The organism is Castellaniella sp. (assembly GCF_049651205.1).
GTDB lineage: Bacteria > Pseudomonadota > Gammaproteobacteria > Burkholderiales > Burkholderiaceae_B > Castellaniella.
Genome location: NZ_JBASBR010000011.1, coordinates 1 through 57,671 on the forward strand (window position 1 = coordinate 1; position 57,671 = coordinate 57,671).

Below are 57,671 nucleotides of genomic sequence, written 5' to 3' on the forward strand. Positions count from 1 at the left end.
GTGGTGGTAGGCTCCAACAGTGTCCCCAGGCACCCTCCCGCATCGATCCACGAGAATTGCGGCGTCTTAGAACCTTGAATCCCATGCTTGGGGCGCCAGCAGGTCAACAGGTCGTCAAGTCAACAGATCGGCAAGCCAGTAGGTCAGCCAATCAGCAAGCCAGAGATCAGCAAGCCAGAGATCAGCAAGCCGCACCGAGCTGAGCGCCACGAAATGGGGTTAAACATCTCGCTCTGATCATGGTCTGAGCCTGAGAGGAGGGTGGGGAGTGGCGGCGCAATCGGACAGCGCCGGATGCTTCCGAAGGGAAGCGGGGGGGCGTCGGCCCGCGCTGTCTGAGGATCGCGTAGCGAGCCGAGTTCGCGGGCCGCCCCGCTGGACGAGGAAGATCCGGGAAGTCCGGCCAAGGGCCGGACCGCTGTCTGGCGCAGCCACTCCCCACCCTCCTCTCAGGCGCCGCAAGCAGCAGGCGCCGCAAAAAAGCGCCCGAGGCTAAAACCCCAGGCGCCCTGAAACAACAGATAAAGCCAGCGCTAATTACCCAGCGACAAGATCCTGGTACTCGGAGTGTCGCCGTATATAAGCATCCACATACGAGCACTCGGGCACCACCTGCCAGCCGCGCGCCCGTGCCGTCTCCAGCCCATAGCGCACCAGATCTGCTGCAATCCCGCGCCCGCCCACAACAGACGGAACACCTGTGTGAAAAAATACGGCTACAGTGCCGTCAAGCGAGTAATCCAGCACACAAAGCTGTTCCTCTTCCACATACTCGAAGCGGTGCTCAGCCTCATTGTGCTGAATCGCACGATGCACAGTGCTACCCGTATCAGATGACATACAAATCCACGTATTCGTGTACCGGCATCGCCTCTAGTGTGGCCTGATCCAGCGACACATCCAGAATCCGTTGCTGCTGACGCTCCGGGAACTGACGCGCCAGATTCTTGCGGAATTTGGCTTCGAGTAGCGGGATCCCGTCTGTCCGCCGGCGCTTGTGGCCGATCGGATACTCGCAGACGATCTCGTTCAGTTTTGAGCCGTCATTGAACTCGACCGTCAGTGCATTGGCGATCGAACGCTTCTCTGGATCGTGGTAATCCTTGGTGAAAGCGGGATCCTCCACACACTCCATTTTGTCGCGCAGTGCGTCGATGCGTGGATCTGCAGCAATGCCATCCTCGTAGTCGGCAGCCGTCAGGCGGCCAAACAGGATAGGCACCGCAACCATGTACTGGATGCAGTGGTCGCGATCCGCGGGATTATGCAGCGGGCCCTTCTTGTCGATAATCCGGATGCAGGCTTCGTGCGTGCGAATCGTGATTTTCTTGATGTCTTCTGCAGATTTGCCCGCGGCCTTCAGCTTGCCGTGGATGTCCATCGCGCACTCTACGGCCGTTTGCGAGTGGAACTCTGCAGGGAAAGAAATCTTGAACAGCACGTTTTCCATTACGTACGTGCCATAAGGACGCTGGAACTTGAACGGCTGGCCCTTGAACAGCACATCGTAAAAGCCCCATACAGGCGCTGACAGTACAGACGGATAGCCCATCTCGCCGGTGCGGGCCATCAAGGCCAGGCGCACCGCACGGCTGGTGGCGTCGCCCGCGGCCCAAGACTTGCGGCTGCCTGTGTTGGGGGCGTGACGGTAGGTGCGCAGGCTTTGCCCGTCTACCCAGGCCAGGGAAACCGCGTTGATGGTTTCTTCGCGAGTCAGACCCAGCATCTGCGAGACCACCGCAGTAGAGGCCACCTTGACCAGTACCACGTGATCCAGGCCCACCTTGTTGAACGAGTTTTCGAGCGCAATGCAGCCCTGGATCTCGTGTGCCTTGATCATGCCTTCAAGCACCGTGCGCATGGTTAGCGGCGCCTTGCCTGCCGCCACCGCATTGCGCGACAGCCAATCGGCCACGGCCAGAATCCCGCCCAGGTTATCCGACGGATGGCCCCATTCGGCCGCCAGCCACGTATCGTTGAAATCCAGCCAACGGATCATGCAGCCGATATTGAATGCAGCCTGGACAGGATCCAGCTGAAATTGCGTGCCCGGTACTTTGGCGCCATTGGGCACTACCGTACCCGGTACGATCGGGCCCATCAGTTTGCGGCAAGCCGGGTATTCCAGGCCTTCGAGGCCGCAGCCCAGTGTATCGATCAGGCAGTTGCGGGCTGTTTCAAGCGCCAGGGTGCTATCGATCTTGAAGTTCAGGGCGTAGTCGACAATGTCCACCAACACCGCATCGGGTTGGGGACGCTTATTGGAAATCGTCGCAGACATGAGTGTTCCTAAGAGAGTTGCGGCTGATGCAAACTGGCTTACTTGCGCTTGGCCAGCGGGACAAATTTCTGATCTTCGGGGCCCACATAATTGGCGGTTGGCCGAATGATCTTGTTATCGACGCGCTGCTCGATGATGTGGGCAGACCAGCCGGCCGTGCGGGCAATCACAAACAGCGGTGTAAACATTGCGGTTGGGACCCCCATCATGTGGTACGACACGGCCGAGAACCAATCCAGGTTGGGGAACATCTTCTTGGCGTCCCACATCACGGATTCAAGGCGTTCGGCAATATCAAACATCTTGGTAGAGCCCGCGGTTTTGGACAGACGCTTGGCCACAGCCTTGATGACCTTGTTGCGGGGGTCGGATACCGTATACACCGGATGGCCAAAGCCAATGACGACCTCTTTGGCATCGACGCGGCGGCGGATGTCCGCTTCGGCCTCGTCGGGGTTGTCGTAGCGTTTCTGGATCTCGAAGGCCACCTCGTTGGCGCCGCCGTGCTTGGGCCCGCGCAAGGCGCCAATGGCGCCCGTGATGGCCGAATACATGTCGGAGCCCGTGCCGGCAATCACGCGGCCCGTAAACGTGGAGGCGTTGAATTCATGCTCGGCGTACAGGATGAGCGAGGTGTGCATCGCCTGGATCCATTCGTCGGAAGGGGCCTGGCCGTGCAACAGATGCAGGAAGTGGCCGCCGATGCTGTCGTCGTCGGTTTCGACGTCGATCTGCTTGCCATTGTGGCTGTAGTGATACCAGTAGAGCAGGGCAGAGCCCAGGCTGGCCATCAGGCGGTCTGCGATGTCACGGGCATCCGGCAGATTGTGGTTGTCTTTTTCGGGCAGCACGCAACCCAGTACCGAAGCAGCCGTGCGCATCACATCCATGGGGTGGCTGGCTGCCGGCAAGGCCTCGAGGGCAATCTGCACCTGTAACGGCAGCCCGCGCATGCTGCGCAGCTTGGCCTTGTATGCCTGAAGCTCGGCCTTGGTGGGCAGCTTGCCGTGGATCAGCAGGTGGGCGACTTCTTCAAACTCGCAGGTGTCTGCAATATCCAGGATGTCGTAGCCACGGTAGTGGAGGTCGTTGCCGCTGCGCCCCACCGTGCACAAGGCTGTGTTGCCGGCCACGATGCCCGAAAGTGCCACGGATTTTTTGGGTTTGAAACCGGGTACAGGGGTAGTGGGAGCTGCCGGGGCGGCTGCCTTGGGCGCAGCAGGTTTTTTTGCAGAAACTGTTTTTTTGGTCGCCATCAGAGGTCTCCTTGAGTGACGGGATGAAATGTCGGGGTGCCGGCGGGGGATCAGGCTTTGCCTTTGCCTTGCTGAAACAATGCATCAAGCTGCGCTTCGTACTGATGGTAGCCGATGCGATCGTAGAGTTCTTCGCGCGTTTGCATGGTGTCGACCACATTGTGCTGATGGCCGTCGCGCCGGATGGCCGTATAGACGGCCTCGGCTGCTTTGTTCATTGCCCGGAAAGCCGACAGCGGGTAGAGCACCATGCCCACACCGGCGCCTGCCAGCTCTTGCACGGTAAAGAGCGGCGTTTTGCCAAACTCGGTGATGTTGGCTAGCACCGGAACCGGCAGGCTACTGGAGAATTTCTGGTAGGTTTCCAGGTCGTATGAGGCCTCGGCAAAAATGGCGTCGGCACCGGCTTCAACGCAGGCGTGGGCGCGCTCCAGCGCGGCGTCTACCCCGGCTACGGCAATCGCGTCGGTGCGTGCGATCAGGTAGAAGTCGGAATCCGTGCGGGCATCCGCAGCCGCCTTGACGCGGTCGGCCATCTCCTGGGTGCTGACAATCTCTTTGCCGGGACGGTGTCCGCAACGTTTGGCACCCACCTGGTCTTCGATGTGGCAGCCGGCCGCGCCGAACTTGATCAGGGATTTGATGGTGCGGGCGATGTTAAAGGCCGAAGGGCCGAAGCCAGTATCGATATCCACCACCAGCGGCACATCGCAGACGTCCGTGATGCGGCGGATGTCCGTCAGGACATCGTCCAGTGTGTTGATGCCCAGATCGGGCAGGCCCAGCGAACCAGCCGCCACGCCACCACCAGACAGATAGATGGCCCTGTAGCCGGCACGTTTGGCCAGCAAGGCATGGTTGGCGTTGATGGCGCCAATAATTTGCAGGGGGGATTCTTCGATGAGGGCTTGGCGCAGCAGTGCGCCGGGAGATGCAGGACGGGTCATGAGCGACTCTCTGGTGAGCAGCCGCGCCGGGCAGACCCATTGCGCGGCAAAATCAGCCCTTCAGGGCCGAGGGGGATCCAATCGATATGGCTGATTTTGCGTCTGCAATTTAGCTGTGTCTGTCATCGACTGGACATTCGCCGACACTGCAAACGCGGTCAGCCGCAGTTTGCAGTGTCGGCGGTACTGCTTATTTCAACAAACTGGCGATGCCGTCACGTTCTTCGAGCAGCTCGTTGAGCGTGTGATCCATGCGTTCGCGCGAGAATGCGTCGATTTCAAGGCCGCTGATACGGGTGTATTCGCCGTTGGCGGTGGTAACCGGTACACCATAAATGATGCCTTCGGGAATGCCATACGAGCCGTCGGACGGGATGCCCATGGTGACCCATTTGCCGTTGCTGCCCAGCACCCAGTCGTGGATGTGATCAATGGCTGCATTGGCTGCAGAGGCTGCCGAGGACAGGCCGCGGGCTTCGATGATGGCTGCGCCGCGCTTGCCTACCTTGGGAATGAACGTGTCGCGAATCCAGGCGTCGTCGTTGACCAGGGCTTGCACGGCCTGGCCGCCGATGGTGGCAAAGCGCGTGTCGGGGTACATGGTGGGCGAGTGATTGCCCCATACCACCAGTTTTTCGATGTCGGCCACAGGCTTGCCGGTTTTGGTGGCAATCTGCGAAAGCGCGCGATTGTGATCCAGGCGCAGCATGGCGGTGAAATTCTTGGCCGGCAGATCGGGAGCCGATTTCATGGCGATGTAGGCGTTGGTGTTGGCGGGGTTGCCCACCACCAGCACTTTGACATTGCGGCTGGCGACTTCATTGAGTGCCTTGCCTTGCGCTGTGAAGATCTGGGCATTAACCTGCAGCAGATCGGCGCGCTCCATCCCCTTGCTGCGGGGGCGTGCACCGACCAGCAGGGCAACGTCTGCGTCTTTGAAAGCTGTGCGGGGGTCGCTGTGGGCCGACATGCCGGCCAGCAACGGAAACGCGCAATCTTCAAGCTCCATCATGACGCCTTGCAAGGCTTTTTGTGCTCTTTCGTCCGGAATTTCCAGCAGTTGCAGGATGACGGGTTGATCCTTACCGAGCATTTCGCCTGAGGCGATGCGAAACAGCAAGGCGTAACCGATCTGGCCGGCAGCGCCAGTAATGGCGACGCGCATGGCGGGTTTGGACATAGTGAATCTCCGATAGGATGAAAGGGGTATCCGGTGTGTGCGAAATCGCCGAAAAGAGTAGTGTATTTCATCTGCCAGAGTCAAGAGTCTTATATCTTATATAAGACACAAGAGTATTAGACATCCGGGCAGGGAAATGCGAAAATGCTGAAGTTCCATTTTGTAGCATGGGCCGCCTTGCGGCGCGTTCGCCGACATGTCCGATACTTCCCAGATTGATCGTCAGCAGCCTTCAGGGCGCGCGTCACACAGCGCTGCGTTCAGCCCTTTGTATCAGCAAATCAAGGGCTTGATCCTTCAGGGCCTGGACCGTGGCGAATGGAAACCCGGCGAATCCATCCCCAGCGAACTCGAGCTTGCTTCCCGTTTTCAGGTCAGCCAGGGTACCGTGCGCAAGGCCATCGACGAACTCGCAGCCGATAATCTGCTGATCCGTCGTCAGGGAAAAGGCACTTTTGTGGCGACCCACAACGAGGCCCGTGTCCGTTACCGTTTTTTGCGTTTGGCCCCCGACGACGGCCTGGCCGCGGCTTCCAGCAGCGAAATCCTTGATTGCCGCCGCACCAAGGCTTCGGCCGAAATTGCGGCTGCCCTTGATTTGCGGGCGGGTGATGCAGTCGTCAACATGCGCCGCGTGCTGTCTTTCAACGAAATCCCCACCATTCTCGACGATATCTGGCTGCCAGGCAGTGCTTTCAAAGGCCTGACGCTCGAGTTCTTGCAGAAATATCGCGGCCCGGTCTACGCCTTGTTTGAAACCGAGTTTGGCGTCAGCATGGTGCGCGCCGAAGAAAAAATCCGGGCGGTGGCAGCCACCGACGCCCAAGCAACGTTATTGCAAGTTTCGGCCGGCAGCCCGTTGCTGCAGGTAGAACGCATTGCCTATACCTATGGTGATCGTCCTATGGAATTACGCCGGGGGCACTACGTGACCGAGCGCCACCATTACCGAAACAGTTTGAATTGATTCCAAGATCGGCGAAAATACTAATTGATCTCCTGAATCCAACCTATTTTTAACTACGAGGCCATCATGTCTGAGTCAGCCACAAAGCCGCGTCCGCAGTTTCGTAACTTGGGGTTAGCCGACCTCATGAGCTACAAGCTGCCGCCCGCAGGCAAAGCTTCCATTCTGCACCGTATCAGCGGCGCGTTGCTGTTTTTGGCGCTGCCAGTGATTCTGGTTCCGCTGTTTGCGCAAAGCGTGCAGTCGCCAGACACCTTTGCCACCATGAAAGAATGGGTTGCCAACCCAGCCTGTAAGGTGGTGTTGCTGGTGTTGATGTGGGGATATTTTCACCACTTCTGCGCAGGCATCCGCTATCTCACCCTCGATCTTCACATCGGCCACAACCGCGAAGCCTCGCAGCGCTCTGGCGCCCTGGTAATTGGCGTTGCCCTGGGCCTTACCGTGGTGTTCGGTTTGAAACTCTTTGGAGTCTGGTAATGACAAAAGAACGCATTGGTCGCAAGCGCCTGGTTGTGGGCGCACACTATGGCACCCGTGATTTCATCGTCCAGCGCTCCACCGCAGTCATCATGGCGGTGTATACCCTGGCCCTGGTGCTTTACGCCGTTTTCGTGTCCAACCTGGATTTTGAAACCTGGCGCGCGTTTTTTGCTTTCACGATCGGTACGCTGCCGGTGGGCCAAATGCTGGCCACGCTGGCTTTTCTGTCGCTGGCCTGGCATGCCTGGGTAGGTGTGCGCGATATCTGGATGGATTACGCCCATTCTGATGGTCTGCGCCTCTTCCTGGAGGTTCTGACTGCCCTGTGGCTGGTCGCGGCCGTGGTCTTCTTCGCTAAAATTCTCTGGAGTCTCTAACGTGGCTGCTGTCAACAAATCTATCCCACGCCGCCAGTTCGATGTGGTGGTCGTTGGCGCCGGCGGGGCCGGCCTGCGCTGCGCCCTGCAACTGTCCAATGCAGGCCTCACCGTTGCGGTGCTGACCAAAGTATTTCCTACCCGCTCACACACCGTGGCTGCCCAAGGCGGCGTCAGTGCGTCACTGGGCAACATGAGCGAAGACCACTGGCAATGGCACATGTACGATACCGTCAAGGGCTCCGACTGGCTGGGCGACCAAGACTCCATCGAGTTCATGGTGCGCGAAGCCCCCAATGCCGTCTACGAGCTCGAGCACTTCGGCATGCCCTTCGACCGCAACCCTGATGGCACCATTTATCAGCGTCCGTTTGGCGGCCATACTTCCCACTTTGGCGAGAAACCCGTCCAGCGCGCCTGTGCGGCGGCCGACCGCACCGGACACGCCATGCTGCACACGCTGTATCAGCGTAATGTTGCCTCCCGCACCAATTTCTTCGTCGAATGGATGGCGCTGGATCTCCTGCGCAACAACGACGGTGATGTGCTGGGTGTAACCGCCATGGAAATGGAAACCGGCGATATCTACATCCTCGAAGCCAAGCACACGGTGCTGGCCACGGGTGGTGCAGGCCGCATCTGGGCAGCTACCACCAACGCCTTCATCAACACAGGCGATGGCCTGGGCATGGCGGCGCGTGCCGGTATCCCGCTGCAAGACATGGAGTTCTGGCAGTTTCACCCCACCGGGGTGGCTGGCGCCGGCGTGCTGATCACCGAAGGCGTGCGCGGCGAGGGTGGTTTCCTGCTTAACAAGGATGGCGAGCGCTTCATGGAGCGCTACGCACCTCAGCTTAAAGATCTTGCCCCACGCGACTTCGTCTCCCGCTCGATGGACCAGGAAATCAAAGAAGGCCGCGGCTGTGGCGACGGCAGCCACGTGCTGCTCAAGCTGGATCACCTGGGCGCAGAAACCATCATGAAGCGCCTGCCGTCGATTCGCGAAATTGCCATCAAGTTTGCCAATATCGATCCCATCAAGGATCCCATCCCCGTGGTGCCCACCATTCACTATCAGATGGGTGGCATCCCCGCCAACTATCACGGGCAGGTAATGACGCTGGTTAACGGCGAAGAAAAAGTAGTCAACGGGCTGTATGCCATTGGCGAGTGCGCGGCCACGTCCGTGCACGGTGCCAACCGGCTGGGTACCAACTCACTGCTTGATCTGATCGTGTTTGGCCGGTCTGCCGGTAACTTCATCGTGGCACAACACCCCGAGAAGCAGCACAGCCATGCCGTTTTGCCGGATACCGACATCGAGGCCTCGCTGGATCGCGTCAATCGTCTCGAGTCGCGCACCTCTGGCGAAAAGCCCCAGGATGTCGTGCACAAGATGCAGCAGGCCATGCAAAGCCACTATGGTGTGTTCCGCAAGCTCGACAAGCTCAAAGAGGGCGAACAAGTCATCAACAGCCTGGTGCCCGAAATCGAAAACATGTATTTCGCAGACAAGTCCAAGGTGTTCAACACGGCACGCCTTGAGGCCCTCGAAGTCACCAACATGATCGAAGTGGCCCGTGCCACTTCCAAGTCGGCTGCCAACCGCCTCGAATCCCGTGGCGCGCATGCCCTCGACGAATATCCCGAGCGTGATGACGTCAACTGGCTCAAGCATACCCTGTGGTTTGCTCCCGATAATCGGCTCGACTACAAGCCTGTGCGCATGAAGCCCCTGACCGTCGACACCATTCCGCCCAAGGCGCGGACTTTCTAATCCGGACACCGTCATGACTAAACGTATCGTCAAATTCGAAATCTATCGCTACGACCCAGACAAGGACGAGCGCCCGTACATGCAAAAGCTCGAGGTCGAGCTCCAGCCCTCCGACAAGATGCTGCTGGACGCCATCCTGCGCATCAAAAACGAGGTGGACGACAGCCTGGCGCTGCGCCGTTCGTGTCGCGAAGGCGTCTGCGGTTCGGATGCAATGAACATCAACGGCCATAACGGCCTGGCGTGCACCACCAACCTGCTGACGCTCTCCGAGCCCATCGTCCTCAAGCCGCTACCCGGCCTGCCGGTGGTGCGTGATCTGATCGTGGACATGACGTTCTTCTACGAGCAGTACCACTCGATCAAACCGTACCTGATCAACGACGAGCCGCCTCCCGAAAAAGAGCGCCTGCAGTCTCCCGAAGAGCGCGAAGAGCTTAACGGCCTGTACGAATGCATTTTGTGTGGGTGCTGTTCAACCGCCTGCCCGTCGTTCTGGTGGAATCCCGATAAATTTGTGGGGCCGGCCGGCTTGCTGCAAGCCTATCGCTTTATCGCCGACTCCCGCGACCGCGCCACCGGCGAGCGTCTCGACGATCTCGAAGATCCCTATCGCCTGTTCCGCTGCCACACGATCATGAACTGTACCGAAGTCTGTCCGAAGGGGCTGAATCCCTCGGCAGCCATCGGCAAGATCAAGGAAATGCTTGTTCGGCGTACGGTTTAGGTTTCCGCATGTCTGGCGATCTCACAGATCTTGATCGCGCGCGCCTGCGTTGGCGGGCGCGCCGCGGTCTGCTCGAAAACGACCTCATCATCACGCGTTTCCTGGATACCTTCGAGACGCAGTTGTCCGAGGCTGACGTACGGGCACTGACACAGCTATTTGAAATGGGCGACAACGAATTGCTCGATGTCCTTCTGGGGCGGACGGAGGTTTCCGGTGTCTATGACACCCCGGACATCCGTCGTCTGGTCGAGCAAATGAAGGCGCTGTAACTTTAAGGAAAATCACATGCAGCTATCCGAAAATAAGGCCACGCTATCGTTTTCCGACGGTAGTCCGTCGGTTGACTTTCCCGTGTATCAGGGCACGGTAGGCCCCAATGTCATCGATATTCGCAAGTTGTACAGCCAGACGGGCATGTTTACTTACGATCCCGGTTTCCTGGCCACCGCATCCTGCGAATCCGCCATTACCTTTATCGATGGTGAGAAAGGGCAGTTGCTGTATCGCGGCTACCCCATCGATCAGCTGGCACAAAATTGTGATTTCCTGACCGTCTGCTACCTGATCATGAACGGCGAGCTGCCCAACGGCGAGCAAAAACAGACGTTTGATGATCTGGTCACCCACCACACGCTGGTGCACGAGCAGATGCACAAGTTCTTGCAGGGCTTCCGCCGGGATGCACATCCGATGGCTGTGCTGACGGGCCTGGTGGGCGCCTTGTCGGCGTTCTACCATGATTCCACCGACATCACTGATCCGCATCATCGCGAGGTTTCCGCGATTCGCCTGATCGCCAAGATGCCCACGCTGGTGGCCATGGCCTACAAGCATTCGCTGGGCCAGCCCTTCATCTATCCGCAAAATAACCTGTCCTATACGGGTAATTTCCTGCGTATGATGTTTGCCACGCCGTGCGATGACTATAAAGTCAACGATGTCGTCGAGCGTGCGTTGGATCGCATCTTTATTTTGCATGCCGACCACGAGCAAAATGCGTCCACGTCCACTGTACGTCTGTGCGGTTCTTCGGGCACCAACCCGTTTGCTGCCATTGCAGCAGGTGTGGCGTGCCTGTGGGGCCCGGCGCACGGTGGTGCCAACGAAGCCTGCCTGAACATGCTCGAAACACTCCAGGCCAACGGAGGCGTCGCCAAGGTTGGCGAGTTCATGGAAAAGGTCAAGGACAAGAACTCCGGCGTGCGTCTGATGGGCTTTGGTCATCGTGTCTATAAAAACCACGATCCCCGCGCCACGATGATGCAGGAAACCTGCCGCGAAGTGCTGGATGCGCTGGGCTTGCACAACGATCCCTTGTTCAAGCTGGCCATGGAAGTCGAACGCATTGCACTCGAAGACAAGTACTTCGTCGAGCGCAAGCTGTACCCCAACGTCGACTTCTACTCAGGCATCGTTCAGCGCGCCATCGGTATCCCGACCTCGCTGTTTACGGCCATCTTTGCGCTGGCCCGTACAGTGGGCTGGATTGCCCAATGGAACGAAATGCTGTCTGATCCCAACTACAAGATCGGGCGTCCGCGTCAGTTGTACACGGGCGCGGCGGTACGCAATGTGAAATAACTTTCACACGTATATCTGTTAAAAGACGGGCACGGTGACGTGCCCGTCTTTTTATTGCCCTCCGGAGACCCACATGTCTGATTTGCTGTACCTGGATCCTGCTGAAATCGAAGCCCTATGCAAACGCGTGCTGCATCAGCATGGCCTGGATGAGGCCCATGCGGCAGCCATTACCCGGGTGGTGCTGGCCGGGCAACGGGATGATTGCCAATCTCACGGGATCTACCGCATCCTGGATGTGGTGCGCACCATTAGCCTTGGGAAGGTCAACTTGCAAGCCCAGCCCCAGGTGCTTGAGAGCACTGGTGCCATCGTGAAGGTAGAGGCCGACGGCGGCTTTGCACCGCTGGCGTTCGAATGTGGTCTTGAGCCCCTGGCCGCAAGCGCACGCAGCCACGGCCTGGCGGCACTGGTCATCCGGCATTGCGTGCATTTCTCGGCCCTTTGGCCCGAGATCGAAGCCTTGACAGACCGTGGCTTGGCGGCTTTGGCGCTTACCCCCAGCCATGCCTGGGTGGCGCCGGCAGGCGGGCGTGGGCCCACGCTGGGCACCAATCCTATCGCCTTTGGCTGGCCGCGGCCTGGTACGGATCCCTATGTGTTCGACCTCGCCACCAGTGCCATTGCGCGAGGCGACCTCGAACTGCATCGCCGTGCAGGCAGTGCTTTGCCTGCTGCCTGTGGCGTGGATGAACAAGGGCAGCCCTCTACGGATCCCCTGGCCGTGATGGCCGGTGCCATGCTGACCTTTGGTGGACACAAGGGCTCTGCCTTGTCCACGATGGTGGAACTTTTGGCCGGCGCCCTGATTGGCGACTGGCTCAGTCTGGAGTCTTTGGCATTTGATGGCGGGCAGGGGGCGTCGCCGCGCCATGGCGAATTGATCCTGGCGTTTGATCCTGCTGTCTTTGGAGATCGGGATACCGCCATAGCACGGGCGGAGCGCTTGTTTGCCGCTATCGAAGGCCAGGGTGCCCGGCTGCCGTCCCAGCGGCGATTTGCCGCTCGCGCACGCAGCCGCGAGCACGGAATTGCCGTGCCGCGTGCGCTGTTCAACGAGATTGAAGCCTTGGTGTTACCGGCCTGAAGCGGCTTGGGTGGCCTCTTGCTGGGCATCCACCACGGCCAGTGCCGTCATGTTCACAATCCGGCGCACCGTCGAGCTGGTGGTAAGGATATGAACCGGGCGGGCTGCCCCTAGCAACACCGGGCCCATGGCCACGCCATGACTGCCCGTCATCTTGAGCATGTTGTAGGTGATGTTGCCGGCATCCAGGTTGGGAGTGATCAGCAGATTGGCCGGACCCTTCAGGGTGGTGTCGGGATAGGCCTTGGTGCGCGTTGCTTCTGACAGCGCTGAGTCTGCGTGCATCTCGCCGTCCACTTCGAGGTCTGGTGCTTTTGTAGCAATCAACTGACGGGCCAGTGCCATTTTGCGTGATGAGGCTGTTGGACGGCTGCCGAAGTTGGAATGGGACAGCAAGGCCACCTTGGGTACCACGCCAAAGCGGCGAACTTCCTCGGCGGCAAGGATGGTCATATCGGCGATTTGCTCGGCCGAGGGGTCTTCGTTGACGTGGGTGTCGCAGATAAAGAGCGTCTGCGTGGGCAGCATCAGGACGTTCATGGCGGCATAGGTGCCGGCGCCGGATTTCAGCCCGATCACTTCTTCGACGTATTTCAGCTGGTTATCAAAGCGGCTGCCCACGCCGCAAATCATGGCGTCTACATCGCCGCGTTGCAGCAACATTACGCCAATCAGTGAGTTGTGCTTGCGCACCATCGCCTTGGCGATGTCGGGTGTAACGCCTTCGCGGCCGCGAAGCTTGTAGTAGGCGCTCCAGGTTTCATTAAACCGGTCGTCGTCTTCGGGGTTGACGATTTCGATGTTTTTGCCCGGCACCAGGCGCAGGCCAAATTTCTGGATGCGCATCTCGATGACGGCGGGGCGCCCCACCAGCACAGGCTGGGCAATGCCTTCGTCCAGCACTGTCTGGGCTGCGCGCAGTACGCGCTCGTCTTCGCCGTCTGCGTAGATAACCCGCTTGGGTGCCGATTTTGCCTGATGAAATAGCGGCCGCATCAACTGACCGGAGTGGTAGACGATGCTCATCAGCGACTGCCGATAGGCGTCCATATCTTCGATCGGGCGGCGTGCCACGCCGGAGGCGGCGGCGGCTTCGGCCACAGCCGGTGCAATCTTGAGGATCAGGCGTGGATCGAAGGGCTTGGGGATGATGTATTCGGGGCCAAACGTCAGGTCTTCATCGGCATAGGCACCTGCAACCTCGGCGCTGCTTTCCGCCTCGGCAAGCTCGGCGATGGCTTTTACGCAGGCCAGTTTCATCTCTTCGTTGATGACAGTGGCCCCGCAATCCAGGGCACCCCTGAATATAAAGGGGAAACACAGGACGTTATTGACCTGGTTGGGATAATCCGAGCGGCCGGTGGCCATGATGCAGTCGGGGCGGGCGGCCTTGGCGTCTTCAGGCAGGATCTCGGGGTCGGGGTTGGCCAGCGCCAGGATCATGGGGCGATCCGCCATGCTGCGAACCATATCCTGCGTCAGTACGCCCGGGGCAGAGCAACCCAGAAAGACATCTGCATCCTTGCAAACATCAGCCAAGGTACGGGCATCCGTTTGTTGCGAGTAACGGGCCTTGTTGGGCTCCATGTGCTCGTCACGCCCTTGCCAGATGACGCCGCGTGAATCCACCACATAGATGTTTTTTTGTGATATGCCCAGCTTGACCAGAAGATCCAGACAGGCAATGGCGGCCGCACCGGCGCCCGAGCACACCAGTTTTACTTCACTGATTTTTTTGCCGACAACCTTCAGGCCATTCAGAATGGCGGCCGACGAAATAATGGCTGTTCCGTGCTGGTCGTCGTGAAACACCGGGATTTTCATGCGTGCGCGCAGCTTTTTCTCGATGTAGAAGCACTCGGGGGCCTTGATGTCCTCGAGGTTGACGCCACCCAGGGTAGGCTCGAGCGCCGCGATGATATCCACCAGCTTGTCGGGGTCGTGCTCGTCGAGTTCAATATCAAAGACGTCGATGCCGGCAAATTTCTTGAATAGGCAGCCTTTGCCTTCCATCACGGGCTTGGCCGCCATGGGGCCGATATTGCCCAGGCCCAGCACAGCGGTGCCGTTGGTGACGACACCAACCAAATTGGCGCGCGAGGTATATCGGGCGGCAGCGGCTTCGCCTTCGGCATGGATAGCCATGCTGGCAGTGGCAACGCCCGGCGAGTAGGCAAGAGAGAGGTCATCCTGGTTTGCCAGCGGCTTGGTGGGGACAACCGAGATTTTCCCGGGAACGGGAAAGGCGTGATAATCGAGGGCCATTTTGGCACGTTGATCTTTTAAATCCATGATTGCAATTGCTCCAGCGGTTTTATTGATATGGTGCTGTCGTGATCAGTGAGGGCTGAGACTGATCCGTGCAAGTGTTTGATAATACCAACGCCAATCTTGTGAAAAGCGGCATAGAACCAGCGTTTTGGGCCGATCAGTTTATACCTGCGTGGTAACACGCGTATACTTTAGCCTTAATACGGCTTATGCAAGGCGTCGTACACTAGCCTTCTGCCTCTGCTATCCGCTTATCGGCCTGGCCGAGTCGCGGAAGGTTTTTCAATCTGCATCGTTCGGGTGAAGCACCCGCCAGGTGAAGCGCACAATGTCCACGGAACAAGAATTCCAGTCTAACTCCTATCTTTTTGGCGCTAATGCGCCTTATGTCGAAGCACTCTACGAGTCCTATCTCGATAATCCGGGATCCATCCCGGATCAGTGGCGCAGCTACTTTGACCAACTGCAACACCAGCCGGCGGCCGATGGCCGCGAAGCCACCCGCGACCAAGCTCATGCACCCATTGTGGCGTCGTTTGCCCAGCGCGCGCGCGAAAACTCCTTTCAGATTCGTCCTGCACAGGCATCCGATCAAGCCCTGGCTGTTGCCGGCAAGCAGGTTTATGTCCAGTCCATTATTGCGGCGTATCGCTCGTTAGGCGCACGCATCGCCCAGCTTGATCCGCTGAAACGCCGCGACCGTCCTGATATTCCCGAGCTCGATCCAGGCTTTTACGGTCTTACCGAAGCCGACCTCGATCAAATCTACTCGGCTACCAATACGTATTTCACCAAAGCCGACACGATGACCATGCGGGACATCCTGAAAGCACTGCAGGATACGTACTGTCGCAATATCGGTGTCGAGTTCATGCATATTTCTGATCCGGCCGTCAAACGCTGGATTCAAGAGCGCCTCGAATCCACCCTGGGTGTGCCCGAATACACCGTCGAACAAAAACGCAATATTCTGCGTCAAGTTACCGAAGCCGAAGGCCTCGAGCGTTTCCTGCACACCAAGTATGTGGGTCAAAAACGCTTCTCCCTCGAAGGCGGCGAAAGCTTCATCGCTGCCATGGACGAAGTCGTCAACCATGCCGGTGATAACGGCGTGCAAGAGATTGTCGTGGGCATGGCCCACCGCGGCCGCCTCAACCTGCTGGTCAACATCATGGGCAAGATGCCCGGCGACCTCTTCGCAGAGTTCGAAGGCAAGCACGTCCAGGCGCTTAGCGACGGCGACGTCAAATATCACAACGGTTTTTCCAGCGACCTCTCCACCCGGGGCGGCCCACTGCATTTGTCGTTGGCCTTCAACCCCTCCCACCTCGAGATCGTCAATCCGGTGGTAGAGGGCAGTGTGCGTGCCCGGCAAGATCGCCGCAGCGACGAGAAAGGCGATCAGGTCTTGCCAGTGCTGGTGCACGGCGATGCTGCGTTTGCAGGCCAGGGGGTAGTGATGGAAACCCTCAATCTGGCACAAACCCGCGGCTTCGGCACCGGCGGCACCTTGCACATCGTCATCAATAACCAGATTGGCTTTACCACCTCTGATCCTCGCGACACACGTTCTACCCTGTATTGCACCGACGTGGTCAAGATGATCGAAGCCCCGGTGTTTCACGTCAATGGCGACGATCCCGAAGCTGTGGTGTTTGCCACGCAGATGGCATTGGATTACCGCCAAGAGTTTGGCCACGATGTCGTGGTCGACATCGTCTGTTTTCGCAAGCTGGGCCATAACGAGCAAGACACCCCGTCTCTTACTCAGCCGTTGATGTACAAAAGCATCGGCAAGCACCCCGGCACGCGCAAGCTGTACGCGGATCGCCTGGTGGCCCAGGGTACGCTGGCCGACGGTGAACCCGACCAAATGGTCAAGGATTACCGCCAGTTGATGGAAGACGGTCAGCGCACCGTCGAGCCCGTGCTCACCGACTACAAAAACAAATACGCCACCGATTGGTCGCCGTTTCTGGGGGCCAAGTGGACAGACCACGCCGATACTGGTGTGCCACTCACCGAGCTTACCCGCATCGGCGAAAAGCTCACCCAGGTGCCGACCGATTTCACCGTGCATCCACTGGTCAACAAGTTGCTCAACGATCGTCTGGCCATGGCGCGCGGCGAGCACCCCATCGATTGGGGTATGGGCGAACACCTGGCATTTGCCACACTAGTAGCCAATGGCTATGCCATCCGTATCACGGGCCAGGATTCGGGTCGGGGTACCTTCTCTCATCGGCACGCGGTTTTGCATGATCAAAAACGTGAGCGCTGGGATGCTGGCAGCTACATCCCGCTGCAAAACGTGTCCGACAATCAGGCCTCGTTTACCGTAATTGATTCAGTCTTGTCCGAAGCCGCTGTGCTGGGTTTCGAATACGGCTATGCCACGGCCGAGCCCAACATCCTCACGATCTGGGAAGCCCAGTTTGGCGATTTCGCCAACGGTGCACAGGTCGTGATCGATCAGTTCATCGCCTCGGGTGAAGCCAAGTGGGGCCGCGCCTGCGGGCTTACACTGATGTTGCCGCATGGCTACGAAGGCCAAGGCCCCGAGCACTCCTCGGCCCGGGTCGAGCGCTTCTTGCAGCTGTGTGCCGATAACAATATGCAGGTGGTTCAGCCCACTAGCGGTGCGCAGATCTTCCACGTGCTGCGTCGGCAGATGATTCGCCCGTTTCGCAAGCCATTGGTCATCTTTACGCCCAAGTCGCTGCTGCGCAACAAGGCTGCCGCCTCACCCCTCGAAGACCTCGCCACAGGCACGTTCCAACCGGTCATCGGCGAAGTTAACGCCGATATCGTGCCCGCTGACGTCAAGCGCGTACTGGTGTGCTCGGGCAAGGTTTACTACGATCTTGTCCATGCCCGCGACGAGCAAAATCGCAAGGATGTGGCCATCTTCCGTATCGAGCAGCTGTATCCCTTTGCGCACAAGGCGTTCCAGGCAGAGATCCAGAAATACGAGAACGCCAAAGAGCTGGTGTGGGTTCAAGATGAGCCGCAAAATCAGGGGCCGTGGTTCTATGTACAGCATCACCTGTACGAGAATATGAATGATGGCCAGAAGCTGGGTTACGCCGGCCGTGCGGCCTCGGCATCGCCGGCTGTGGGCTACTTGGCCAAACACCAAGAGCAGCAGCATGCCCTGATCGAGCAGGCCTTTTCGCCCAAGCTGAAAAGCTTCTCGCTGATCAAGTAAACCCACTCATTCAAAGACAGATAAACGGAAAACAATCACCATGGCTATTACCGAAGTTCTCGTTCCTCAACTCTCCGAATCCATCTCCGAAGCCACCTTGCTCAACTGGAAAAAGCAGCCGGGCGAGGCCGTCGAAGTCGATGAGATTCTGATCGAGGTAGAAACCGACAAGGTCGTGCTCGAGGTGCCTGCGCCGGCAGGTGGCGTGCTTGCAGAAATCGTCAAGGGCGATGGCAGCACGGTTACGGCAGGCGAAGTCCTGGCCCGTATCGATACGGACGCCAAGGCGGCCGCTGCTGCGGCGCCTGCCAAAGCCGAAGAAGCCGCACCTGCGGCGGCCCCTGCTGCCGCCGCTGCGCCGGCTGCCGCCAAGTCTTCCTCGGTAGCGTCTCCGGCCGCTGGCAAGATCCTCTCTGAAAAAGGCGTTGATCCTGCCTCTGTGCAAGGTTCAGGCCGCGATGGCCGTGTCACCAAGGGTGACGCGATGGCTGCCTCAGCCAAGCCTGCCGCTGTTGCGCCGTCTGCGCCGGTACCCGTCAACCTGGATGGCCGCGCCGAACAGCGAGTGCCCATGAGTCGTCTGCGTGCCCGTGTGGCCGAGCGTCTCATCCAGTCGCAATCCGAAAACGCCATCCTGACGACCTTCAACGAGGTCAATATGCAGGCCATCATGGATCTGCGTAAAAAGTACAAAGAGGTCTTCGAAAAAGAGCACGGCGTGAAGCTGGGCTTCACCTCCTTCTTTGTCAAGGCCGCTGTGGCTGCGCTCAAGCGCTATCCGGTGGTCAATGCCTCGGTTGATGGCAAAGATATCGTTTATCACGGCTATTTTGATATTGGCGTGGCCGTGGGCAGCCCCCGTGGGTTGGTGGTACCTATCTTGCGCAACGCCGATCAAATGTCGCTGGCCGACATCGAAAAGCAGATTGCTGATTTTGGTCGCCGGGCTCAGGATGGCAAGCTCACCCTCGACGAACTTACCGGTGGCACCTTCTCCATTTCCAACGGTGGGGTGTTTGGATCGATGCTGTCTACACCCATCATCAATCCGCCTCAGTCGGCCATCCTGGGTATCCATGCCACCAAAGAGCGTCCGGTGGCCGAAAACGGCCAGGTTGTGATCCGTCCAATGAACTACCTGGCGCTGTCCTACGATCACCGCATCATTGATGGTCGCGAAGCGGTTCTGGCCCTGGTGGCCATGAAAGAAGCGCTTGAAGATCCCCAGCGTTTGCTGCTCAGCGTCTGATCGCTACCCGTTGCGGCCTGTTGCCAATCCGGCAATGGGCTTGCGGCCGGCAAGTAATATCGGCATCCAGTGCTGGGCGCCCGCAGGGTCACGATTGATCCGGCGCACAGGCTTATTGGGTGCCAACCGGATACCCGCTGCGGTATCCCCATTTTTCAAGAGATAAGCATGGCAAAACAATTTGATGTGATCGTGATCGGCGCCGGCCCTGGTGGCTATATTGCGGCCATCCGTGCGGCCCAGTTGGGGTTGTCGGTGGCCTGCGTGGATGCGTGGTCTGACGCAGCGGGCAAGCCCGCGCCTGGTGGCACCTGCACCAATGTGGGCTGCATCCCCTCCAAGGCCTTGTTGCAGTCGTCCGAGCACTACGAACAGCTGAACCACCATTTCGCCGAGCATGGCATTACCGCCAAGGGCGTCAGCCTCGATCTCGCCAAGCTGGTGGGCCGCAAAGACACAGTGGTCAAGCAAAACAACGAAGGCATCCTTTATCTGTTTAAAAAGAACAAGGTGTCTTTCTTCCACGGTACGGGTTCTCTGGTAGCCAAAACTGATTTTGGCTGGTCTGTGAAGGTAGCGGGTAAAACCGAAGAAGACCTCGAAGGCCGTCATGTAGTGGTTGCAACAGGTTCCAACGCCCGCGAGCTTCCCGGGCTTGCCTTTGACGAAGACCGCATCCTCTCCAATGATGGCGCCTTGCGTATTCCTGATATTCCCAAAAAACTGGGCATCATCGGTGCCGGTGTGATCGGGCTGGAGATGGGCAGTGTCTGGCGCCGCCTGGGCTCCGAAGTCACCATCCTCGAAGCCATGCCCGATTTCCTCGGCGCAGTGGATCGCGATGTGGCCAAAGAAGCCCAGAAGGCACTCAGCAAGCAAGGTCTGGCCATCCAGACGGGTGTGCGTATCGGCGAGGTCAAGACTTCAGCCAAGGGCGTCAATCTCCAATACACCGACGCAGCAGGCGCCGAGCAAAAACTGGCAGTGGATCGTCTGATCGTATCCATCGGGCGTGTGCCCAATACCAATGGTCTGGGTGCTGATATTGTTGGCCTCAAGCTCGACGATCGTGGTTTTGTCGTGGTCGACGAGCACTGCCGCAGCAACCTCAGCAACGTCTGGGCGGTGGGCGATGTGGTACGTGGGCCGATGCTGGCACATAAAGCCGAAGAAGAAGGCGTGGCGGTTGCCGAGCGCATTGCCGGTCAACATGGGCACGTCAATTTCGATACCATCCCCTGGGTTATTTACACCTCGCCCGAGGTTGCCTGGGTGGGCAAGACAGAACAGGCCCTGAAAGCCGACGGGCGCGAGTACAAGTCGGGCTCTTTCCCGTTCATGGCCAATGGCCGGGCACGTGCTCTGGGCGACACCACCGGGTTCGTCAAGATTCTGGCCGATGCCAAGACAGACGAAGTACTGGGTGTGCATATTGTGGGGCCCATGGCCTCCGAGCTGATCTCCGAAGCGGTCACCATCATGGAGTTCCGTGGTGCAGCCGAAGACATCGCCCGAATCTGCCACGCGCATCCCACCTTGTCCGAAGCCGTGAAAGAAGCCGCATTGGCGGTAGACAAGCGTACGCTTAATCTGTAAGTTGCCCGATGGATGTCAGCGCGTATTACGCGCAGGCCCTGCACGAAAGGGGCTTCGTCGCTGACGAAGCCCAGCGTGCAGCGGTACAGCGCTTGCAGCAATATTATGACGACTGGATCGAGTTCAAGCATCAACGTTCCAGCCGGATCAAAAAGCTGTTTTTACACCCCGCCGTGCCGCGCGGCGTGTACCTGTGGGGCGGGGTAGGCCGGGGCAAAAGCTTTTTGATGGACGCCTTTTACCTGACAGTGCCTGTCAAGCGTAAGGTGCGTCTGCATTTTCACGAGTTCATGCGTGGTGTGCACCGCGAAATCCAGGCAGTCAGTGGCGAACAAGATCCCCTGGATCACGTGGCCCGCAATATCGCCAAGCGCTATCGCTTGATCTGTTTCGACGAGTTTCATGTGTCGGATGTGGCGGATGCCATGATCCTGTACCGGCTGCTGTTGCGGCTGTTCGAGTACGGGACGTCATTTGTCATGACCTCCAACTACGAGCCTTCCACCCTGTATCCCGATGGCTTGCACCGGGATCGCATTTTGCCGGCCATTGCACTGATTCAGCAGCAAATGGATGTGCTGAATGTAGACGCGGGTGTCGATTACCGCCGTCGGACGCTGGCTGAGCTGCGCACCTATATCACGCCAATCGTTGCCGGCACACACGACGAACTGCGCTCGGCCTTTGATCGTCTGGCGGATACGGCCGAACAAAAACCAGTGCTGCAGATTGAAAATCGCGAGATTCAGGCCGTGGCGCTGGCTGGCACAGTGGTATGGTTTGATTTCATGGCCTTGTGCGGCACCGCGCGTTCGCAAAACGATTACCTGGATCTGGCTGATCGCTTTCAGACGATTATTGTGTCGGATGTCCCGTGTATGGCACCCAGGCAGGCCTCCGAGGCCCGACGTTTTACCTGGTTGGTGGATGTTTTGTACGACCACAAAGTGAAGCTGATCCTGTCGGCGCAATGCCCGCCGGATGCACTGTACACAGAAGGGCCAATGTCCAACGAATTCACCCGTACGGTGTCGCGCCTGATGGAAATGCAGTCTCACGAATATCTGGCAGAAGTCCGGCGCGCGGCTGTCGTGCTGTAACGGGCCAGTGGCGCCCGCGATGCCCCGGCTTGCCGGCGTCGCGCTGCGGTACGATTGGGCATTCTTTTCTTGAAATTGATCAGGCACATGCAGAACACCTCCGCAACACCGCAGTCCGCTCACCGGGTGCTTACCGGTATTACAACGTCTGGTACGCCCCATCTGGGCAATTATGCAGGCGCCATCCGGCCTGCCATTCAGTCCAGCACCGAGCCTGATGTTGATGCCTTTTTCTTTCTTGCGGACTTTCATGCGCTGATCAAATGTGCGGATCCTGCCCGGGTGGCCCGCTCGCGCATGGAGATTGCAGCCACCTGGCTGGCGGGAGGGCTGGATACCGAGCGTGTCACGTTTTATCGACAGTCGGATGTGCCTGAAATTCCCGAACTCTGCTGGATGCTGACCTGCGTGACGGCCAAGGGCTTGATGAACCGTGCGCATGCCTACAAGGCCTCGGTGGATGCCAATCAGCTCAAAGGCGAAGACCCCGACGACGGGGTGACGATGGGATTGTTTTCCTATCCAGTGTTGATGGCGGCCGACATCCTGATGTTCAATGCCCATCGGGTGCCGGTAGGGCGAGACCAGATCCAGCACCTGGAAATGACGCGGGATATTGCCCAGCGCTTCAATCATCTGTACGGCGGTGGCCAGGATCTGTTTGTTTTGCCCGAAGTGCAGATTGATGAAGAGGTGGCTACCTTGCCGGGCCTGGATGGCCGCAAGATGTCCAAAAGCTATAACAATACGATCCCGCTTTTTGAGGGCGGAGCCAAGGCCCTTAAATCGGCCATTGCTCAGATCGTCACCGACTCCCGCCTGCCGGGCGAGCCCAAGGATGCCGACGCCTCTCACCTGTTTACCCTGTATCGGGCATTTGCCAGTGCAGCCCAGACGACGTCTTTCAAGACGGCACTTGAGGGCGGTTTGGGTTGGGGCGAAGCCAAGCAGGCGCTTTACGAGCAAATCGAGGCGCAAATCGGCCCGATGCGTGAACCCTATGCAGAGTTGATGGCGCATCCCGAGTGCATCGAAGATATCTTGCAGGCGGGTGCGCGAAAGGCCCGCGAAATTGCGGTGCCGTTCATGGATCGCTTGCGTGAGGCTGTAGGCTTGCGACAAGCCGCACCTGTGGCGGGTAAAAAGGCCAGCGGCGTCAAGGCCGTCAAGGCCCGACTGGTGTCGTTTCGAGACGAAGACGGGCGGTTTCGCCAGCGCCTGTTTGCAGCCGATGGCACCGAGCTTCTGTTATCCGAGGCCTTCGACGACCCCAAGTTGCTCAATCAGGTCAGCCGGGCGTTGGCTGGGGCAGATTTACCCATGTTTCCTGTGGATGCCCAGGGGTATGTTGTGCTGGGATCCGGTGAGCATTGCTGGGCGCGGGTTCCCGCAGATCAGCTAGCTGATATCCAGGCCGCCTTGCGCCAAATCTGAAGCTTGACGGATCAGCCACTCGCGAAACTGCACTAAAGCGGGCAAGTCGGTTTTGCTTTCGGGCACGATCAGATGAAACGCCCGCTTGCCTGGGCCCGAGTGTGTGTTCAGGATGTGCAAGTTGCCGCTAGCGAGCTCTTGCTGGATCAGAAATGGCGGGATCAGCGCAACACCCAGACCATCGGTTGCCGCCTGTGACAACATCGAAAACAGTTCCAGACGCATCCCCGCCATGGCTGTAGGCACATGGGTGCCTGCTGAAGCAAACCAGTCGCGCCAGGCTGTGGGGCGGGTGCTTTGCTGCAGTAATGGTAGGGTGGAGATGGTTGCGACGTCGAGGGGGCCATTGGCCAGTGTCGGGCTGCATACAGGCAGCGGGTTTTCATGCATCAGGAAATACGCCTGCGTGCCCGGCCAGGCGGGGTCGCCCGAGTAAATAGCGGCGTCGAAGTCGGTTTCGTCAAACAAAAATGGGCGTGTGCGGGTAACCATGTTTACCTGCAGGCTGGTTGCAATGTCGTGGCTTTGGGCCAGGCGGGGCAGTAACCACCGTGTGGCAAAGGTAGGCACTGTGGCCAGTTCGACCACACCGCCAGTTTGGTGTGCCATGATGGCCAGGGTATCGCGCTCGATCGCGTCCAGCCTGCGCCGGATTACTCGGGCATAGCGCGCGCCCGCGTCTGTTAGGCGTACGCCGCGCCGGATCCGGTAGAACAGGGGCACCCCCACAAAGCTTTCCAGTGAGGCAATCTGGCGACAAATCGCACCCTGGGTGAGGGAGAGCTCTTGAGCCGCGTGCGTAAAGCTTTGATGCCGGGCGGCAGCCTCGAATGCTTGCAATGTACTGGTGTTAGGTAGGCGCTTACGCATCGAGATCCAAAAATCAGACTAAGAAGTGAATTTAACTCACAGATTAGTCAAATTATATGGCTTGATTCGTAATAGGCATGTCGGTAGGATGCAAAATCATCACTTGATCTTTCAGGAGCTCTCGCATGTCTTCGTCTCGCCCTCAATTTCAATGGCTTGATCCTCTCTTGCTGGATCAGCAGCTGACCGATACCGAACGTATGGTGCGTGATGCCGCCCGGGCCTATTGTCAGGATCAGTTGCTGCCTCGGGTGCAAGAGGCTTTTCGCCACGAAAAAGCCGATGTCGGCATTTTTCGTGAAATGGGCGAACTGGGCCTGCTGGGCGCAACCATCCCCGAAGAATTCGGTGGTGCGGGGCTCAATTACGTGAGCTATGGCCTGATTGCCCGTGAGGTCGAGCGCGTCGATTCCGGCTATCGCTCGATGATGAGTGTGCAAAGCTCACTGGTGATGGTGCCCATCAATGCATTTGGCACACAGGCACAAAAAGAAAAATATCTGCCGGGCCTGGCCAGTGGCAAATCCATTGGCTGTTTTGGTCTCACTGAGCCCGATCACGGATCCGATCCGGGCTCCATGGTTACGCGGGCTAAAAAAGTAGCTGGTGGCTATCAGCTGTCGGGTGCCAAGACCTGGATTACCAACAGTCCGATTGCCGATGTCTTTGTGGTTTGGGCCAAGGACGATGCCGGGGATATTCGCGGCTTTATTCTTGAGAAAGGCTGGAAAGGCCTGTCTGCCCCCGCTATTCATGGCAAGGTGGGGCTGCGGGCCTCGATTACCGGCGAGATTGTGCTGGACGAAGTCTTTGTGCCCGAAGAAAACGCGTTTCCAGAGGTTCGTGGCCTCAAAGGGCCATTTACCTGCTTGAATTCCGCTCGTTTCGGGATTGCCTGGGGAGCCCTGGGGGCCGCCGAGGCCTGCTACGAAACCGCACGCCAGTATGTGCTTGATCGTAAGCAGTTTGGGCGGCCTCTGGCCGCTAATCAGCTGATCCAGAAAAAGCTGGCGGACATGCTCACGGAAATTACCTTGGGGCTGCAATCCGTGCTGCGAGTGGGCCGCCTGAAAGACGAAGGCCAGGCACCCGTCGAGATCACGTCCATCATCAAGCGCAATTCTTGTGGCAAAGCGCTGGACATTGCCCGCACGGCGCGCGACATGCTGGGTGGTAACGGGATCTCCGACGAGTTCTGCATCGCCCGTCATCTGGTCAACCTTGAGGTCGTCAATACCTACGAAGGCACCCACGATGTCCATGCCCTGATTCTTGGACGCGCCATCACTGGTATTGCGGCATTTGCCAACTGAGTCCCTCATGACGCATAGCGATACGGCAATTGTGGCGGGTACCCCGGTGGGGGCCTTGTCGGGGATTCGAGTGCTGGATTTGTCCCGGGTGCTGGCTGGGCCGTGGGCCACCCAGATTTTGGGTGATCTGGGCGCTGATGTCATCAAGATCGAGCGGCCAGGGCAGGGGGATGATACCCGTGGCTGGGGCCCACCCTGGATGCCGGACGAAAGCGGCCAGGCTTCTCGCGTGGCGGCATACTATTTGTGCGCCAATCGCAACAAGCGCTCGGTTACTGTGGATATGGCGGCCGAAAAAGGCCAGGCCTTGATTCGCCAGTTGGTGAGTCAGTCGGACGTGCTGGTTGAAAACTTCAAGGTGGGTGGCCTGGCCCGCTACGGGCTGGATTACGCCAGCGTGCATGCGCTTAATCCGCGCCTGGTGTATTGCTCGATTACGGGGTTTGGCCAAACCGGCCCCTATGCGCCACGTGCCGGCTACGACTTTTTGATACAAGGGCTGGGTGGCCTGATGAGTGTCACTGGGCAGCCGGATACCCAGCCGGGTGGCGGGCCGGTAAAGGTAGGGGTGGCGCTTACCGACATCCTGACAGGCTTGTATGCGGCCAATGCCATCCAGGCGGCCCTGGCAGCCCGCGCCACCACCGGCCAGGGCCAGCACATTGATATGGCCTTGCTGGATGTGCAAGTGGCCTGCCTGGCCAATCAGGCCATGAACTATCTGGCCACTGGCGTAAGCCCCGGCCGCATGGGCAATGCACACCCCAGTATTGTGCCGTATCAGGATTTCCCCACTGCGGATGGCTACATGATCTTGGCCATTGGCAACGATGGGCAATTTGTCCGGTTCTGCGAGGAAGCCGGGCAACCGGATCTTGCCAGCGATCAACGCTTTGCCACCAACCGCGCCCGTGTTGAACACCGGGATGAACTTATCCCCATCCTGCGGCATATCACCACGGCGCGCACCACCGCCCAGTGGGTGCAGGCACTTGAGTCCCGTGCGGTGCCCTGTGGGCCCATCAATGCGATGGCACAGGTCTTCGAAGATCCGCAGGTGAAGGCCAGGGCGCTAAAAATTGATATGGCACACCCCGAAGCCGGGTCGGTGCCGCTGGTGGCCAGCCCCATCCGCTTGTCGGATACTCCGGTGGATTACCGCCTGCCGCCTCCCGGCCTGGGGGCTCACACGGCTGAGGTGCTGTCTCAGGTGCTGGGCCTGGAAACTTCGGAGATTGACCACTTGCGGGCAGATGGCGTGATCTGACCCGCCAAACTGTTTTTTGGCGTTGCCGGAATATGTTCATCTCTGGTCAATATTGAGCTGCGTATCCTGACCTCATCACTGCTATCGGGCAGTGGCAAGGACAGGAGCACGCAGCATGCAAGCAAAACATCATTTGGGTGTTTACGCCCTGACAGCCGCTACGTTGGCTGTCCCTACACTGGCGCATAGCCGCACCGTGGATCTCTCGGCAACACTGCAGCGTTATGGGGGAGACGGTGCATATTTGGCGGTCTACCTCATCAACCCTGCGGGTGCTTATGCAGGTACCTTGTGGGTGGCCGGAGGCAAGGCCAAGTATTACAAGCATCTTTCCAATTGGCAGCGCCTGTCTGCCAGTGATGCCTCCCGGCTGGATGGTGTCACCGGGGCAAGTGTCGGCGAGGGACGCTCCCTGACGATCAGTGCCGATCTGGCCGATGCCCTGTTCGATGCGGGCTATGAAATTCACATTGATGCAGCAGTGGAAGACCTGCGGGATAGTCCCTCGGATGTGCGCGTGCCTTTGCGCAGTGAGGGTATGTCCACCAGTGGGCCGGGCCGTCAATACGTGAAATCGATGTCTTATCAGGTGCGGTGAGCCAGATGAATGCGCGAAAAATCCATCGGGTGCTGGGGCTGTGGTCGGGTGCCCTGTTATTGATGCTTGGCCTGACTGGTGCAATGTTGGCCTTCTTTCCGGTCAAAGATGCCTGGGTGGCGCCATCGTATGACCAGCAGGCTTCGGTGGCCGGGTTGGTGCAGCGTGCGCAGTCTGATATTCCGGGGTTGGAAGCGCTCCGGCGTCAGCCGGCAGGGGCCGTCCTGGCGTATTCCTTTGATGCTGCGGGATCTCATGCCCAGCAGTTGGATCCCACAACCGGAAATGTACTGGGAGCGTATCAGGCCTCCAGTACCGAGCGCTGGTTGCGCAATTTGCACCGCTCGCTACTTCTTGGAGATGCGGGGCGGCTGGTTACTGCATTTGCCGCTTTTGCCTTGCTGGTCTTGTCCGTTTCGGGTTCAGTGTTGCTGGTGCGTCAGCTTGGTGGCTGGCGACAGGTCCTTGGCAGGGTGCGCGGCACGGGCGTTCATCGGCTCCACACCTGGACTGGCCGTGTGCTGGTGGTTGGCTTGTTGCTGTCGTCTGCCACGGCTTTGTGGATGAGCGCAACCAGCTTCGGCCTTTTTTCAGTCGATGCGCCACCGCTTCCTGAGGTGCAGTCTGCCCGTGTGGATGAGTCGGACCTCCCGGCGGCGCGCATTCCGTTTCTGCAGGCTCTGCCAGTCGGTCAGTTGCGCTCGCTGGAGCTGCCCGAGCCAGGGGTGCCTGAGGATGTCTGGACGGTACGTACTTCCGAGGGTGAAGGTGCGATTGATCGCAAGACAGGCGTGATGCTTGCCTGGTCTGCCTACGGCGTTCCACAGCGACTGAATGATTGGATATACACCCTTCACACGGGCAAGGGCGGGTGGGGCTGGGCAATGGTACTGGCTTTGCTGGGCCTGTCGATGCCCATGTTTTGGATATCAGGCATGCTCGTGCGCGCGCAGCACCGTAGCCTGATACCCACGATATCTGCCAATACAGCAGTCAGTCAGGCTGACATGCTGATTTTTGTGGCCAGTGAAACCGGTTCCACCTGGGGGTTTGCTCAGGCGCTGCACAATGCCTTGGTGCAGCGCGGACACAAAGTGCATACCGCGCCTCTGGCAGCCTTTGATGTTCCGCCTTTTGCCCGGCATGTGTTTGTGTTCGCGGCTACCTATGGCGACGGCCAGGCCCCCGCGCCTGCCGCGCATGCACTGAATAAGATTCGGGCACTGCCGGCCGGCCAGGCGTCGGTGACGGTGCTGGGGTTCGGTGATCGCCAGTTTCCCCGTTTTTGTGCCTATGCGCGTGCCATTGAAGAGTCTTTGAGGACTCGGGGATGGCGTGGCTTGCTTCCTTTTGAGGCGATTCATCAGCAAAACGTGCAAGCGTTTGAGCGCTGGGTCAGGGCCGTGTCTGATGCCTTGGTCGAACCGCTAGTCCTGAAAATGCTTGCCCGGGTACCGGCGACCCATCCGCTTACGGTACTGGAGCGCACGGATTATTCCGATGAGGCGACGGGGGCTGTCGTTATCCTGCGGCTGGGTTGGCCCAAGGTGCACCTCACAGACTGGTTGCGCGGGCGTGGCATGCCTGCGTTTCAGGCCGGAGACCTTCTGGGTGTTGTGTCCGAGACGGTTCAGGTGCCCCGGTATTATTCGCTGGCTTCAGGCCGCCCGGATGGTTTTGTGGAGATCTGTGTCAGAAAAGTACCGGGTGGCCAGTGTTCAGAATATCTGCACACTTTGCAGCCTGGCGATTGTTTACAGGCATTTGTGAAGCAGAACCCGGGGTTTACGCTGGCCGCCGAAGCCCGGCCCGTGATCTTGATTGGCGCGGGCACCGGTATTGCACCTTTGGCGGGATTTATCCGGAGCAATTCCCAGCATGCACCCATGTTTTTATATTTTGGTGGGCGAGACCCTGAAAAAGATTTTTTATTTGGCTCGGCGCTGCAACGCTGGCTTGGCAAAGGCCATCTCACTGGCCTAAAAACAGCTTTTTCGCGCGTAGGAAACGGCAGCTATGTGCAGGATGCCTTGCGCCGGGATGCGGCACGGCTGCAGGATTTGGTGTCACAAGGGGCGGTGTTGCGAGTGTGTGGCAGCCGCTTGATGGCGCAGGGTGTACGCGATGCGCTCGATGACATCCTTAAACCCTTGGGGCTTTGTGTGGATAATTTGCGTGTTGGAGCCCGTTATGCCGAAGATGTCTTTTGATATGGACCAGCTGCATACATTGGGTCGAGCCACAGATGTGCTGGTCGAGCATAGCCTGAGTGGTGCGACGATGGGTACCCGCTGGGCGGCCCGCTACCAGCCAGTGCCGGGTCTGGATGGTGTCCTGCTTGAACGGGATCTGCAGCACGCGGTCGATCAGGTAGACAATCAGATGTCTACCTGGAAGCCAGACAGTGATCTCATGCGTCTGAATCGCTCTGCACCGGGCCAGTGGGTTGAGTTGCCGCTGGATCTGACGCGGGTGTTGGCGTGCGCGTTGGACGTGGGCATACAAAGTAACGGTGCTTTTGATATCGCTGTGGGTGGCCTGGTGGAAGCCTGGGGGTTTGGTGCGTCGCGCACGCAGCCCGATGCTGAAGCTATCCGGCGGGCGACACTTGGTTTCCGGGCGGCTCATGTGTCTCTCGAATTGGACGTTGCTGCGAGCCGGGCTCGCAAAACGCATCCGCTTACTCTGGATTTATGCGGGATCGCCAAGGGCTACGGAGTAGACAAAATGGCGGCTGTGATGCGCCAGCATGGCGTGGCCAGGGCCTTGCTGTCGCTCGATGGTGAGTTGTGTGCCTTGTCTGGTCACGCGGACGGCAGGCCTTGGGCTGTGGCGCTTGAGCGCCCCCAGGCGGGCATCCGCGCTGCGCACGGCGTGATACAGCTCGAAAATATTGCCGTTGCCACGTCGGGTGATTACCGCCATCGGATTCATTTCAAGCCGGGGCAGTGGGTGTCTCACACCATGGATGGACGTGCGCGCCGGCCTGCAGACCACGCGGTGGCATCTGTTACCGTCCTGGCGCCAGATTGCATGCGGGCGGATGCCTGGGCCAGTGCGCTGCTGGTGTTGGGCGCCCACGAGGGGCCTGCCATGGCTCAGCGCATCGGGCTCGATGCGCTGTTCCTGATGCGCCGCCCGTTGGGTTGGCTGGAGTGGGGCACCGGGCGCTTTGGCATCCAGCACGCCAGGGCCGCCACCGTTTAAGCAAATGACCAGGCCCCGGCTGTCTGGAAAGATGCGCTTAGCTCTTGCCTCGCAAGCGCGCAAAGGCATCGGCCATGGCGCTGTTGTTGGGTGCCGCTGCCGGCTCGCGGCCGGGGCGGCGTGCGTGTGTGTCTGCATGGCCGGGTTTGCGCGTTTCGGTGCGACCGGATTTGCGGCTGTCTGTGGGACGTGCCCCCCCAGACCGGGTGTCAGGATCATCTTTGCGCATGCTCAGTGCAATCCGCTTGCGTGCGACGTCCACTTCCAGCACTCTAACCTGCACGGTCTGGCCGACACGCACGACATCACGGGGGTCTTTCACAAATTTGTCGGCCAGGGCAGAGACGTGCACCAGGCCATCCTGATGCACGCCGATGTCTACAAATGCCCCAAAATTGGCCACGTTGCTGACCACGCCTTCGAGCGTCATGCCCGGCAGCAGATCCTTTATGTCGTGGATGCCTTCCTTGAAGTGTGCCGTCTGGAATGCCGGGCGCGGATCACGGCCTGGTTTTTCCAGTTCGGCAAAAATATCGCGGACGGTGGGCAGGCCGAATTGTTCGCTGGTGAAATCAGCCGGAGACAAACCCTTGAGTGATTGCGCCTGACCCATCAGTTCGGAGACCGGTTTGCCGGCCTTGAGCACAATCTGCTCGACCACAGGGTAGGCTTCGGGGTGCACAGCCGAGGCATCCAGCGGATTGTCCGACCCGGGGATACGCAAGAAGCCGGCAGCTTGTTCAAATGCCTTGTCACCAAAACGGGGTACGTCGCGCAGTGCTTGCCGGTTGCCAAAGGCACCGTGGGCTTCGCGCCACTGCACGATATTGCGTGCCAAGCCGGCATTCAGGCCGGATACCCGTGTCAGCAACGGGGCAGAGGCAGTGTTGACATCGACACCCACTGCATTTACGCAGTCTTCAACCACGGCATCCAGAGAGTGCGCCAGCGCGCGCTGATTGACGTCGTGCTGGTATTGGCCTACCCCGATGGCCTTGGGCTCGATTTTCACCAGTTCTGCCAGAGGATCCTGGAGGCGCCGGGCAATCGATACAGCGCCTCGCAGGCTGACATCCAGTTCGGGGAATTCGTGTGCCGCCAGTTCGGAGGCCGAATACACCGACGCACCTGCTTCGGAGACCACCACGCGGTCGAAAGAAAGCTCGGGGTGGCGCTCCAGCAAGGTGGCCACCAGCCGCTCGGTCTCGCGTGAGGCCGTGCCGTTGCCGATGGCGATCAAAGGGATCTGATGGCGGCGGATCAGCGTTGCTAATGTGTTCAGGCTGCCCTCGACATCCCGGCGTGGCTCAAACGGGTAGATGGTGGCGGTATCCAGCAGCTTGCCGGTGCTGTCGATGAGGGCTACCTTCACGCCGGTACGGATGCCCGGATCCAGGCCCAGCACCGCCTTGGGGCCGGCCGGTGCGGCCAGCAGCAGGTCTTTCAGATTGGCTGCAAAGACTCGGATGGCCTCGGCTTCCGCCGCTTCTCTCAGCTGCCCGATCAGTTCTGTTTCAAAGGTGGTCAGCAGTTTGACCCGCCATGTCCAGCGGCAGACTTCGGCCAGCCAGTGCTCGCGCGCAGTGGCCCGGGTATCGAAGCGGGCGTCCAGCGCCAGCAACTCGGCAATGCGTACCACGCAGGGGTGGGGTACCAGGGCATCGCGTTCGGGATCCAGCCCTAGATGCAGATCCAGCACGCCTTGCTGGCGTCCACGCAGTAAGGCCAGGATCCGGTGCGAGGGTAGGGTGCGCAGGGTTTCACTGAAATCAAACCAGTCGCGAAATTTTTCACCTTCCTGCTCTTTGCCGGCCACCACCTTGGCGTACAGCAGGCCAGTGTTCCAGAGTTCCGTGCGCAGGGCTTCCAGCACCACGGCCTGCTCGGCAAAACGCTCGGCAAGGATATCGCGGGCACCATTCAGGGTGGCTTTGATGTCTGCAAATCCTGCGTCTGCGTTGATAAATGCGGCTGCTGCAGTTTCAGGGTCTGCGTCGGTGGTACCCAGCAGCTGTTCCGCCAGGGGTTCCAATCCTGCCTCGCGGGCGATCTGCGCCCGTGTCCTGCGTTTGGGTTTGTAGGGGGCGTACAGATCTTCCAGTCGCTGCTTGCTGTCGGCAGCCAGAATTGCATCGTGCAATGTTGGATTCAACTTGCCTTGCTGCTCGATGGATTGCAGGATGGACAGCCGGCGACTTTCAAGCTCGCGAATATACAGCAGGCGCACTTCAAGCTGGCGCAATACGGTGTCATCCAGCCCGCCGGTGGCTTCTTTACGATAACGGGCAATAAAGGGTACCGTGGCCCCAGCGTCCAGCAGGTCAACCGCAGCGGCCACCTGTGCGGGGCGGGCGTCCAGTTCTGCAGTGAGCAGACGCAGAATACGGGCAGGGTCGACTTGGTCGGTAGAGGGAAGAGCAGCAGTGGACATCCGGACGTCCTAAAATAAAGGCTATCAAGCGGCGCATTTTGCCATACTGTGGCACAAACCCCGAATCCCCCCAGCGTATCATTGGATCAACGGTTCCTTGTATCGCTGGCTTAACGCCTGTTCTCCTTGCTCATGTCCTCCCCAGATCTTCCAAAGGTATTTGGCCCGGATGGCCCCCTGGCCAGTCAATTGCCAGCCTACACGCCGCGCCCGGCGCAGTTGGCCCTGTCCGACGCCATCCAGACAACTCTCGATGCGGGTGAAGTACTGATCGCGGAAGCTGGCACCGGAACCGGTAAAACCTGGGCATATCTGGTGCCCGCGTTCCTGTCGGGCGACAAGGTGCTGGTGTCCACCGGTACCCGCACGCTGCAGGATCAGCTGTTTCGCCGGGACATTCCACGCTTGCGGGCTGCGTTGTCGATGTCGGTGGATGTGGCTTTGCTCAAGGGGCGCAGCAACTATGTCTGCCACTACCATCTCGAGCGTCTCGAACAGGATGATCGCGGGCTGAAATCCCGGGATGAAATCGGCTTGCTACGGCAAATCCGCCAGTTTGTGCAGGTAACAGACACTGGCGACAAAGCAGATCTGCCTGCCGTCCCGGAAACCGCCGACATCTGGAATCGCGTCACCTCCACCCGCGAAAACTGCCTGGGGCAAGAATGCCCGTTTGTGCGCGAGTGCTTCTTACTCAAGGCCCGGCGCCATGCCCAGGAAGCCGATGTGGTGGTGGTCAACCACGCTTTGTTTATGGCGGATCTGGCCCTGCGCGAAGAAGGCATCGCTGATCTCCTGCCTGAAACACGCCTGGTGATATTTGACGAGGCCCATCAGTTGCCGGAAACCGCGACCCGGTTTTTAGGCCAAAGCATATCCTTGCATCAAATTCTGGATTGTGCGCGGCAAACTGAGGCAGCCGGGCTGGCGCATGCCCGCGAGGCCATGCGCTGGTCTGAGCACTGCCAGGCGCTGGACGCGGCTGCCAAAGCGTTTCGCCTGGTCAGTGCCCCTGTCAGCAAAATGCCGGGTGGCAGGGCTACCTTCGAGCAAATCCCGGACGTCGAGGCATTCGATGCCGCTTTGCAAAGTTTGAGCGCAGCACTGGATGTGGTGGCTGACGCGTTAGGTACGCAAGAAGATCGTCATCCTGATCTTGCCACGGCGGCCCGGGTGGCGCGTACCCTGCGGGCGCGATTGCTGCAATGGACCCAGCCGGCACGTGGCGAGTCCGAGCCCGCGGATCATGCGGCCGTACGCTGGATTGAGCACAGCCTGCATTCGGTGCGCTTGCATCGGGCACCTTTGTCTGTGGCCCGTATTTTCTCCGGATTTCGCAAGCCGCAACAGGCCTGGGTACTCACCTCGGCCACCTTGTCTGTACGCGGCAATTTCAGCCACTTTCAGCACCAGTTGGGGCTGCATGATGCGCATACAGAACACTGGGAATCACCCTTTGATTATCCGGCGCAAGGCTTGCTGTATGTGCCACAGAACCTACCATGGCCTAATGATCCCGGGTATATCGACGCGTTTGCAAAATCCTTGCTTCCCTTGGTGGATGCTTGCGCAGGTGGGGTGCTGGTGTTGTGCACCACCTTGCGGGCCGTCGACCGCGTCGCCGACTTTCTCCTGCGTGAGATGTTGTTGTCCGACCGGCCGGTGATGCGCCAGGGAGAGGCTACTCGTGGTGTGCTGCTGGAACGGTTTCGCTCTGCCGGCAATGCCGTGCTGGTAGGTAGCACGAGCTTCTGGGAGGGCATTGACGTGCCAGGAGACGCGCTTACCCTGGTGGCGATCGACAAGCTGCCGTTTGCCCCACCGGATGATCCCGTGCTGGAGGCACGCTTGAATGCCTGCCGGGCCGAGGGCGGAAACCCCTTTATGGAATATCAGTTGCCACAGGCGGCCTTGTTGCTGAAGCAGGGGGCAGGGCGCCTGATCCGGTCAGAGCAGGATTGGGGGGTACTGATGGTGGGAGATGGCCGGTTGGTGGATAAGCCGTATGGCCGTCTGTTGTGGCAGGGCCTGCCACCGTTTGCCCGTACGCGGGATCCCTCCGTGGCAGCCGGTTTTATGGCTCGGCCACCGCTGCTAAGCAGCGCTGCAGTGTCAGATGCGGGTGTGCCTGACACTCCCACGGCGGACACGGCTACTGTGGGCGATTAAGCAAGGCCTATCGCCTATCGCCTGCAGCCTATGGCCCTACCGTCTATAGCCAGTTGACGGGATTCCAGTAGTTTTTGGGCTCGTCCAGGCCTTGCTTGTAATACTTGCTGTCGGGGAAGTTTTTATCCAGTACTCGTTTGGCGTCGTCGGCGAGGTTGGGTAGGTTCAACTTCTGGTAGCTGAGCATCATCAGATAGAGAGCTTTCTCGACAACCGGGGCGCCTTCAAAATCGGTGACTACGGTTTGCGCCCGGTTGGCGGCGGCCACATAGGCCCCGCGCTCGTAGTAGTACTGGGCCACGTGCACTTCGTTTTCGGCAATAGTGTTCACCAGCCAGGCAGCCCGCAGGCGTGCGTCTGGCGTGTAGCGGCTATCGGGGTAACGCTTGATGAGCTCATTGAACGCTTCGTACGACTCGCGTAAACCTTTTGGGTCGCGCTCGCTTGGGTCCTGACGCGTAATGTTGGACAAAATCGCGCTGGGAGGTGTGAAGGTGATCATGCCCTTGAGATACAGCATGTAGTCGGTACCCGGGTGATTGGGGTATTGCTGCATGAAGCGGTCGATGGCCGCCTTGGCCTGATCGGGTTCTTCGTCTTTCCAGTTGACATAGGCCTGGTCAATCAGTGCCTGTTGGGCGTACAAGCCAAAGGGATAGCGGGCCTCGAGCGCTTCGAGGTTTTTGCGGGCATCTGACCAATTGCCTGAGCTCATGTCAGAGCGGGCCTGGCTGTACAGACGTTCTGCGCTCCAGCCTGCCGTGGGGTCGACATTGCCCGACGTGGAACTGCACGCTGCCAGCAGCGCCAGGCACAGGCCGGCAAGCGCCAGCCGAGCAACAGAAGACATGGATTTCATTGAAACGAGTGCATGCACGGCCACGGGGCATCCTTGATCAAGGTGTTAGCATTGTCGGCAGATTATATGATTTGTCGCCATGTCTGACACAGAGTTTGCCTCCGACGACGTCGATTCCGACGAACCCGAACACTTTACCCTGCCCTTGCAGGCACTGCCAGATCGTCTGGACAAGGTGCTGGCAGGCTTGCTGCCGCAACATTCGCGCAATCGTTTGCAGACATGGATTGAACAAGGCCATGTGCGGGTGGATGGCGTGGTTGGCAAGATTCGCACGCGTGTAGGCCCTGGTGCCCATATACAGGTGTGGCCACAGCAGGCCCCTGAAGACCTTGCCTTTACCGCTGAACCCGTCGATTTTCTGGTGGTGGCGGAGTCTGAACAGTGGATTGTGGTCAATAAACCGGCCGGTCTGGTGACACATCCTGGTGCTGGCAACTGGCACGGTACCTTGCTAAATGGCCTTTTGTACCGCTATCCGGAGCTCCTTCAGGTGGCTCGGGCCGGTATTGTGCACCGGCTGGACAAAGATACCTCGGGCCTGCTGGTGGTGGCGCGTACAGCCATCGCCCAAACCGCGCTGGTGCGTCAGTTGCAGGCACGCACGGTCAAGCGCGAATACCGCGCACTGGTGCATGGTGTGGTGCGCCAGTCGGGACGGGTGGATGCGCCCATCGGTCGGGATTCGCGTGTGCCCGTACGCATGAGTGCCGACAGGCCGATCGCGCCTAAGGTTGCGATTACGCATTATCAAGTGCAGGCAGGCGGACAGTGCGAACAACAGCCCGTCACAGAAATCATTTGCCATCTTGAAACCGGGCGCACGCACCAGATTCGTGTCCATCTGTCGTGGCTGAAGCATCCTTTGCTGGGTGATACCTTATACGGTGGCCGTGGCCTGGGCGGCGCCCAACGCCAGATGCTGCATGCGCAGGCACTGAGCTTTCAGGATCCGCTGACTGCCCAGTGGCAGGCCTTCACGGCCAACCTGCCGGCCGACTTCGAATTGGTGCGCGAGCAAATTGATTGGGAGGCGGGTGCATGAGCAAACTGCGGGTATGGGCTCCGGGGGTGCATGGAGTCGGCGGAGCACCGTGGTCAGGGGTGCAATATTTTTCTACCGCGCGCACGGGCGGTGTCAGTAAGGCGCCCTGGGATAGCCTGAACCTGGGTTTGCATGTCCACGACAATCCATCTGCCGTGCAGCAAAACCGTGCTCGTCTGCAGGTGGCTTTGCCCGGGCCTGTCCAATGGCTTAATCAGGTGCATGGCACAGAGGTCTGGTGCGCACCTGATCCCGAAGCCGCAGATCCCCCAGCTGCGGTTCCGCCTGTGTCGATATTGGGTCCTTGCGCCGATGCTGCGGTGACCCGTCAGCGTGGCCTTCCACTAGCCATCCTGACGGCTGACTGCCTGCCTGTTGTGCTGGCCGATGCCGATGGCACTGTGCTGGGCGTGGCGCATGCAGGCTGGCGTGGCCTGGTGGCGGGAGTGCTCGAAAACACGCTGGCGGCAATGCGTCGGCGGGCACCCGATGCGCATGGCTGGCGTGCCTGGTTGGGTCCCGCCATCGGCCCCCGTGCATTCGAGGTGGGTCCCGAAGTCCGTGAGGCTTTTTTGCGGTTGGATTCACAGCTTGCACCGTGTTTTATGCCGTCCGTGCGGCCCGGACACTGGCTGGCAGATCTTGCGGGCCTGGCCAGTGCGCGGCTGCAATGCGCGGGCGTCGCACACATCGAAGCCAGCGGCGAATGCACCTATCAGCAGACAGATCGGTATTTTTCGTATCGGCGGCAGAAACAGACAGGGCGCCAGGCCACCGTTGCCTGGCTGGTATGATCATTGCATTGGCAACGATGCGGATGAGTCCAGACGACTTGATGCTCGCGGATTACCCCGATTGACGGCCTGATCCAGCCTGTCAGAATGATTGAAAGCAATATCAAGAAGCACGGCTTCACTTTGCGGGGGATGTCATGGCAATTACCGATTCATCACAGCAGATCAACCCGCATGCTGCTGTAGATCATCTCGCCGCCATCCAGGCTGATTTTCTGCAATCCTGGCAGTTGCTTCTTCAAACCGCGGCTCAGGGCAAGCTAGTGCCGCCCACTGATCGCCGGTTTTCGTCCGATGCCTGGGCCAACGATCCCCAAGCCTTGTTTTCTGCGCATGCCTACCTGATTCTCACGCGCGCCTTGCAGCAACTGGCGGCATCTGCTGACATTGCAGACTCCGCCCGCGAGCGTCTGCAGTTCTCCATCATGCAATGGGCCGAAGCCGCCGCGCCCTCCAATTTTCTGGCCAGCAATCCCGATGCCCGGCAGGCCTTGTTGCGCACCGGCGGAGACTCCCTTCAGCGAGGGCTGGCCAATCTGCTGCACGATCTTCATCGCCGGCGTATTACACAAACTGACGAAACCGCGTTTGTGCCTGGCCAGAACCTGGCCATTACACCTGGCTCGGTGGTGTATCAAAATGCCCTGATGCAAATCATTCAGTACCAGCCGCAGTGCACTCAGGTACACCGGCGGCCCTTGCTGATGGTGCCGCCGTGCATCAATAAATACTACATTCTCGATCTCCAGCCGGCCAACTCGTTGGTGCGCCATGCGCTGCAGGCGGGGTTTCAGGTGTACATGGTGTCCTGGCGCAATCCGCGGCCCGACGACACCGACGGCACCGATACCATGGCCTGGGACAACTACATCGAAGACGGTGTCCTGAAAGCCATCCAGGTGGTGTGCGACATCAGCCGTCAGCCACAGATCAACGCACTGGGTTTTTGCGTAGGAGGCACGCTGCTGTCCACTGCGCTGGCGGTTGCGCGGGCGCGCGGGCAAGATCCGGTGGCGGCACTTACCTTGCTCACCACATTTCTCGATTTTCGTGAAACCGGCATCCTGGATGTGTTTGTCGATGAATGGCATGCGCGTACCCGAGACCAGCAACTGGGCGCGGGCGGGCTCATGTCAGCCCGAGAGCTGTCCACCACTTTTTCATTTCTGCGCCCCTCCGAACTCGTCTGGAACTACGTCAACGCCAACTACCTGATGGGCGAGTCTCCGCGCGCTTTCGATTTGCTGGCCTGGAACGCCGACGGCACCAATTTGCCAGGTCCGTTTTTTACCTGGTATTTCCGCAATACATATCTCGAAAACCGGCTCAAGACAGGCCAATTGCCTGTGTGTGGCCAGTTGGTCGATTTCCGTACGCTGGATATGCCAAGCTATCTATATGCCTCGCGTGATGATCACATTGTGCCGTGGGGCTCAGCCTACGCCTCCACGCTGTTGTTGCGTGGGCCGTTGCGCTTCGTCCTCGGAGAATCCGGTCATATTGCCGGCGTCGTCAATCCACCAGATCGCGGCCGGCGTGGCTACTGGACATCCGATGTCGATGTCTTGCCCAGCGCCCCCACCGAGTGGCTTGAGTCTGCCACACATGCCAAAGGCAGTTGGTGGCCCGATTGGCTGCAATGGCTGGCCGGGCACTCGGGGCCGATGCGGCGTGCGCCGGTTCGGCTGGGCAATCAACGTTATCCAATCCTAGAGCCCGCACCCGGGCACTATGTCACAGTCAGAGCAGACTAAAAAGGAGAATCCCATGAGCGGAAAACTGGCTTACGTCACCGGAGGTATGGGCGGTATCGGCACCTCGATCTGCCAGCGCCTAGCCAAAGAGGGCTTTACCGTCGTGGCAGGTTGCGGCCCCAGCCGTGATTTCGAAAAATGGCTTCATCAGCAGTCGGCCCTTGGATATAAATTCAATGCTTCTGTAGGCAATGTCTCCGACTGGGACTCCACCGTCCAGGCCTTCATCGAGATCAAAGAGCAGTTTGGGCCTGTGGATGTGCTGGTCAATAACGCCGGCATCACCCGCGATGGCGTCTTTCGCAAGATGACCCAAAACGACTGGCGTGCCGTCATCGACACCAACCTCAACAGCCTGTTCAACGTCACCAAGCAAGTGATCGACGACATGGTGGATCGTCAGTGGGGCCGTATTATCAATATCAGTTCCGTCAATGGCCAAAAGGGGCAATTTGGGCAAACCAACTACTCCACAGCCAAAGCAGGTATTCATGGCTTTACGATGGCATTGGCCCAGGAGGTCGCCAGTAAGGGGGTTACTGTCAATACGATCTCACCCGGTTATATTGGTACGGATATGGTGCGTGCCATTCGTCCAGATGTCCTCGAGAAAATCGTTGCCACGATTCCCGTCAAACGTTTAGGCACCCCAGAAGAAATCGGCTCGATCGTTGCCTGGTTATCGTCTGACGATGCCGGATTTGCAACAGGTGCCGATTTCTCCCTAAACGGCGGCCTGCACATGGGTTAAACAAATGCCACAAAACAAGTCTTCCAAACCTGCCGAGCGATTAATCAAGAAATACCCCAACCGCCGGCTCTACGATACGCAAACCAGTGCGTACATCACCCTGTCTGACATCAAGCAGCTGGTGCTCGATAACGCGGTCTTTCGCGTGGTTGACGCCAAAAGCGGTGATGACCTTACTCGCAGCATTTTGCTGCAGATCATCCTCGAAGAAGAGTCGGGCGGGGTGCCGATGTTCTCGGCCACCGCCCTGGCGCAAATCATTCGGTTTTACGGGCACGCAATGCAAGGTGTCATGGGCACGTTCCTCGAGCAAAACATCCAGATCCTCATGGATATCCAGGATCGTATGGCTGATCAGTCACAGGATGTGTATCAGCAGCATTTTGGCCCCGAAGCCTGGGCCCAGCTGATGAACCTGCAAACCCCAGCCTTGCAAAACATGATGAACAGCTACCTCGAGCAAAGCCGAAACGTGTTTGTTCAAATGCAGGATCAAATGCAGGATCAAACCCGCAACCTGTTCACCGGTTTCCCGTTTCCAGGGCAACCACCTGCAGGTTCAAAAAAGAAACCCTGAAGATCCTGTGATGGCACGATAGGCGCTGCTAGGGTGGTCAGCGCCTGGTTTGCCGCTCAAAAAAATTATTTTGCAAGCCCCTTTCGTGCTTGCGTGTACTCCGTTTTTTGATGTTAAATAACGAGAATCATTCTCTTTACCATCTTTTTTTATCACTACGGAGTCTTTCATATGATCGGCAAGTTGCTCATCACGTTGGCAGGTCTGGGTATGGCAACATCGGCAATCGCTGCCGAATACCCCATCGGCGAACCCAAGGAAATCAGCGGTCTTGAAGTGGCCGCAGTGTATCTGCAGCCCGTCGAGATGCAACCCGACGGCATGATGCGTGCGGCCAAAGATTCCGACGTTCACCTTGAGGCCGATATCCATGCGACGGCCGATAACAAAAATGGCTTGCCCGAAGGTGCATGGGCTCCGTACCTCAATATTCAGTATGTGCTTCAGAAGCAGGGCAGCGACAAAATTCTGAAGGGCGACCTGATGCCCATGGTGGCCAATGATGGCCCTCATTATGGCGACAACGTCAAGCTTGAAGGTCCCGGGAAATACAAACTCACTTTTATCGTTGGCTCACCTGAAACTGCGCCCAGCAATCATTTTGGCCGCCATGTCGACAAAGAAACTGGTGTGGCTCCCTGGTTTAAAACTTTCGAAGTGAAGTACGACTTTGTCTTTGCCGGAACTGGCAAGAAGGGCGGGTACTGAGATGCACGGACGCTGGCTGGCGTTAGGCTTGACACTGTTGGTGACTTGTCTGGCGCCGTTATCTGCTGCGCGAGCCGAGATGCCGGTCTATACCCTGACGTTCAAATCTGATGGTACATTTCAGCCCTCAAAGCTGGAAGTTCCTGCCGGGCGCTTCAAGATCATTTTGGTCAATGAAAGCACCCAGGCTGTCGAGTTTGAAAGCCTGCCCCTGCGCAAAGAGAAAGTGCTGGGGCCAGGGGTTACTTCGTTTGTGGTTTTAAACCTTTCCCGGCCAGGCGAATATCCGTTTTTTGATGACTTTCATCCGCAGGTGAAAGGCACCCTGATCGTTCTTCCCAAACCTTGAATCCCTCGTCTGGACCAGTCTCATGGAACAAGTAGCCTTCATCGTCTGGCGCGAAAGCGTCGAAGCTCTGCTGGTGATTGGTATTTTGTATGCCTGGCTGAAAGCCTCACCCGAAGGGCGCCGCGGGTTGCCCTGGCTGTGGGGTGGGGTGGGGGCAGGTCTGCTGCTTGCCATGGCGCTGGCACTGGTCTTGCTGGGGCTGGCATCCTGGTTGTCGGATATCGGCCAGGAGTGGTTCCAGACGGTGATGGCTCTGGTGGCTTGCGGGTTGGTTGTGCAAATGGTGGTCTGGATGCGCTGCCATGGTCGTGGCCTCAAACGGGCGCTTGAATCCGGTGCCTCAGAGCAACTGGATCAAAACCACTGGTGGGGCCTGCTGATACTGGTGATGATTGCCGTTGCACGCGAGGGCAGTGAAACCGTGGTGTTTTTGTATGGCACCATTTTGTCATCGCAACAGACTGGGCAAGTGATATCAATGGTACTGGCGGGGCTGGCGGGTTTTCTCGTTGCGTTATTCACCTTCTGGCTCCTGCAGCTGGGTGGGCGCATCATCACTTGGCGGCGGTTTTTCAAGGTCACCGAGATCCTGTTGTTGCTACTGGCCGGTGCCTTGCTGGTGTCTGCCACTGATCGCCTGATTTCCCTTGGCGTGCTACCCACGTTGATCGATCCTGTCTGGGATAGCAGCGCCTGGCTGACAACTGATAGTGTGCTTGGCAAGGTGCTGGCGGATTTCGCTGGTTATCGGGCGTATCCGGCTCTGTCCCAGGTGCTTGTTCTGGGGCTGTATTGGGTGGGTGTGCTGACATTGTTGCGTCGCTCAGCGCCGTCGCCGGCGCCGCGCGCCAACCGTACATCAGTCGCGGCGTCATCCTGATGTTTTACGCGGGGCAGGCGGTGGTTTGGCAACAGGGGCGTGCAGTGCGCCGTGGGCTGCAACATACGGGGGTAGCGTGTTAGAGGCTGCTTCTCGCGGATACGGCTGGCGCGCGCGCGTGGCCAGTGTGGGTGATTTCCTGCGTGATCATCAGCGGGCCATCCGTATCATGCAATGGGTCATTGTGGGTATTTATCTGGCCTTGCTGATTGTGCCGGCAGCGTTGCCGCTGCCTGATCGCACAGCCTCGGTTTTCAATAATCTGACCATCGTTGCCCAGTTTGCCTTCTGGGGCGTCTGGTGGCCGTTTGTGCTGATTTCCATCCCTTTGCTGGGACGCGCTTGGTGCGGGCTGTTTTGCCCCGAAGGCACACTCACCGAGTGGGCCAGCCGGCATGGGCGAGGCGGTGCCATCCCCCGTTGGATACGCTGGGGTGGGTGGCCTTTTGTGGCCTTCAGCCTCACCACCATCTATGGTCAACTGGTCAGTGTTTATCAGTACCCGTGGGCCGTGGCGGCCGTCTTGGGGGGATCAACTATTGCGGCGATGGTTGTGGGCTATCTGTACGGGCGCAACAAACGAGTCTGGTGCAAATACCTGTGCCCGGTCAATGGTGTCTTCAATGTATTGGCAAAACTGGCGCCTTGGTATTATCGGGTGGACGCCGAGGCTTGGCGTGCCCCTGTGCGGCGCACCGAGACCATCAACTGTGCACCACTGCTGCCTCTGCGTCATATGCAGGGTGCGGCCGAGTGTCATATGTGCGGGCGCTGCAGCGATTATCGGGGTGCAATCACGTTGTCACCACGGTCACCCGAAGCCGAAATTGTCCATGTCGCAGAGGGCAATGGCTGGCAAACCGTGCTGATCGTTTTTGGCATGATGGGCTTGGCGGTGGGTGCTTTCTTATGGAGTGCCAGTCCCTGGTTTGTTACGCTCAAGCAGGGTGCGGCTACCTGGCTGGTCAACCGGGACATCTACTGGCCGCTCACGGATAATGCCCCCTGGTTCCTGCTTACTCACTATCCTGAGGTCAACGACAGTTTCAGCTGGTTGGATGGGGCTGTCATTTTGGTATTTATCTTTGGCGCAGCCCTGGTGGTGGGGGGCGCGATTTTTGTGGGCCTGATGATGGCAAGCCGCTGCTTGCCCGTTTGTCAACGGCCCGGCGTGCGCAATGCAATGGGCCAGCTGATGCGTAGCCGTCTGGAGGGTGTGCATAAGCTGGCACAAGGGCTGATCCCCTTGGCCGGGATTGGTGTGTTTCTGGGTCTGTCGGCCACTACACTGACTTTGTTGCAACACGAGGGGGTACCTACCTGGTGGGCGAATCCCTTGCGGTTTACCTTGCTGGGCCTGGCGTTGGCCTGGAGCCTGCGTCTTGTCTGGCGGGTGGCCGGATTGCGTACCCGGCAGTTGCGTCGTCGCCTGGCCATAGTGGTTTCCGTGGCTGCAGGCCTGCTGCCTTTTTTATGGTCCTGGTGGTTGTTTTTCGTACTCTGGTAAACGCGTTTTTATTGACGTTGCGCCACTGTAGAGGTCAAGATAGTCTTTGTCTTGGCTGTGTTTTGGCGGGGCTGCCAAACCGAAACATTTAGAAATAAAAAATTTGCTGAATCATCGCGTCTGCAAAGCCTTGTCCCGCCTTGCTTTTCATTTTTTCGGCCTCTTTTGCGTGTCTTTGAGACAATTTTTGAAGCACAACATCTGGTGTGTTTCGTGTAGGATATACACAAGATTTGGTGTCGCGTAGGCGTGCCTGACACCAACTTTCTTTATCCACCATACAAAAGAAGACTACTCCCATGATCAAGACCGTTATCAAGCGTGATGGACGCAAAGAGCCATTCATTCCGTCAAAATTAAACGGCTGGGGTGAGTGGGGCGCCACCTCGCTGGGTGACCGCGTCGACTGGCCGTCCGTGGTGCTCGAAACAGTCACCAACATGCCCGAGGAGTGCTCGTCCGAGTTCCTCCAAATTCAACTGATCCGCCATTGCCTTGACGCTGATACCTGGTCGTATAACCGCATGGCAGGCCGATTGTATGCAGCACTTGCCCAAAAAGAGCTCAAAGACGTCTGTGATGGTGCTTTCCCCACGGTGCTCACGCTGCACCGGCGTTTGCAAAAGCTTGGCTACATGGAGCTCCTCGACTACTCCGAAGAAGAATATTTCCAGGTCGAGGGCATGATCGATCACACACGTGATTTCGAATACGCTCACTACCAGATCCATACGCATCGGTCCAAGTACGCTATCTCCGATCGCGTCAAGGGCATACATTACGAAACCCCGCAGTTTGTTTATATGCGCATGGCCATGGCGCTGGCAGTCAATCAGCCCCGCGAGCGTCGCATGCGTGACGTGGCCAAGTTCTACGAGCATCTCTCCAAAAACCGCATTAATGCCCCCACGCCCAATCACATCAATCTAGGTACTCCGCTGCGTGGGTACGCCAGTTGCTGTCTGTATGCATCAGGCGACTCCGCCCGCTCGATTGCCGTCGGTAATCACATTGCCAACACCATGACATACATGAGTGCAGGTATTGGTTCCTACCTGCAAACGCGCTCTGTCAACGATCCGGTTCGTGGGGGTGTCATCCGCCACCAGGGCAAGCTGCCTTATCTGCGCGCGGTTGTCGCCGAGATCAAGGCCAATCTGCAAAATGGCCGTGGTGGTGCCTGCACCAGTTATTTTTCTATCTTCGACCCTGAAGTCGATACCTTGCTGCGCCTGAAAAACCCCATGTCCACCGAAGATCGCAAGATCCGAGGGATGGATTATTCGTGGGGTGGCAACCGGTTTTTTGCCCGCAAGGTGGCGCGCAACGAAGACGTCTTCCTGTTTAATTGCCATACAGCGCCCGATCTTTACGATGCGCTGTACAGCGATGATGAGGCCCGCTTCGAGGCCCTCTATACCAAATACGAGCAAGACCCCACATTCAAGAAGCAAACCGTCAACGCACGCGAGCTTCTGATCACGGCAATCAACGAGTGGAACGAAACTGGGCGCGTCTACGAGCACAATATCTATGAGATGAACCGCCACACGCCGTTCAAGAACACCATTTACAGCTCCAATCTGTGCTCTGAGATTGCACTGCCCACGGCACCATACAACCATATCACCGAGCTCTATCAAACCACCGATATCTCCTTTGTCGAGTTTGCCGATGTCGACGGCCATCTGCACACCTTGCAGCCTGGCACGGGTGCAGTGGATACTCAGCGCGGTTCGGTGTACCTCGAAGACCTCGTGGCGGGCGATGTGCTGTCAGATGGCCGTGTCATTGCGCGCATCGAGCGTCGTTCGTCTCCCGAGGTCGCCACCTGCAACCTGGCGGGTATTGTCGTCTCCAACATCGAGTCTGACGAGCAATACGAGGAAGTGGCCTATTACGCCTTGTTGATGATCGACAAATGCATTCACCTGGCCGACTACGAACTTCCGCACGTTGGGGTAACCTCCAAGGCACGTCTTAATGCGGGTGTGGGTATGCTGGGTGTGGCACACCTGATGGCCAAAAATCACAAGCGCTACACCGAGCCCGAGGGCAAGCAGTTCATCCACTGGATTGCCGAGCGGCATTATTATCATTTGGTACGGGCCAGCCTGCAGCTGGGCCGCGAACTGGGCAATGCCCCCTGGATGCACAAAACCAAATGGCCGGCCGGCTGGCTGCCCACCGATACCTACAATCGCAACATCGACAAGATTGCCGATTTCAACAATCACTACAACTGGGAGGCCCTGCGCGCTGAAATCGTCGCCAATGGCGGGATCCGCAACTCGGTGGTGGCGGCGCACATGCCCACAGAAACCTCGGCCAACTCGTCTGGTACCACCAACGGCGTGTATCCAATCCGCGAGCTCACCATGATCAAGACGGATAATCAGCGGGTTAATTACTGGGCCGCCCCCGAGGGTGATACTCTGGGCCAATGGTACGAATCCGCCTGGGATGTCCCCACCGAGGATATGACCGATATCTACGCGATCATCCAGAAATGGACAGACCAAGGCATTTCCGCCGACTTCTACCGCAAGGTTATTGGCGATGCCAGCATCGAGTCCACCGAGATGATCCAGAACTACCTTTACCGGGTCAAGATGGGTCTGAAGTCCAAGTACTACATGAACCAGAAAACCTCTGCGGGCATGAAAAAAGTAGCGGATTTCCCGGCGGCACAAGGTTTTGTCAAACTGGCGGTATCCGGCATCAGCCTGCCACAGGCACAAGCAGTTACCCATGGCGAACCCGATCCCGATGATCCCGTTTGCGAGGGCGGCTGCACCCTGTAACCCACATACTGCTGCGCTGGCACGGCACCCTTGGCGCTGAGCCAGTGTGTGTCTCATTATTTTCTGGAAGCTGCAATGTCTGATAACGTCTTCAACTACAACAAGCAGGATTACGCCAAACCTTTGCTGTTCCTGGGCGAAAAGCAAGGGTTGTTTGACACCATCAATCGTCACTATCCAGAGATCTGGTCCTTGTACAAAACCCAGAAATCGCTCGATTGGGACGAAAACGAGTTCGATTACTCCTCCTGCAACGCCGACTTCAAAAACTGCCCGCGCGCCACATACGACATGATGGTCAAGACGCTGGCGTGGCAATGGGAGGCCGACAGCGTGGCCTCGCGCGCCATTGCACCGGTACTGGCGCCGTTTATCACCTCATCCGAGCTCTGGGCTGCCTGGCAGCGTATCTCCGACAACGAGGTCGTTCACGCGGCTACCTATTCCGAGATTGTTCGCAATTCCTTTGATGACCCCACAGCCATCATCGACGAAATCCTCAGTGTCGAGCAGGCGCATGCCCGACTATCACGGGTCGTCAAAGCGTTTGGCGATGGCTATGCGGCCTCCCACAAATACGCATTGGGCGAACTTCCCAATGATCAGGACACCTACAACACGGTGTTCATGATGGTGGTGGCGCTGTTCTGCATGGAGCGCATCCAGTTCATGGCTTCATTTGCCGTCACGTTTGCCATCTGTGATACCGGTATGTTCCAGCCCATCGGCAAGGCGATCCAGAAAATCGCCCAGGATGAGCTTGAAATCCATGCCGAGCTTGACCGTGCAGTGCTGCACCACGAGCTGCGTACAGAACGTGGTCGTAAGGCCTTTGAACAATGCCACTTTGAAATTGAGGCCTTGATCGCCGAAGTTGTAGATAGTGAGCTCGACTGGATTCAATACCTGTTCTCCGAAGGGCGCGAACTTGTTGGCATGAACGAAGATCGCCTGGCGGCCTGGACACTCTATTGCGCCAAGGACGTCTACAACACTGTGGGCATCCAGACCGACCGCTACGAGTTTCCGCAGTCCAACCCGCTCAAGTACATGGAGAAATGGCTGAACATCAGCAAAACCCAGGCTTCTCCGCAAGAGCAGGATATTGCGGCTTACAAGGTGGGTGTGATGCGTCGTACCGACGAAGGCGTGGTATTTGACGACGAATTCTGATTTTGCTGGCTAAAGCCTGATTGGCCTGTGTGGCGGGTCAGGTATTAGCGTGGCTTTGCTGGTTGCGCAAGGCAAATTCGCGGGGCGTCTGCCCCGTATGCTCTTTAAACGCGGCAATAAAAGAAGACAGGCTTTCGTAGCCACAGGCTAAAGCCACATCGGTGATGCGCTCGCCGCGTTCGAGGCGGGGCAGGGCATGCACCAGGCGGGCGCGCTGGCGCCATAACCTGAACCCTAGGCCCGTTTGTTGCAAAAACAGGCGGGTCAGTGTTTTTTCAGAAAGCCCCAGTTGCCGGCTGTATTGCGCCAGGGTGGGTGCTTCGTCAGGTTGGTGATGTAGTTGCTTGCACAAGGCCAGCAGTCGCGGGTCGGATGGCCATGGCAGCACAAGGCCGGCATCAGGGCTGGTGGCCAGCTGGTCTACCAGCACCTGAGCCAGGCGCCCATCGGGGCCTGCCAGATCGTACTCTATCGGGACTGTACTGAAGCGGCGGATCAGCTCTTGCAGCAAAGGGTCGATAGCCAGGACACGGCAAGCAGCCCAGTTCAGCCCCAATGCTGCGCCATCCAGATACAGGCTGCGGATTTCTGCCGGCGATGATTCATGAACCTGATGCTGCACGCCTGCAGGAATCCACACAGCCCGCTGCGGGAGGGCGATAAATCGGGCATACGGTGTCCAGACCTGTAGGTGGCCTTGCAGGGCATAGGTCAGCTGACACCAGGGATGTTGATGCGGGCCGGGAATAATCATATTGGGCTGGCTGTCCACATGGCCAAACACAGGACGTGGCAGCGATTTGATCAGATTATCCGCGGGCAAAATAGGAATGTGTCTGTTCATCAATACCAGGTTTGTCTGTTCATCGATATTTTATGGCGCTTTGTCGCCAGACATAATTTCCCAGCCAGTTTACTCTCTTGTTCGAGAGCCCCGAACCGCCGGAGCGCTTTTTGGCAAGCCTGTTTTGGGTGAGTCCGAAAGTGCTTTGGCGGTTCTTTTATGCTTTCGGCACTTGCTTATTTTTGTGCAAGTTTTTTGTGCAGTCTGTGCCTGCAAGCCAAAAGTTAAGGGCTTGCCAAATAACCTGGCAAGCCCTTACTTTTGTTTGGTTGCGGGGATAGGATTTGAACCTATGACCTTCGGGTTATGAGCCCGACGAGCTACCAGACTGCTCCACCCCGCGTCTGAAGAACATAACTATAGCATAGTCTGCGAAAATAAAGCAAGCAAACCTTCTTGGATCAGGATAAAATGACGGAAACGGAAATCTTGCGGGTACTAGAAACCGCCTTGTTGTGCGCGGATGCACCTTTATCGATTGCCCAGTTACGTGGGCTCTTCGATGACACGATTTCCGGGGACGATGTCCGGCGCCATCTGGCAGCCCTGCAGCTTGATTGGCAAGAAAAAGGCCTCGAGCTCAAACAACTGGCCAATGGCTGGCGGTTTCAAAGCCGTCCTGACATGCAGCATTATTTGGGGCGCCTAAACCCTGAAAAACCACCTCGATACTCGCGTGCCGTGCTGGAAACCCTTGCGATCATCGCCTGGCGCCAGCCCGTTACCCGGGGTGATATCGAAGATATCCGGGGTGTGACGGTATCTGCTCAAATTATTCGCACTCTCGAAGACAGAGGCTGGATCGAAACACTGGGCTACCGGGATGCTCCCGGGCGCCCGGCGCTGTTGGGTACCACGCGGCGTTTTCTTGAAGACCTCGGTCTGCGTGCATTGGATGAACTACCGTCTCTCGAAAACACAGAACCCGAGCAGGTTCTGGGCGACCTGATATTGGCTGATCCCGACACCCGGGAAGCCGCTCAATAATGAACAGAATTTTGTGAAGGAGTCACCGAACCCCATGACAGCAGAACTCGAAACGACACCCGCAGCCGTACCGGATTCTCCCGCAACGCCCAAAGAGGCCGGGAACAAAGAGCGTGGGCCCTCAGGGCGCTCACGAGGTGGGCGGAAATTGCGCACACCGTTTCGTCGTCGTCGGGGGGATGCCGCCGCCAATCCGGGAACAGAGGCTGATGTTCCGCAAGTAGATGCCGGTTCACCCGAAGAAGCAGATCGTGCCTTGTCTTATCTCAGTGATACTCATCAGGCACAACATCACCTTGATCCGTATCTCAACACCGATGCGCTGATGCCCAAGTTGCACAAGGTGCTGGCCGAAGCCGGTGTTGGCTCGCGGCGCGACATGGAAGATCTCATCGTTGCCGGGCGCGTGTCGGTTAATGGCGAGCCCGCCCATGTGGGGCAACGGGTTGGGCCCAACGATAAAGTACGGGTCAACGGACGCCTGGTGTCTCGTCCCAAGGCCGGGAAGTTGCCGCGTGTGATTCTCTACCATAAGCCGGCAGGCGAAATCGTTTCGCACGATGACCCCGAAGGGCGGGCAACCGTATTCGCACGCTTGCCGCGTATTCGCAGTGGCAAGTGGTTGTCGGTGGGTCGCCTGGATCTCAATACTGAAGGCCTGCTGATCTTTACAACCTCGGGCGAGTTGGCCAATCGTCTCTCGCACCCCCGGTATGGCTCCGAGCGTGAATACGCCGTGCGTGTGCTGGGCGAGCTCGATGAGGCCAAACAGGCCGAGCTCACCACTGGCATCCAGCTCGAGGATGGCATGGCACAGTTCAATTCACTGGAATATATCGGCGGCGAGGGCAGCAATCGCTGGTATCGCGTCACCTTGTCCGAGGGGCGCAACCGCGAAGTCCGACGCATGTTTCAGGCTGCCGGAGTCACCGTCAGCCGTCTGATCCGTACCCGTTTTGGCGAAGTCATGTTGCCTAGCAATATGCGCCGTGGCCGTTGGGATGAGCTCGACGAGCGCTTGGTGGGGGCCCTGATGGTGCATCTTGGCTTGATCCGCGCGGCCGATGATGCCGACGAGCAAGCTGAGCGCCAGCCGCTGTCGCATGCCAGTGCCTTGCCTCCGGGTTTTGGTACGCCTGGCCAAAATGGTCAAAACGGTGCACGCATCAACCGGCGCGGGCGTGTGTCCGGCGGGCGACGCAGCACCATTGATCCCTTTACACCAGGCTTGCTGATCAGCGGCGGTCTGGCTAACGGGCACCCCACCGCGGAGCGCGAACAAAAAGGCGGTAAGCCGGCTCGTAAGGGCCGGCCAGGCAGGCCTCAGGGGGCAAATGTCCAGGCGCCTCAGGGCGCGGGCAACCACAAGCCTTCTCGGCCAAAATCCCAAGGAGCCCGTCCGGGTAAACCTCGCCGGAGTGCCAAACCTGCAGATTCCCAGGCACCGGCAGAGTTTGCCCAGGGCCCTGCCGCCGATCGTCCTTCTCGTGCGCCAGGCGGCCGGCCGCCACGGCCAGCCAGTCACAAAGCGGGTGGTCCAGAACCCAAAGGGCAAAAGGCTTCGGGCCAAAAGCAAAATCGGGGTGCTGCCAAGCCACGTCGTCAGGGCGGCAGCGAGCACCAACCCTCTGGTGCGCATGCTCATGAATCACAGTTGGGCCGGGTGGGGCGCGCCCGTTAACCCAAGGTGCTGAAACATTAAAAATCCTTATGTAAACACAGAAATGCTGTTATAATCTAAGGCTTTACAGCACATACAAGTGCTGTGTCCCCCGAAGGCCTGCCTAGTCTGGGGTTTTGCCTTTTATTAAGGTAATGCCAGATTAGTCGCGGGTCTTTGGCGGTTCCTGAATCGGCCTTTTGGTGCAAGCCACAAGGTAAACAAAGGGCTGCTGGACAGCCCCTTTTTTTTGGAATTTATGGCGGATATCTTTGCTGTCACCCAGCAGGCTTTGCTTGGGTTTGATATAGAACTGGTCGATGTCGAGCGCGCGCCCCTGGGGCTGTTGCGTGTGGTCATTGATCGTCCTGAAGGTGTCCGTATCGACGATTGCGAACAAGTCTCACGCCAGCTGTCTCATGTGTTTGAAGTCGAGAACATCGACTACAAGCGCCTGGAAGTCAGTTCTCCTGGTGTCGACCGCCCTTTGCGTCGTCTGGATGATTACCAACGGTTTGCGGGCCAACGCATCGAGCTTCGGTTTCATGAGGCGATTGAATCCCGCAAGGTATTTACCGGCATTTTGCGCACGTCGGAGGATGACCCCTCCCAGCTCAGTCTGGAGTACGAAGACCAGGCCGGGCAGTTGCAGACGCTGCCATTTTCTTTTGACGATGTGGACCGGGCTCACCTGGATCCTGTTCTCGATTTCAAGGGTAAGAAGCGATGAGTCGCGAAATTCTTCTATTGGTCGACGCCTTGGCGCGTGAAAAAAACGTCGAACGCGATGTCGTGTTTGACGCACTCGAAAGCGCTCTGGCTTCTGCCATGAAAAAGCGCTTCAAAGAAGACGTGGATATTCGCGTAGCTATCGATCGCCAGACCGGCGAGCACGAAGGGTTTCGCCGTTGGCTGGTTGTGCCCGACGAAGCCGGGCTTCAAGAGCCTGATGCGCAGGAGCTCTTCACCGATGCCCAGGATATCGTGCCTGGCATCGAGATCGGCGAATACATCGAAGAGCCTCTTGAGCCCATCGAGTTTGGCCGGATCGGTGCGCAAGCGGCCAAGCAAGCCATCTTGCAAAAGATCCGTGACGCCGAGCGCGAGCAGGTGCTCAACGATTTCCTTGATCGTGGCGAATCCATTGTCTCGGGTACCGTCAAGCGGCTCGACAAAGGAGATGCGATCATCGAAATCGGCAAGGTCGAAGCCCGTTTGCCCCGATCCGAGATGATCCCCAAAGAAAACATCCGCTCGGGCGACCGCGTCCGGGCCTGGGTGCTCAAGGTGGATCACACGGCACGCGGCCAGCAAGTGATTCTGTCACGTACTTCACCCGATTTCATCCGCGAGCTCTTTGACAACGAAGTGCCCGAGATCGAGCAAGGCTTGCTCGAAATCAAGGCGGCCGCCCGGGATCCCGGTGTGCGTGCCAAGATTGCCGTCGTGGCGTACGATAAGCGTATTGATCCCATCGGCACGTGTGTGGGCATGCGCGGTTCTCGCGTCACCGCTGTGCGCAACGAGCTCGGTGGAGAGCAAGTTGATATCGTTCTGTGGGCAGATGATCCGGCCGAGTTCGTTATCGGTGCATTGGCGCCGGCACATGTCGAGTCCATTCTGGTCGACGAAGACAAACATGCCATGGATGTCGTGGTCGACGAAGAAAACCTGCCCAAGGCGATTGGTGCGCGAGGTCAAAACGTCCGCCTGGCGTCCGAGCTTACCGGCTGGCAGATCAACATCATGACGCCTGAAGAAAGTCAGAATCGTCAGGATGTCGAGCGTACTGCCTTGCGCCATGCCTTTATCACCAGGCTGGATGTAGATGAAGAAGTCGCCGATATTTTGATTGACGAAGGCTTTACCGGCCTCGAAGAAGTCGCTTATGTGCCTATGCAAGAGCTGCTGGATATCGAAGCCTTCGACGAAGAAACCGTCAACGAGCTTCGTACGCGGGCACGTAATGCCTTGCTCACCGAAGCCATCGCTCAAGAAGAACGTGTACAAACAGCCCGTGATCTGTTGGAGATCAAGGGCATGGATGCCCCGCTGGTTGCCAAACTGGCCGAAAACGAGATCACGACACTGGATGATTTGGCCGAACTAGCCGCAGACGAACTGGCCGAACTCACCGGTCTGTCTGAAGAAACTGCCAGTGACATGATCATGCAGGCGCGAGCCCATTGGTTCGAAGACGACAAAGCCTGAGGTCTTGTCGCATCGCACCCCATCGCGCCCCTTAACGAAGTTAAAGAGAGAGTCGAATGCCGAGTAACACCGTCGCCCAATTCGCCGAAGAACTGAACATGCCTGCCAACGTCCTGCTGGACCATTTCCGCTCGGCCGGTGTCCAGCTCGATACGGTGAATGCAGACGTGACCGAGGCTGATAAAAGTGCCTTGCTCGAGTCACTGCGTCGCTCGCACGGCGGGGCAGAATCAGGCAAAAAGGTAGTGCTCACACGCCGCAAGACCTCCGAGATCCATCAGGCTGACAGCACCGGCAAGTCACGGACCATTCAAGTTGAGGTTCGCAAGAAGCGGGTGCTGGTCAAGCGAGATCGTACCGAGTTGCTGGACGCTGCACGAGCCGAGGCCGTTGCGGCTGCGGGCGAGCCTGCCCAGGCGGCAGAGGCCCCTTCTTCGCCTGAGCCAGAAGCCATTTCAGCCACAGCCACCCCAGTGGTTGATGACTCTGTAAAACTGGCACAAGAGCAGCCCGCTGAAATCTCTGAACCGGTTTCCGAACCAGCCAAAGCTGCTCCGGTCGCCGAGACACCTGCTGCACCAGCCTCTGTCACCGATGCGGATACAGGGCCTGCACCCGCAGATCAGACAAATGCCACGCCCGAATCCCGCGCAGACGCGCCGTCTGCAGAAGCCACGCCTGTCGCGCAGCAGCCTGCAGCGGCCGATGTGGCTCAACCGGGCGCCGTTGAAGCACCTCCTACTGATACAAAGCCGACTATCGTGAGTGAAACCCCCGTCGTCGAGCAGGCTGCGCCTGCCGAGACGTCTGCCGCATCTCGTTCAAAAACACATTCTGATGCCGTGCCTGCACGGCGCAGCCCCTCGCGTCCAGAGGCTTCCTCTGCACCCGTGGCGGCACCTGCCGCGACACCGGGCAAGGCACGCCGCGCGCCGGCGGCACCGGATTCCGATAGGGATCGTGCCCGCAAGGCAGCAGAGGCAGAGGCCGCTGCATTGCGTGAAATGATGCGTCAGCCGCGCAAAGTGTTGCGCGCGGCCGAGCCCGAAGAATCCAGCTCTAAAACCCTGCATAAACCTGCGGGCAAGAGTGTGGCCAAGAAAGAGTCCGAAGGCAAGAAAGTCATCAAGGCAGCGGATGTGTCTTCCAGTTGGTCCAACGACGCTCGCAAGAAGCCGTCCAAGGCCGATACGCTGTCGGCTGGCACCAGCAAAGACGCCTGGCGCTCTGGCAACAAGTCTGGCCGTGGTGGCAAGGGCGGGCGCAAGCAAGGCCGTCGTCACGCAGAGCATCACCAAGAGCCGCAACAAGTCGAATTCATCGCCCGCGAGGTTCATGTCCCCGAGACCATCTCGGTGGCTGATTTGGCCCACAAGATGGCAGTGAAGGCGGCAGAAGTTATCAAGCACCTGATGAAGCTGGGCCAGATGGTTACCATCAACCAGATTCTCGATCAGGAAACCGCCATGATTGTGGTCGAAGAGCTTGGGCATACTGCGATTGCAGCCAAGCTGGACGATCCCGAGGCGTTCCTGGCCGACACCGAAGCCAACGAAGCCGAAGCCTTGCCTCGCGCACCTGTGGTGACTGTGATGGGCCACGTCGACCACGGCAAGACCTCACTGCTGGATTACATCCGTCGCACCAAGGTAGCTACGGGTGAAGCAGGCGGGATTACGCAGCACATTGGTGCCTATAGTGTCAAAACCGATCGCGGCGTAGTGGCTTTTCTGGATACTCCGGGCCACGAAGCCTTTACGGCCATGCGGGCACGCGGTGCACAAGCCACGGATATCGTCATTCTTGTGGTTGCCGCCGATGACGGCGTGATGCCGCAAACTCGCGAGGCCATTCACCACGCCAAGGCGGCCAACGTGCCGCTGGTTGTGGCCATCAACAAGATCGACAAGCCCGAGGCCAATCCCGAGCGCGTCAAGCAAGAGCTGGTTGCCGAAGAAGTCGTGCCCGAAGAATACGGCGGCGATGTGCCGTTTATCTCGGTGTCCGCCAAAACCGGGCAAGGTGTGGATGATTTGCTTGAAAATGTCCTGCTGCAGGCCGAAATCCTCGAACTCAAGGCGCCGGTAGATGCGCCGGCCAAGGGCATCGTGATCGAAGCCCGTCTGGACAAAGGTCGCGGGCCTGTGGCCACCATCCTGGTGCAAAGCGGTACGCTGCATCGCGGCGACGCGGTGCTGGCCGGGGTGGCCTTTGGTAAGGTTCGCGCCATGCTCAACGATACGGGCAAACCCACCGCCGAGGCCGGCCCGTCTACGCCGGTCGAGATCCAGGGCCTGGCCGAAGTGCCGGCCGCCGGAGACGAGGTGCTGGTGCTCAACGACGAGCGCAAGGCACGTGAGATCGCCTTGTTCCGTCAGGGCAAGTTCCGCGACGTCAAGCTGGCACGCCAGCAGGCTGCCAAGCTTGAGTCCATGTTCGACAACCTGGGTGAGGGTGTTCGTACCTTGCCCCTGATCGTCAAAACCGATGTGCAGGGTTCACAGGAAGCCCTGGTGCAGTCTTTGGTCAAACTGTCCACGGACGAAGTCCGCGTACAGGTGGTGCACGCTGCGGTGGGCGGTATCTCCGAGAGCGACGTCAACCTGGCGATCGCGTCGGGTGCCGTGGTGATCGGCTTTAATGTCCGTGCCGATCAGTCTGCCAAGAAACTGGCAGAAACCAACGAAATCGATCTGCGCTACTACAACATCATTTACGACGCTATCGACGACGTCAAAAATGCCTTGTCCGGCATGCTGGCACCCGAGAAACGCGAAGAAATCATCGGCCTCGTCGAGATCCGCGAGATCTTCACCGTATCCAAGGTGGGCAATATTGCCGGCTGCATGGTGCTCGAAGGCCTGGTCAAGCGCGATTCTCAGGTTCGCCTGCTGCGCAACCATGTGGTGCATTGGTCGGGTACGCTCGAGTCCCTGCGCCGCTTCAAGGACGACGTCAAAGAAGTCAAGTCTGGCTTTGATTGCGGGATCACGCTCCGGGGCAACAATGATATCGAGGTCGGTGATCAACTCGAAGTCTTTGAAATCAAGGAAGTTGCCCGCTCACTGTAAGTGAGGGCTATCTGTCATGGGTCGTCATAAAACCAAACCAAATCCAGGCCGCAATACCCGGCTGGCCGACCAGATCCAGAAGGATCTGGCGGCCCTGGTGCAGCGCGAACTGGATGTCTCTCAGGCTGGCCTGATCACCCTGACAGGGGTTGATCTATCGGCCGACTACGCCCATGCAAAAGTGTATTTCACGGTATTGGGAGCAGAACCCGATACAGCAGCCCAGGCCTTGAACAGCAAAGCGGGCTGGTTGCATTCGCAGCTCTTCAAGATGCTGCAGATTCATACGGTTCCGACGCTGCGTTTTGTGCACGACGT

General features: G+C 58.5%; 45 protein-coding genes, 1 tRNA gene and 1 pseudogene (1 of these 47 running past the window's edge). 36 read left to right on the top strand and 11 right to left on the bottom strand.

The genetic code is table 11. The features are described from left to right. Positions 1-537: 537 nt before the first annotated feature. The 5 genes from WA928_RS06740 to WA928_RS06760 all read right to left on the bottom strand — a co-directional run bounded on the left by WA928_RS06740 (position 538) and on the right by WA928_RS06760 (position 5,664). Entirely contained in the window at positions 538-840 is a 303-nt protein-coding gene (locus WA928_RS06740; RefSeq protein ID WP_424301289.1) for a GNAT family N-acetyltransferase, read from the bottom strand. After that, complete coding sequence (locus tag WA928_RS06745; RefSeq protein WP_424301292.1) at positions 830-2,281, bottom strand: bifunctional 2-methylcitrate dehydratase/aconitate hydratase; 1,452 nt, start codon at positions 2,279-2,281, stop codon at positions 830-832. The genes WA928_RS06740 and WA928_RS06745 overlap by 11 nt, the downstream gene beginning before the upstream one ends. A gap of 38 nt (positions 2,282-2,319) precedes the next feature. Beyond that, entirely contained in the window at positions 2,320-3,537 is a 1,218-nt protein-coding gene (gene prpC / locus WA928_RS06750) for a bifunctional 2-methylcitrate synthase/citrate synthase (protein WP_424301295.1), read from the bottom strand. Between the two features lie 50 nt (positions 3,538-3,587). Further along, positions 3,588-4,484 carry a methylisocitrate lyase gene (gene prpB / locus WA928_RS06755; RefSeq protein WP_350380661.1) on the bottom strand — a complete coding sequence of 299 codons (897 nt, stop codon included), beginning with the start codon at positions 4,482-4,484 and terminating at the stop codon, positions 3,588-3,590. 190 nt (positions 4,485-4,674) lie between these two features. Beyond that, positions 4,675-5,664 (bottom strand): malate dehydrogenase, encoded by a 990-nt coding sequence (locus WA928_RS06760; RefSeq protein WP_350380663.1) that lies wholly within the window; start codon positions 5,662-5,664, stop codon positions 4,675-4,677. Positions 5,665-5,860: 196 nt separating this feature from the next. Between WA928_RS06760 and WA928_RS06765 the strand changes: the two genes are divergently transcribed. The 8 genes from WA928_RS06765 (at position 5,861) to WA928_RS06800 (ending at position 12,666) form a co-directional block, all read left to right on the top strand. Continuing rightward, positions 5,861-6,631 carry a GntR family transcriptional regulator gene (locus tag WA928_RS06765; RefSeq protein WP_350380665.1) on the top strand — a complete coding sequence of 257 codons (771 nt, stop codon included), beginning with the start codon at positions 5,861-5,863 and terminating at the stop codon, positions 6,629-6,631. A gap of 66 nt (positions 6,632-6,697) precedes the next feature. Further along, positions 6,698-7,111, top strand: a complete 414-nt coding sequence (sdhC, locus tag WA928_RS06770) for a succinate dehydrogenase, cytochrome b556 subunit (RefSeq protein WP_350380667.1) — start codon at positions 6,698-6,700, stop codon at positions 7,109-7,111. Continuing rightward, a complete protein-coding gene (gene sdhD, locus WA928_RS06775; protein WP_350380669.1) occupies positions 7,111-7,491 on the top strand; it encodes a succinate dehydrogenase, hydrophobic membrane anchor protein in 381 nt (126 codons plus the stop codon). The genes sdhC and sdhD overlap by 1 nt, the downstream gene beginning before the upstream one ends. A 1-nt stretch (position 7,492) precedes the next feature. Next, complete coding sequence (gene sdhA, locus WA928_RS06780; RefSeq protein ID WP_424301301.1) at positions 7,493-9,268, top strand: succinate dehydrogenase flavoprotein subunit; 1,776 nt, start codon at positions 7,493-7,495, stop codon at positions 9,266-9,268. A 13-nt stretch (positions 9,269-9,281) separates the two neighbouring features. Then, positions 9,282-9,995, top strand: coding sequence for a succinate dehydrogenase iron-sulfur subunit (locus WA928_RS06785; protein WP_417251496.1), 714 nt, complete (start codon positions 9,282-9,284; stop codon positions 9,993-9,995). Between the two features lie 8 nt (positions 9,996-10,003). Further along, positions 10,004-10,267 (top strand): succinate dehydrogenase assembly factor 2, encoded by a 264-nt coding sequence (locus WA928_RS06790; protein ID WP_424301305.1) that lies wholly within the window; start codon positions 10,004-10,006, stop codon positions 10,265-10,267. Positions 10,268-10,283: 16 nt separating this feature from the next. Further along, positions 10,284-11,579, top strand: coding sequence for a citrate synthase (gene gltA / locus WA928_RS06795; protein WP_424301308.1), 1,296 nt, complete (start codon positions 10,284-10,286; stop codon positions 11,577-11,579). Positions 11,580-11,652: 73 nt separating this feature from the next. Further along, a complete protein-coding gene (locus WA928_RS06800; RefSeq protein WP_424301311.1) occupies positions 11,653-12,666 on the top strand; it encodes an Ldh family oxidoreductase in 1,014 nt (337 codons plus the stop codon). On the opposite strand, the gene WA928_RS06805 is transcribed toward WA928_RS06800, so the two are convergent. After that, positions 12,655-14,958 (bottom strand): NADP-dependent malic enzyme, encoded by a 2,304-nt coding sequence (locus WA928_RS06805; protein WP_424301314.1) that lies wholly within the window; start codon positions 14,956-14,958, stop codon positions 12,655-12,657. The genes WA928_RS06800 and WA928_RS06805 overlap by 12 nt on opposite strands. A gap of 307 nt (positions 14,959-15,265) precedes the next feature. Here WA928_RS06805 and WA928_RS06810 point away from each other — a divergent pair, with 307 nt between their 5' ends. The 5 genes from WA928_RS06810 (at position 15,266) to WA928_RS06830 (ending at position 23,524) form a co-directional block, all read left to right on the top strand. Further along, positions 15,266-18,145: a 2-oxoglutarate dehydrogenase E1 component gene (locus WA928_RS06810; RefSeq protein WP_424301317.1), complete on the top strand. Its 2,880-nt coding sequence runs from the start codon at positions 15,266-15,268 to the stop codon at positions 18,143-18,145. A gap of 40 nt (positions 18,146-18,185) precedes the next feature. Then, positions 18,186-19,394: a 2-oxoglutarate dehydrogenase complex dihydrolipoyllysine-residue succinyltransferase gene (gene odhB / locus WA928_RS06815; protein ID WP_424301320.1), complete on the top strand. Its 1,209-nt coding sequence runs from the start codon at positions 18,186-18,188 to the stop codon at positions 19,392-19,394. Positions 19,395-19,562: 168 nt separating this feature from the next. Further along, positions 19,563-20,990 (top strand): dihydrolipoyl dehydrogenase, encoded by a 1,428-nt coding sequence (gene lpdA / locus WA928_RS06820; RefSeq protein WP_424301323.1) that lies wholly within the window; start codon positions 19,563-19,565, stop codon positions 20,988-20,990. Positions 20,991-20,998: 8 nt separating this feature from the next. Then, positions 20,999-22,090, top strand: coding sequence for a cell division protein ZapE (zapE, locus tag WA928_RS06825; RefSeq protein ID WP_350380686.1), 1,092 nt, complete (start codon positions 20,999-21,001; stop codon positions 22,088-22,090). 87 nt (positions 22,091-22,177) lie between these two features. Continuing rightward, positions 22,178-23,524 (top strand): tryptophan--tRNA ligase, encoded by a 1,347-nt coding sequence (locus WA928_RS06830; protein ID WP_424301327.1) that lies wholly within the window; start codon positions 22,178-22,180, stop codon positions 23,522-23,524. Here WA928_RS06830 and WA928_RS06835 read toward each other — a convergent pair. Further along, positions 23,489-24,394: a LysR substrate-binding domain-containing protein gene (locus WA928_RS06835; protein WP_424301330.1), complete on the bottom strand. Its 906-nt coding sequence runs from the start codon at positions 24,392-24,394 to the stop codon at positions 23,489-23,491. The genes WA928_RS06830 and WA928_RS06835 overlap by 36 nt on opposite strands. Positions 24,395-24,519: 125 nt before the next feature. On the opposite strand from WA928_RS06835, the gene WA928_RS06840 reads away from it, so the two are divergent. The 5 genes from WA928_RS06840 (at position 24,520) to WA928_RS06860 (ending at position 30,779) form a co-directional block, all read left to right on the top strand. Continuing rightward, entirely contained in the window at positions 24,520-25,707 is a 1,188-nt protein-coding gene (locus WA928_RS06840) for an acyl-CoA dehydrogenase (RefSeq protein ID WP_424301333.1), read from the top strand. Between the two features lie 7 nt (positions 25,708-25,714). Next, positions 25,715-26,974, top strand: coding sequence for a CaiB/BaiF CoA transferase family protein (locus WA928_RS06845; RefSeq protein WP_424301336.1), 1,260 nt, complete (start codon positions 25,715-25,717; stop codon positions 26,972-26,974). 115 nt (positions 26,975-27,089) lie between these two features. Continuing rightward, positions 27,090-27,572: a DUF2271 domain-containing protein gene (locus tag WA928_RS06850; protein ID WP_424301339.1), complete on the top strand. Its 483-nt coding sequence runs from the start codon at positions 27,090-27,092 to the stop codon at positions 27,570-27,572. A 5-nt stretch (positions 27,573-27,577) separates the two neighbouring features. Further along, a complete protein-coding gene (locus tag WA928_RS06855; RefSeq protein WP_424301342.1) occupies positions 27,578-29,782 on the top strand; it encodes a PepSY domain-containing protein in 2,205 nt (734 codons plus the stop codon). Next, positions 29,763-30,779 (top strand): FAD:protein FMN transferase, encoded by a 1,017-nt coding sequence (locus WA928_RS06860; RefSeq protein WP_424301345.1) that lies wholly within the window; start codon positions 29,763-29,765, stop codon positions 30,777-30,779. Before WA928_RS06855 ends, WA928_RS06860 begins: the two co-directional genes overlap by 20 nt. 37 nt (positions 30,780-30,816) lie before the next feature. Here the strand turns inward: WA928_RS06860 and WA928_RS06865 are convergent, their stop codons facing one another. After that, the gene (locus WA928_RS06865; RefSeq protein ID WP_424301348.1) at positions 30,817-33,210 is read right to left on the bottom strand and encodes a Tex family protein; all 2,394 of its coding nucleotides are present in this window, start codon (positions 33,208-33,210) and stop codon (positions 30,817-30,819) included. Between the two features lie 132 nt (positions 33,211-33,342). On the opposite strand from WA928_RS06865, the gene WA928_RS06870 reads away from it, so the two are divergent. Continuing rightward, positions 33,343-35,379 carry an ATP-dependent DNA helicase gene (locus tag WA928_RS06870; RefSeq protein ID WP_424301351.1) on the top strand — a complete coding sequence of 679 codons (2,037 nt, stop codon included), beginning with the start codon at positions 33,343-33,345 and terminating at the stop codon, positions 35,377-35,379. A gap of 43 nt (positions 35,380-35,422) precedes the next feature. On the opposite strand, the gene WA928_RS06875 is transcribed toward WA928_RS06870, so the two are convergent. Then, a complete protein-coding gene (locus tag WA928_RS06875; RefSeq protein ID WP_424301354.1) occupies positions 35,423-36,238 on the bottom strand; it encodes an outer membrane protein assembly factor BamD in 816 nt (271 codons plus the stop codon). Between the two features lie 79 nt (positions 36,239-36,317). Here WA928_RS06875 and WA928_RS06880 point away from each other — a divergent pair, with 79 nt between their 5' ends. The 11 genes from WA928_RS06880 (at position 36,318) to WA928_RS06930 (ending at position 48,580) form a co-directional block, all read left to right on the top strand. Next, the gene (locus tag WA928_RS06880) at positions 36,318-37,283 is read left to right on the top strand and encodes an RluA family pseudouridine synthase (protein WP_424301357.1); all 966 of its coding nucleotides are present in this window, start codon (positions 36,318-36,320) and stop codon (positions 37,281-37,283) included. Continuing rightward, complete coding sequence (gene pgeF, locus WA928_RS06885; protein ID WP_424301360.1) at positions 37,280-38,077, top strand: peptidoglycan editing factor PgeF; 798 nt, start codon at positions 37,280-37,282, stop codon at positions 38,075-38,077. Before WA928_RS06880 ends, pgeF begins: the two co-directional genes overlap by 4 nt. Before the next feature lie 137 nt (positions 38,078-38,214). Next, complete coding sequence (locus tag WA928_RS06890) at positions 38,215-39,831, top strand: PHA/PHB synthase family protein (protein WP_424301363.1); 1,617 nt, start codon at positions 38,215-38,217, stop codon at positions 39,829-39,831. A 13-nt stretch (positions 39,832-39,844) separates the two neighbouring features. Beyond that, entirely contained in the window at positions 39,845-40,582 is a 738-nt protein-coding gene (phbB, locus tag WA928_RS06895) for an acetoacetyl-CoA reductase (protein WP_424301366.1), read from the top strand. A gap of 4 nt (positions 40,583-40,586) precedes the next feature. Beyond that, on the top strand, positions 40,587-41,159 hold the full coding sequence (gene phaR, locus WA928_RS06900; RefSeq protein ID WP_424301369.1) for a polyhydroxyalkanoate synthesis repressor PhaR: 573 nt from the start codon (positions 40,587-40,589) through the stop codon (positions 41,157-41,159). Positions 41,160-41,330: 171 nt separating this feature from the next. Then, positions 41,331-41,867, top strand: a complete 537-nt coding sequence (locus tag WA928_RS06905) for an iron transporter (RefSeq protein ID WP_424301372.1) — start codon at positions 41,331-41,333, stop codon at positions 41,865-41,867. Position 41,868: 1 nt separating this feature from the next. Beyond that, positions 41,869-42,216, top strand: a complete 348-nt coding sequence (locus WA928_RS06910; RefSeq protein ID WP_424301375.1) for a cupredoxin domain-containing protein — start codon at positions 41,869-41,871, stop codon at positions 42,214-42,216. 22 nt (positions 42,217-42,238) lie between these two features. Continuing rightward, complete coding sequence (locus WA928_RS06915) at positions 42,239-43,096, top strand: FTR1 family iron permease (protein ID WP_424301378.1); 858 nt, start codon at positions 42,239-42,241, stop codon at positions 43,094-43,096. Between the two features lie 169 nt (positions 43,097-43,265). Then, a complete protein-coding gene (locus tag WA928_RS06920) occupies positions 43,266-44,603 on the top strand; it encodes a 4Fe-4S binding protein (RefSeq protein ID WP_424301560.1) in 1,338 nt (445 codons plus the stop codon). Positions 44,604-44,902: 299 nt separating this feature from the next. After that, entirely contained in the window at positions 44,903-47,407 is a 2,505-nt protein-coding gene (locus tag WA928_RS06925; RefSeq protein ID WP_424301381.1) for a ribonucleoside-diphosphate reductase subunit alpha, read from the top strand. A 75-nt stretch (positions 47,408-47,482) separates the two neighbouring features. Continuing rightward, complete coding sequence (locus WA928_RS06930; RefSeq protein ID WP_424301384.1) at positions 47,483-48,580, top strand: ribonucleotide-diphosphate reductase subunit beta; 1,098 nt, start codon at positions 47,483-47,485, stop codon at positions 48,578-48,580. Positions 48,581-48,617: 37 nt separating this feature from the next. Here the strand turns inward: WA928_RS06930 and WA928_RS06935 are convergent, their stop codons facing one another. After that, positions 48,618-49,424 (bottom strand): AraC family transcriptional regulator, encoded by an 807-nt coding sequence (locus WA928_RS06935; RefSeq protein WP_424301387.1) that lies wholly within the window; start codon positions 49,422-49,424, stop codon positions 48,618-48,620. 266 nt (positions 49,425-49,690) lie between these two features. Then, positions 49,691-49,767 (bottom strand) — tRNA-Met (locus WA928_RS06940). 68 nt (positions 49,768-49,835) lie between these two features. Between WA928_RS06940 and scpB the strand changes: the two are divergent. From scpB to rbfA, 6 genes and pseudogenes are all read left to right on the top strand, one after another. Further along, positions 49,836-50,378, top strand: a pseudogene (gene scpB, locus WA928_RS06945) (SMC-Scp complex subunit ScpB); the annotation flags it as partial. A 67-nt stretch (positions 50,379-50,445) separates the two neighbouring features. Then, the gene (gene rluB, locus WA928_RS06950; RefSeq protein ID WP_424301390.1) at positions 50,446-52,092 is read left to right on the top strand and encodes a 23S rRNA pseudouridine(2605) synthase RluB; all 1,647 of its coding nucleotides are present in this window, start codon (positions 50,446-50,448) and stop codon (positions 52,090-52,092) included. A gap of 238 nt (positions 52,093-52,330) precedes the next feature. Further along, positions 52,331-52,801: a ribosome maturation factor RimP gene (gene rimP, locus WA928_RS06955; protein ID WP_424301393.1), complete on the top strand. Its 471-nt coding sequence runs from the start codon at positions 52,331-52,333 to the stop codon at positions 52,799-52,801. Then, positions 52,798-54,282 carry a transcription termination factor NusA gene (nusA, locus tag WA928_RS06960; protein WP_350380750.1) on the top strand — a complete coding sequence of 495 codons (1,485 nt, stop codon included), beginning with the start codon at positions 52,798-52,800 and terminating at the stop codon, positions 54,280-54,282. Before rimP ends, nusA begins: the two co-directional genes overlap by 4 nt. Before the next feature lie 56 nt (positions 54,283-54,338). Beyond that, entirely contained in the window at positions 54,339-57,353 is a 3,015-nt protein-coding gene (gene infB, locus WA928_RS06965; protein WP_424301396.1) for a translation initiation factor IF-2, read from the top strand. Positions 57,354-57,369: 16 nt separating this feature from the next. Next, a protein-coding gene (gene rbfA / locus WA928_RS06970) for a 30S ribosome-binding factor RbfA (RefSeq protein ID WP_424301399.1) crosses the window boundary here: on the top strand, positions 57,370-57,671 show its 5' portion. It continues 109 nt past the right edge of the window; 302 of the gene's 411 nt are visible here — the first part of the coding sequence; its start codon is at positions 57,370-57,372; the stop codon falls past the right edge of the window.

What these genes read in the sequence shown, in the direction of transcription:
- rimP (WP_424301393.1), top strand. Translation starts at nt 52,331, where the DNA reads ATGGCGGATATCTTTGCTGTCACCCAGCAGGCTTTGCTTGGGTTTGAT.
- WA928_RS06910 (WP_424301375.1), top strand. Translation starts at nt 41,869, where the DNA reads ATGCACGGACGCTGGCTGGCGTTAGGCTTGACACTGTTGGTGACTTGT.
- infB (WP_424301396.1), top strand. Translation starts at nt 54,339, where the DNA reads ATGCCGAGTAACACCGTCGCCCAATTCGCCGAAGAACTGAACATGCCT.
- WA928_RS06905 (WP_424301372.1), top strand. Translation starts at nt 41,331, where the DNA reads ATGATCGGCAAGTTGCTCATCACGTTGGCAGGTCTGGGTATGGCAACA.
- WA928_RS06740 (WP_424301289.1), bottom strand. Translation starts at nt 840, where the DNA reads ATGTCATCTGATACGGGTAGCACTGTGCATCGTGCGATTCAGCACAAT.
- prpC (WP_424301295.1), bottom strand. Translation starts at nt 3,537, where the DNA reads ATGGCGACCAAAAAAACAGTTTCTGCAAAAAAACCTGCTGCGCCCAAG.
- lpdA (WP_424301323.1), top strand. Translation starts at nt 19,563, where the DNA reads ATGGCAAAACAATTTGATGTGATCGTGATCGGCGCCGGCCCTGGTGGC.
- WA928_RS06765 (WP_350380665.1), top strand. Translation starts at nt 5,861, where the DNA reads ATGTCCGATACTTCCCAGATTGATCGTCAGCAGCCTTCAGGGCGCGCG.
- odhB (WP_424301320.1), top strand. Translation starts at nt 18,186, where the DNA reads ATGGCTATTACCGAAGTTCTCGTTCCTCAACTCTCCGAATCCATCTCC.
- phaR (WP_424301369.1), top strand. Translation starts at nt 40,587, where the DNA reads ATGCCACAAAACAAGTCTTCCAAACCTGCCGAGCGATTAATCAAGAAA.
- WA928_RS06790 (WP_424301305.1), top strand. Translation starts at nt 10,004, where the DNA reads ATGTCTGGCGATCTCACAGATCTTGATCGCGCGCGCCTGCGTTGGCGG.
- WA928_RS06800 (WP_424301311.1), top strand. Translation starts at nt 11,653, where the DNA reads ATGTCTGATTTGCTGTACCTGGATCCTGCTGAAATCGAAGCCCTATGC.
- WA928_RS06865 (WP_424301348.1), bottom strand. Translation starts at nt 33,210, where the DNA reads ATGTCCACTGCTGCTCTTCCCTCTACCGACCAAGTCGACCCTGCCCGT.
- WA928_RS06890 (WP_424301363.1), top strand. Translation starts at nt 38,215, where the DNA reads ATGGCAATTACCGATTCATCACAGCAGATCAACCCGCATGCTGCTGTA.
- phbB (WP_424301366.1), top strand. Translation starts at nt 39,845, where the DNA reads ATGAGCGGAAAACTGGCTTACGTCACCGGAGGTATGGGCGGTATCGGC.
- WA928_RS06880 (WP_424301357.1), top strand. Translation starts at nt 36,318, where the DNA reads ATGTCTGACACAGAGTTTGCCTCCGACGACGTCGATTCCGACGAACCC.
- WA928_RS06845 (WP_424301336.1), top strand. Translation starts at nt 25,715, where the DNA reads ATGACGCATAGCGATACGGCAATTGTGGCGGGTACCCCGGTGGGGGCC.
- WA928_RS06925 (WP_424301381.1), top strand. Translation starts at nt 44,903, where the DNA reads ATGATCAAGACCGTTATCAAGCGTGATGGACGCAAAGAGCCATTCATT.
- pgeF (WP_424301360.1), top strand. Translation starts at nt 37,280, where the DNA reads ATGAGCAAACTGCGGGTATGGGCTCCGGGGGTGCATGGAGTCGGCGGA.
- prpB (WP_350380661.1), bottom strand. Translation starts at nt 4,484, where the DNA reads ATGACCCGTCCTGCATCTCCCGGCGCACTGCTGCGCCAAGCCCTCATC.
- rluB (WP_424301390.1), top strand. Translation starts at nt 50,446, where the DNA reads ATGACAGCAGAACTCGAAACGACACCCGCAGCCGTACCGGATTCTCCC.
- WA928_RS06830 (WP_424301327.1), top strand. Translation starts at nt 22,178, where the DNA reads ATGCAGAACACCTCCGCAACACCGCAGTCCGCTCACCGGGTGCTTACC.
- WA928_RS06870 (WP_424301351.1), top strand. Translation starts at nt 33,343, where the DNA reads ATGTCCTCCCCAGATCTTCCAAAGGTATTTGGCCCGGATGGCCCCCTG.
- sdhC (WP_350380667.1), top strand. Translation starts at nt 6,698, where the DNA reads ATGTCTGAGTCAGCCACAAAGCCGCGTCCGCAGTTTCGTAACTTGGGG.
- WA928_RS06760 (WP_350380663.1), bottom strand. Translation starts at nt 5,664, where the DNA reads ATGTCCAAACCCGCCATGCGCGTCGCCATTACTGGCGCTGCCGGCCAG.
- WA928_RS06860 (WP_424301345.1), top strand. Translation starts at nt 29,763, where the DNA reads ATGCCGAAGATGTCTTTTGATATGGACCAGCTGCATACATTGGGTCGA.
- WA928_RS06810 (WP_424301317.1), top strand. Translation starts at nt 15,266, where the DNA reads ATGTCCACGGAACAAGAATTCCAGTCTAACTCCTATCTTTTTGGCGCT.
- WA928_RS06785 (WP_417251496.1), top strand. Translation starts at nt 9,282, where the DNA reads ATGACTAAACGTATCGTCAAATTCGAAATCTATCGCTACGACCCAGAC.
- nusA (WP_350380750.1), top strand. Translation starts at nt 52,798, where the DNA reads ATGAGTCGCGAAATTCTTCTATTGGTCGACGCCTTGGCGCGTGAAAAA.
- WA928_RS06920 (WP_424301560.1), top strand. Translation starts at nt 43,266, where the DNA reads ATGCAATGGGTCATTGTGGGTATTTATCTGGCCTTGCTGATTGTGCCG.
- WA928_RS06805 (WP_424301314.1), bottom strand. Translation starts at nt 14,958, where the DNA reads ATGGATTTAAAAGATCAACGTGCCAAAATGGCCCTCGATTATCACGCC.
- WA928_RS06915 (WP_424301378.1), top strand. Translation starts at nt 42,239, where the DNA reads ATGGAACAAGTAGCCTTCATCGTCTGGCGCGAAAGCGTCGAAGCTCTG.
- WA928_RS06745 (WP_424301292.1), bottom strand. Translation starts at nt 2,281, where the DNA reads ATGTCTGCGACGATTTCCAATAAGCGTCCCCAACCCGATGCGGTGTTG.
- WA928_RS06935 (WP_424301387.1), bottom strand. Translation starts at nt 49,424, where the DNA reads ATGAACAGACACATTCCTATTTTGCCCGCGGATAATCTGATCAAATCG.
- WA928_RS06840 (WP_424301333.1), top strand. Translation starts at nt 24,520, where the DNA reads ATGTCTTCGTCTCGCCCTCAATTTCAATGGCTTGATCCTCTCTTGCTG.
- WA928_RS06835 (WP_424301330.1), bottom strand. Translation starts at nt 24,394, where the DNA reads ATGCGTAAGCGCCTACCTAACACCAGTACATTGCAAGCATTCGAGGCT.
- WA928_RS06930 (WP_424301384.1), top strand. Translation starts at nt 47,483, where the DNA reads ATGTCTGATAACGTCTTCAACTACAACAAGCAGGATTACGCCAAACCT.
- gltA (WP_424301308.1), top strand. Translation starts at nt 10,284, where the DNA reads ATGCAGCTATCCGAAAATAAGGCCACGCTATCGTTTTCCGACGGTAGT.
- WA928_RS06875 (WP_424301354.1), bottom strand. Translation starts at nt 36,238, where the DNA reads ATGAAATCCATGTCTTCTGTTGCTCGGCTGGCGCTTGCCGGCCTGTGC.
- WA928_RS06850 (WP_424301339.1), top strand. Translation starts at nt 27,090, where the DNA reads ATGCAAGCAAAACATCATTTGGGTGTTTACGCCCTGACAGCCGCTACG.
- sdhD (WP_350380669.1), top strand. Translation starts at nt 7,111, where the DNA reads ATGACAAAAGAACGCATTGGTCGCAAGCGCCTGGTTGTGGGCGCACAC.
- WA928_RS06855 (WP_424301342.1), top strand. Translation starts at nt 27,578, where the DNA reads ATGAATGCGCGAAAAATCCATCGGGTGCTGGGGCTGTGGTCGGGTGCC.
- zapE (WP_350380686.1), top strand. Translation starts at nt 20,999, where the DNA reads ATGGATGTCAGCGCGTATTACGCGCAGGCCCTGCACGAAAGGGGCTTC.